The organism is Desulfomicrobium macestii (assembly GCF_014873765.1).
Classification (GTDB): Bacteria; Desulfobacterota; Desulfovibrionia; order Desulfovibrionales; family Desulfomicrobiaceae; genus Desulfomicrobium; species Desulfomicrobium macestii.
In genome coordinates this window covers 1-57671 of sequence record NZ_JADBGG010000002.1, presented here as the reverse complement: position 1 = coordinate 57671, position 57671 = coordinate 1, and the positions used below count along the sequence as shown (strand labels likewise).

The following is a 57671-nucleotide window of genomic DNA, read 5'->3' as shown; positions in this document are numbered from 1 at the left end:
TTCTCAAGCTGGCCACCACCCTGGACGGCAAGATCGCCACCCGCGACGGCCAAGCGGCCTGGATCTCCGGAGAAGCCTCGCGCCGCGAAGTGCACCGGCTGCGGACCTGGTGCGGAGCGGTCATCGTCGGCGGCGGCACGTTCCGCGCCGACAACCCGATGCTGACCTGCCGGCTGCCCGGATACGATGGCCCGCAGCCCCTGGCCGTGATCGTTTCCCGCGAACTGCCGGACCCGGCAAAAGGCTCTCATCTTCTGTCCGCCCGGCCCGGCCAGACCGTATTCTGGACTACCGAGGCCCAAAGCCGCTCCGGGCGTGCCGCGCAGCTTGCGGACCTTGGCGTCACGGTCTGGGGACTGCCCTTCCTGAAATCCGAGCCCGAGACCCTGGACCTTGGCGCGGGGCTGCAACTGCTGCGCAGTGACAAGGGTTGCCTGTACACCCTGACCGAGGGCGGCGGACACCTGGCCGGATCCATGCAAAGGCAGGGATTGGTCGACGAACTGCGCATCTTTCAGGCCATGAAGGTTCTGGGCGACGAAGAGGCCCGCTCGGCATTTGCCGGACGCAAGGCCCTTTCCATGCAGGACTGCTGGGAATTTCGGACCGTGGAGCAGGGATTTTTCGATACCGATCTCTATCTCAGGCTGCGAGCAAAGGAGTAGGAATGTTCACAGGAATCATCCAGGGCCTTGGCCGGGTGGCGGGCATGGACCGAAGCGGCGGCGAAACCCGCTTCAAGATCCGCCCGGACTTTACCCTGACCGACTACGCCCTTGGCGAATCCATCGCCGTGAACGGGGTCTGTCTGACCGTGGAAACTTTCGGAACAGGCTGGTTCACGGCCTATGCTTCCGGCGAGACCATGTCCGTGACCAACCTTGGCGCCCTTGGCATCTCCTCGGTGGTCAACATCGAGCGGGCCCTGGCCGTGGGGGACCGCCTTGGCGGACACATCGTCTCCGGCCATGTCGATTGCCTGGCCGAGGTGCTGACCGTCCGGCAGGCAGGCCAGTCCCGGATCTACCGTCTGGGCTTCCCCGCTCCCTACTCGGCCCAGGTCATCCCCAAGGGTTCCGTGGCCCTGGACGGGATCAGCCTGACAGTCAACGATTGCGGTCAGGGTTTTTTGGAAGTAAACATCATCCCGGCCACGCAACGGGAGACAACCATTTCGGACTGGACGCAGGGACGACGGATCAACATGGAGACCGATGTCATCGGCAAGTATGTGCAGCGCATGCTCGATCCTTGGAGCGAAGGTCGCCCCAAGGGAACTCCATCGGCCATCACCCCTGATTTTCTGAAAGAACACGGTTTTTGATCGTCACTCCAGTCCGACAGCCCATAAACGAGGAAAAAGATGCACAAATGTTCGGCCGAAGAGGCCATCAAGGAAATAAAGGCCGGGAAGATGATCATCCTGGTCGACGACGAAGACCGGGAAAATGAAGGCGATCTGACCATCGCCGCCGAAATGGTCACTCCCGATGCCATCAATTTCATGGCCAAGTTCGGACGCGGCCTCATCTGCCTTGCCCTGGAGCCGGCACTGGTCGACAAGCTGGAACTCCCCCTCATGGCGCGCCGCAACACCTCCAAGTTTGGCACCAATTTCACCGTGTCCATCGAGGCCAAGCAGGGCGTGACCACGGGCATCTCGGCCCATGACCGGGCCCTGACCATCCAGACCGCCGTGGCCGACGAGACCACCCCCGAGGATCTGGCCACCCCCGGCCACATCTTCCCCCTGCGCGCCAAGCCCGGCGGAGTCCTGGTTCGCGCCGGACAGACCGAAGGCTCCGTGGACCTGGCCCGCCTGGCCGGACTCAAGGGCGCGGCCGTCATCTGCGAGATCATGAACGACGACGGCACCATGTCGCGCATGCCAGACCTCAGGAAATTCGCCGAAGAGCACGACATGAAGATCGCCACCATCGCCGATCTCATCGCCTACCGCTCCCGCAAGGACTCCCTGGTCCGCCGCGTGGCCGAGGCGCGCATGCCCACATGCTACGGCGATTTCACCATCGTGGCCTACGAGAACGACATCGACGCCCATACGCACATCGCCCTGGTCAAGGGGGATATCTCCGAGGACAACCCCGTGCTGGTCCGGGTGCACAGCGAATGCCTGACCGGCGACGTGTTCGGCTCCATGCGCTGCGACTGCGGCAGCCAGCTGCAGCGGGCCATGCAGATCGTCAACGACGAAGGCGCCGGCGTCATCCTGTACATGCGTCAGGAAGGCCGCGGCATTGGCCTTGGCAACAAGATCAAGGCCTACCACCTGCAGGACGAGGGTCGCGACACCGTGGAAGCGAATCTGGAACTGGGCTTCGCCCCCGATCTGCGCGATTACGGTCTGGGCGCGCAAATCCTGGTCGATCTTGGCGTGAAGCACATGCGGCTCATGACCAACAACCCCAAGAAGATCATCGGCCTGGAGGGCTACGGCCTGAAAGTCGTGGAACGGGTGCCCATCGAAATTCCGGCCTGCGACGACAACAAGTGCTATCTGCACACCAAGCATTCAAAACTCGGCCATCTGTTGCATTTTGAAGCCGAAAACAAATAATTTTTTTTAAGGGAGTAGACATGCTGCACATCAAGACCATCGAAGGCCAGATGCAGGCCCAGGATCAAAAGTTCACGATCATCGCCAGCCGCTTCAACGACTTCATCGTCGATCGCCTCATCGGCGGGGCCGTGGATTATCTGCTTCGTCACGGAGCCACCCGCGAGAACATCACCCTCATCCGCGTGCCCGGAGCATTCGAGATGCCCCTGGTGGCCCAGAAAGTCGCGAGGAGCGGCAAGGCGGACGCCATCGTCTGCGTGGGCGCGGTAATCCGTGGCGCCACACCCCATTTCGACTATGTCTGCAGCGAGGCCACCAAGGGCATCGCCCACGTGTCCATGGACACCGGCGTACCCATCGGCTTTGGCCTTTTGACTACGGACACCCTGGAACAGTCCATCGAACGCGCCGGCAGCAAGGGCGGAAACAAGGGCGTCGAAGCCGCGTCCGCGGTTCTGGAAACCCTGCGCGTATTGCAGCAGATCTAGGGGAAATCCGTGACTCACAACCGTCGGCATCAACGCCGCTTCGCCTTTCAGGTCATATATTCGCTGGTTTTCGGCCGGGAAATGTCCAAGGACTCCCTCATCAAGTCCTTCGACAATTTCTGGACCGAAGAGGAATTCGACATGGAGCGCCAGGATTCCTATGCCTGGACTCTGGTCGAAGGCGTGTTCGACAATTACGACAGCATCGACGAGATCATCACCAAGCACTCGCAGCACTGGAAATTGAACCGCATCGCCAAGGTCGAGCTGACCATCCTGCGGCTCTCCCTCTTCGAGATGCTCTTCTGCCCCGACATCCCCATCAAGGTGGCCATGAACGAAGCCATCGAACTGGCCAAGGATTTCGGGGACGACAACTCCAAGACCTTCGTCAACGGAGTGCTCGACGCCGCGGCCAAAGGTGCCCAGCGCAATGAACACAAGACAATTCAGTCCGGCAACACGGAATCTTGAGGACAGCATGAGGCATTACGATTTCAAGCAGATCGAGGAAAAATGGCAAAAGGCATGGGAAGACCAGGCCTGTTTTCGAACCGACATGTCCCGGGACGGCGAAAAATACTATGTCCTGGAAATGTTTCCCTACCCCTCGGGACGCATCCACATGGGACATGTGCGCAACTATTCCATCGGCGACGTGGTCGCCCGCTACAAACGCATGCAGGGTTTCAACGTGTTCCACCCCATGGGCTGGGACGCCTTCGGCCTGCCTGCCGAGAACGCGGCCATCAAGAACAACACCCACCCCGCCAAGTGGACCTACGAAAACATCGCCTACATGCGCACCCAGCTCAAACGCCTGGGCTATTCCTACGACTGGGATCGGGAAATCGCGACGTGTCACCCCGGATACTACCGTTTCGAACAGGAATTCTTCCTCAAGTTCCTGGAAAAAGGGCTGGTTTACCGCAAGAACGCTCCGGTCAACTGGTGTCCGAGCTGCCACACGGTGCTGGCCAACGAGCAGGTCGAGGAAGGCCTGTGCTGGCGCTGCGATTCCGAAGTGCAGCAAAAACAGCTTTCGCAGTGGTTCTTGCGCATCACCGACTACGCCGAGGAGCTTCTGGCTGATCTGGACAAGCTGACCGAGGGCTGGCCAGAGCGCGTGCTGACCATGCAGCGCAACTGGATCGGCAAAAGCATCGGCGCCGAGATATCCTTCAAGGTCCAGGGCCTTGACGAACAGATCCCCGTATTCACGACCCGTCCCGACACGCTCTTCGGCGCGACGTTCATGAGCCTGGCTCCGGAACATCCGCTGGTGCAGAAACTCGTCGCCGGAACCGCTCAGGAAGCCGCTGTCGGCGAATTCGTGGACCGCATCGCCAAGATGGACCGCATCGTCCGCACCGCCGACGACCTGGAAAAGGAAGGCGTCTTCACCGGACGGTATTGCATCAATCCCCTGAACGGTCGTGAAATGCCCATCTACGTGGCCAACTTCGTGCTCATGGGCTACGGCACGGGCGCGGTCATGGCCGTCCCGGCTCACGACCAGCGCGATTTCGAATTCGCGGCCAAGTACAAGCTGCCCGTGCAGGTGGTCATAAATCCCAAGGACATGAGTCTTGATCCGAAGACCATGACCGAGGCCTATTCCGACCCCGGCATAATGACCAATTCGGGACAGTTCGACGGCATGGGCAACGAAGAGGCCAAGAAGGCCATCGTGGACATGCTCGCGGCCCGGGATCTGGGCAAGCCCACGGTCAATTATCGCCTGCGCGACTGGAACATTTCCCGCCAGCGCTACTGGGGCGCGCCCATCCCGGTCATCTATTGCGATGACTGCGGCATCGTGCCCGTGCCGGCAAGCCAGCTCCCGGTGGAACTGCCCCTGGACGTCAAGGTCAACGCCGACGGTCGCTCTCCCCTGCCGGATTGCGAAAGCTTTGTGAACGTCGCCTGCCCGACCTGCGGCAAGCCCGCCCGTCGCGAGACGGACACCATGGACACCTTCGTGGAGTCATCCTGGTATTTCGCCCGCTACACCTCGGCCCGCAACGAAACCGTGGCCTTCGATCCGGCGGAGGTCGCCTACTGGATGCCCGTGGACCAGTACATCGGCGGCATCGAGCACGCCATCCTGCATCTTTTGTATTCGCGCTTTTTCGTCAAGGCCCTGCGCGACGAAGGCTACCTCACCCACGACGAACCCTTCAAGAACCTGCTGACCCAGGGTATGGTCCTGCTGCACGGTTCCAAGATGTCCAAATCCAAGGGCAACGTGGTCGACCCCGACGAAATGATCGCCAAGTACGGAGCGGACACCGTTCGCCTGTTCTGCCTTTTCGCCGCTCCGCCGGAAAAGGATCTGGAATGGAACGACAAGGGCATCGAAGGCTCAAGCCGCTTTCTGAACCGCCTGTGGCGGCTGGTGGACGAACTCGATGACATCCTCTCCCCCGTCGGCACATGCGTGAGCGTGGACGGTATGCTCGGCGAGGCCGCGGCCGAGCTGCGCCGCAAGGAACACGACACCGTGCGCAGGGTGGAACGCGACATTGAAAACAAGTTCCAGTTCAACACGGCCATTGCCGCCATGATGGAGCTGGTCAACACCCTCTACGCGACCAAGGACGACCTGCGCGGAAGCAAGCACGGCCCGCGCCTTTTGTCATCGGCCATCTCTTCCCTGCTGGTGACCCTGTCACCCATCGCTCCGCACGTCTGCGAAGAGGTCTGGAACCGCATGGGATACACCAGGACCCTGGCCGCCGAACCCTGGCCCACGCACGACCCCGAAGCCCTCAAGACCAACGAGGTGACCGTGGTTCTGCAGGTCAACGGCAAGCTTCGCGGCCAGATAACGGTGGCGGCGGATGCGACCTCGGAAGAAATCGAGACTCAGGCCATGAACGATCAAAACGTCTCACGACACATCGAGGGCAAAACAATTGTCAAAACAATCGTCATTCCCGGAAAACTGGTCAACGTGGTTGTCAGGTAGCCTCGTGTGGGCGGTGCTCTGCATCGCCCTGCTGCTGCCCGCATGCGGGTATCAGCTCACTGCCCGGGCTCCGATCCAGCTGCCCCAGGACAGCACGCGCCTCTATCTGGACAAGGTCACCAACCCGACCACCGAGACATGGATCGAGCCCATGCTCAGAAGCAGCCTGCGCGACGAACTGACCCGCCGCGGCAACGTGACATGGGTCAGCCGGGACGAGGCCGAGGCCACGGTCAACATCGACGTGCGATCCTACAGCACCTCCGACTCCCTGAAGGGCCGCGATGACGTGACCCTCAAGTCAGCGGCCAGCATTCAGATGGTGGTCACCTTTTTCAGCACCAAGACCAACGCCCTGATCTGGACCTCGGGTCCGATCTCGGCCTCTGAATCCTTTCGGGGCTCCAGCGAAATCCAGTCGAGCTCGGGCACCCTGCAGTCAACCAGCGCCAAGCGCGAAGCGACCCAGGAAGCCGTGGACCTCGCGGTGCGCAAAGTGGCCGACCAGCTGGGCCAGAAGTTCTGATCCGGACATGACCAGACAGGGCTTCTCCTTTCTCGTCTGCGCGGACCCGGAACTTTTGAAGGACCGCGTGGACGAACTCCTGGAAGGCCAGGGTTTCGCCGTTCGAACCTTTTGGGGTGATGAAGATCTCCCGGATCGCTTCTGGCAGACCCTGACCGTTCCGTCCATGATGGGCCCGCCCAACGCCGTGGTCCTGCGCCGGGCCCAGGACCAGAACGACGAATTCTGGACCCGCATGGGCCCCCTTTTGGCCATGGCCAGACCCTCGGTCTGGCCCATGTTCTGCCTTGAGGGCGAGTGGAAATCCGGCAAGTCCAACGTACCGAAGACCGTGAGCAAGGGCAGATACTGGGCCGCCGCGCAAAAAAGGGGCTGGATCTGGGAACATCCCGGACTCTCCCGCGCCACCATCGGCCAGGAACTCGATCGTTTCGCCGCACGCCACGGACTGACCTACGCCCATGGCGTCAAGAAAATCCTGGCGGAATCCCTGCCGCTCAGCACCATCGCCCTGCGCAACGAGCTGGAAAAAATCCTGCTCCTGGCAGGCCCGGAAAAATCTATCCAGCCCGAACACCTCGCGGCCCTTGATGCCGAGGAGGCCTTTGATCTGTTCGCCTTTCTGCGTTCCCTGCAAACTCCCGTCGGCCGTCAGAAGGCCTGGGATCGACTCCTGAACGACCCGGCCATGGCCGGCGGAGACATGGTTTTTCCGGTCTCCTCGCTCATGCTGCGCGAAGCCCGCCAGCTCTGGCAGCTCCTGCACGGGGAAGACGGCAAGGTCCAACTCTACCCCAGCCTGAAGACGGAAAAAAAACGCCTGGCCCAGCGTCTGGGACCGGCGCGCATCGGCCGCTTCTGGGATATCGTACTGCAGGCCGACACGGACATCAAAACCGGAAGGCTTAAGCCCGCCCAGGCCATGGAGAACCTCGTCAAGGAAGCCCAGCGCCTGTGGTGAAAGAGGACGCTGCCCACTCTCTGGGACACCGTCTGCGGCTGCGCCAACGCCTGGACAACGATCCCCGGGCCTTGTCCGATTATGAAGTGCTGGAATTGCTGCTGACCTATGCCCTGCCCCGCAAGGACACCAAGCCCATCGCCAAGGAGATGATCTCCCGTTTCGGGTCGCTTGGCGACGCGTTGCTCGCCGACCCCGGCCGCATCGCCGAAATCCCCGGCCTGGGCGAAGGCGCTGCCAGATTCTGGCGGACCCTGCACGAATGCCGCGCGCGCCAGGCATGCGGCGCGATAGCCCGCAGGGAAAAATTCTCGTCGCCGGAACAGGTTCGGGACATGGTCTGCGCCCGCCTTGGACATCTTACCAAGGAAGAATTCTGGGTCATCCTCGTCGACAACCAGAACAGGCTCATCTCCTTTGAACGCGTCTTTCGGGGCACCGTGGATCAAACCGCGGCCTACCCGCGCGAAATCCTCGAACTGGCCTTGCGCCACCATGCCGGCGGACTGATCCTGGTCCACAACCACCCCGGCGGAAACCCCGTCCCCTCATCGCAAGACAAGGCCCTGACCGAAACCATCGCCCGCCTGGCCGATGACCTCGGTTTGCGCCTGCTCGACCACATCGTCGTGACTTCCGAGACCTTTTCCAGCTTCCGCGCCCAGGGCCTGCTCTGATTTTTTATTCCCAAAAGGGAAAAAATCCATTTTTTTTCTTGCCTGGGGCTCCAGGAGCCTTATAATTGACTGAATTTGCTTTTCGCGACTTGAAACAACGCGAATACAACACCACGAGGAGACCTCAATGAGCGAAGAAAAATCGTTTTCCCCGGAAAAAGACGAACTTCAGGGCGAAAATTCAGATACAGCCAGTGCCGACAGTTCCGTTCAGGAAGCGGAAATCCCTACCACCATGCCTCTTTTGGCGGTCAGGGACATTGTCGTCTTCAATTACATGATCCTGCCCCTGTTCGTCGGACGTGAAAAAAGCGTGCAGGCAGTGGACGCGGCGCTCAACGGCAGCCGCTACATCTTCATCAGCACGCAAAAGGACGAGGGCGTGGACGATCCCTCTCCCGAGGATCTTTACGCCACCGGCACCGTGGCCATGATCATGCGCATGCTCAAGATGCCCGACGGCCGACTCAAAGTCCTGGTCCAGGGCCTGACTCGCGCCAGAATCACCGAATTCGTGCAGCACGATCCCTTCGACATGGTCAAGATCGAGACCATCGACGAACTCGTGGTTGAAAATCCCGGCCCCGAAGAGGAAGCCTTGCTGCGTTCGGTCAAGGAACAGAGCGAAAAAATCCTGACCCTGCGCGGCATCGACGCCGGCGAGATCATGAACGTGCTCAACGCCGTGAACGAGCACGGCCGCCTGGCCGACCTGGTCGCATCCAACCTGCGCATGAAGTCCTCCGAGGCCCAGCGCATCCTGGAAAGCCATGACCCCATCGAACGGCTGAACCTGGTCAACTCCCAGCTGGTCAAGGAAGTGGAAGTGGCCTCCATGCAGGCCAAGATCCAGAGCATGGCCAAGGAAGGGATGGACAAGGCCCAGCGCGAATATTTCCTGCGCGAGCAGCTCAAAGCCATCCGCCGCGAGCTTGGCGACAAGGGCGGTGAAGGCGAGGAGATGGAAGAGCTCAGAAAAACACTGAACTCCCTTGGCCTGCCCAAGAAGGTAAAAAAAGAGGCCGACAAGCAGCTCTCGCGACTTGAGTCCATGCATCCCGACAGCTCGGAAGCGACCATCCTGCGAACCTATATCGACTGGCTCATCGACCTGCCCTGGAAAAAGACGTCCAAGGACCGGCTTGACATCAAGGAAGCGGGCAAGATCCTCCATGAGGACCACTACAACCTTGAAAAGGTCAAGGAGCGCATCCTCGAATACCTGAGCGTGCGCAAGCTCAATCCGTCCATGAAGGGCCCGATCCTGTGTTTCGTAGGCCCTCCCGGAGTCGGCAAGACGTCGCTTGGCAAGTCCATCGCCAGATCCCTCGGGAGAAAATTCGTGCGCATGTCGCTGGGCGGAATGCGTGATGAGGCCGAGATCCGAGGACACCGCCGCACCTACATCGGCGCCATGCCCGGCCGTATCATCCAGTCCATGAAGGACGCCGGAACGATCAATCCGGTCATCATGCTCGACGAAATCGACAAGCTCGGCAACGATTTCAGGGGCGATCCGTCCTCGGCGCTGCTGGAGGTGCTCGATCCGGAACAGAACAACTCCTTCACGGATCATTACCTCAACGTGCCCTACGATCTGTCGAAGGTCATGTTCATCTGCACGGCCAACATGCTCGATACCATCCCGTCGGCCCTTTTGGACCGCATGGAAGTGATCCGCATCCCCGGCTACACGGAACAGGAGAAGACCATCATCGCGCGGCGCTACCTCCTGACCAGACAGATCAAGGAAAACGGTCTCACGAGCGACACCCTGATCATCTCCGACGCGGTTCTGGCCGAAATCATCAGAGGCTACACGCGAGAGGCGGGCCTGCGCAACCTGGAGCGGGAGATCGGCTCCATCTGCCGCAAGTACGCGCGCCGGGTGGCCGAGGGCAAGAAGGGCCCGTTCCGCGTGACCACGTCGGCGCTCGTAAAGCTTCTGGGGCAGCCCAAATTCATGGATGAGGAGCGCGAAAGCTCCATGCCTCCCGGCGTGGCCCTGGGTCTGGCCTGGACGCCTTACGGCGGCGAGATCCTGCACATCGAGTGCAGCCTTTTGCCGGGCAAGGGCAAGCTCATCCTGACCGGAAAGCTCGGCGAGGTGATGAAGGAAAGCGCCCAGGCGGCTCTGAGCTATGCGCGCACCAAAAGCGCAAGTCTGCAGCTTGCCGATGACTTCTTCGACACGCACGACATTCACATCCACGTCCCGGCCGGAGCCACGCCCAAGGACGGACCGTCCGCCGGCGTGACCCTGGTCACGGCGCTCATGTCGGCCATCAGCAATGAACCGGTGGCCTCGGATGTGGCCATGACCGGCGAAATCACCCTGCGCGGACGGGTCATGCCGGTTGGCGGCATCAAGGAAAAAATCCTGGCGGCGGTCAGCCACGGGGTCAAGAAGGTGCTCATCCCGGCCCGAAACGCCCACGACCTGGACGAAATTCCCAAGGAACTCAGAAAACGCATCACGGTCAAAACCGTGGAAACCATCGACGAAATCTGGCCGGAAGTGCGCTCCCTGAAAAGCGAATGATCCAGCCCCTCGCTTAAAAATGAAAACCCCCGTGACACCAACATGTCGCGGGGGTTTTCATTTGCCGTGCCCGGAAGCGCGGCTCATGCCCGGCCGAGGTTCGGGCCTTGTTCCAGAGATGCGCTGGCGGGCAGATCGATGACAAATCTGGTACCGATGCCGGGCGTCGACTCCACCCACATTTTTCCGCCGTGCCCGCGAGTCACAATGAAGTAGGACACGGACAGCCCCAGACCCGTGCCGATGCCAGTAGGCTTGGTGGTAAAGAAGGGTTCGAAGATCCGGCGCATGACCTCGGCGGGCATGCCCGCCCCGTTGTCCTCGATCTCGCAGCGTACGCCTAAGGCCGCGTTCGACAACCGGACCACGATTTTCGGATCTTCGGATCGGAATTCGCCCATGATCATGGCCTGGGCCGCATTGCGCAGCAGATTCAAAAAGACCTGCTCAAGTTCCGTCTCCGTGCACTCGACCGGCACAAGATCCGCGGCATAATCCTTGACGATGCGGATTTGTTTGAAATCGAAGCTCTTCTTCAGGTCATAGTCGTTTTGCGCCAGGGTCAGGGCCCGGTCCACTATGACCGGCAGCGAGCAAACCGCGCGTCTGGATTCGCTGCGTCGACTGAAATCGAGCATGTGCCGGATGATGTCCGCCGCGCGCAAGGCAGCGTCCTGCATGTCCTGCACAAATGTCAGGATTTTGCGCTCCTGCATGTATTTTTCAAGTTGCGCCATATCCAGGCCGATGCTCTTGGCCACTTCGATATTCCTGTGAAAATCGGGACGTGTGCGCTGCACCAGATTCTGCGCGCTCTGCACGATGATTCCCAGCGGATTGTTGATCTCATGAGCGACTCCGGCCGCGATGCCACCCACCGAGACCATCTTCTCGCTCTGGATCATCATCTCCTGCATGCGCTTGAACTCGGTCACATCCCGTATCACGGCCAGAAGATAGCGTTCCATGCCGAGACTTATGAACTGGCCCGAAACGCTGCACGGCACATGAGCGCCGTCCTTGCGCCGGAATTCGATTTCCATATTGCTGATCTGGCCGGTTCTCTTCAGCCGTTCGATCACCCGCCCGCGACTTTCAGGATCGACGAACAGACCGATCTCAAGGGCGCTCCTGCCCACAAGCTCATCCTGGCGATATCCTGTGAGCCGTGCGTACGCGTCATTGACTTCAACCAGCAGGCCGCTGTCCGGGTCCGACAGCGAAATGGCGTCAGGGGAGAGCTTGAAAAGACGCGAAAATTTTTCCTCGGATTGACGCAGCCGCTCCTCCGTGCGTTTGCGCTCGGTGATGTCGCGAAAAATCCCCTCGACTCCAAGAACGGCGCCCTGCTCGTCGTGGTAAAGCCCGCTCGATGTGGCCACGAGCACCGGCTCGCCGTCCTTGCGCTTCAAGACCACCTCGAAGTCGGCCACAAAACCCTGGGCTTGAATACGCTGCAAAAAATTCCGACGTTCCTCGGGTTCGAACCAGAATTCCTCGTTCAATCGTCCGAGCATCTCCTCGGTGCTTTCGTAACCCAGCAGGCGGGCCCCCGACGGACTGACCATGGCGAGCCGACCCTCGGCGTCGGTGCGATAGAAGACGTCATGAATATTGTCGATGACCGAGCGATAGAGCTTCTCGCTCTTGCGCAAGGCCTCTTCGGCCTTCCTGCGCTCGGTATAGTCGAAAAGCAGGGAGAGCATGACCTCCCGTCCCTGAAGAATGATAATCTCGGCGGACCAGAGGACGGAACGCGCGCTGCCCGTACTGGTCAGAAACTCGATGGGAAACTCCTTGAAGGATCCCTCCTTGCGCAGAATTGCAATGGCCCTGTCCCTGAGGTCCGTGTCCGCCCATATCCCGACTTCCTTGGAGGTTCGACCGATCTGGTCCTCCTTGGCATAGCCGAGCATCTCCACCCACCGGGCATTGACGTCGATGAAACGGCCGGTGGCGATATCGGAGATGACCAAGGGCGCAGGACTCGAATGAAAGGCCTTTGCGAAGCGTTCCTCGCTCTGACGCAGCAGTTCCTCGGCTTCCTTGCGCTCGGTGACATCACGTCCAACGCCGACGATGGCCTCGATTTCTCCCGTTTTCCCGAGAATGGCCGAATCGTTCCATGCGAACCAGCGCCAACCGTCGACAGTCATGGCGCGCTGTTCCATGTAGGCAGTGTGAGGCGGGACATGCAGCGCCTTCATGGCCTCTTCGGTGGCGGCCACGTCATCCGCATGAATGAGCGGCATGAAGGTAGAATTCAGCAACTCGGCCTCGGATTTACCAAAGGTTCGGCAATACGCGGGGCTCACGTAAAGAAAGCGCCCCTCCAAATCGACCTTGACCAGCAGGTCAGTCTGATGCTCCACAAGAAGTCTGTATTTTTCCTTTCTCTCACCCGCCTCACGCACAGATTCCGCCAACTCTGCCGTTTTAGCCTGGACCCGTCTGCGCAGAAGGAAATTCCACAGAAAAACGCCCACAAGTATTGAGCTCAGAATTCCGAACACCAGGACGATCATGCTCCAAGGCAAAGCTGCCTGAACGGGATGACCGGACCATTCGTCCATGATCGCATCAATTTCGGACTCCGTGATTTGATCGAAACCGCCCTGTATCACGCCCAGAAGCTCGGTATTGTTCTTGCGCACCGCCCCGTGGACGGTCTGTGTCGAAACCAGTTCCAAGGCCTGACGAAACTCGGCGCTGCCCGCATGTTGGGCCAGATAATGCCGCGCCACCGGCACGTCCGAGATAAACACCTTGATCTCACCTGAAATTGCCGCCCCGACAAGCTCGCGCGTCCCGGAAAACGTGGCGAACCGCAACTCCGGATAACGGGACAGGGCCACGTCCCGGGCAGCGTCCCCGCCGACGATCCCTACCGAAAATCCGGCAAGATCCTTGACGTTCTTGATCCCCCCAAGCTGGTCATGAAAGAATATGCCGGATGGAATGACAGTGATCTGCGACGTCAGGTCGAACACCTCTTCACGCTCCGGCGTCCGTGCCATCCCTCCAATCGCATCGGCCTTTCCTTCCCTGACCGCGTCCAGGGCGGCGCTCCACTCCATGAGCTTAAATTCGACGGCAATGCCGGTCTTTCTGCTCCACAGTTCCCAGACATCGACCAGAATCCCCTTGGGACTACCCGAGGCATCGAGAAACATGTACGGGGGGTAATCCCTGTCATCCGCCACAACAATTTTATCGGGAGCAGCCAGCGCGCCCGAGACAGGAACAAGCAGGGAGAAGAGGACAAGAAGCGCGTGTGCCCAAAGACAGATCGCGAAGCTTACGTCCTTTTTATTGCAGCGCATTGTGGCAGCTCACTTTCGAAGGAAACGCCGGGAGCGGAAGCATGGCGGGATCCTTTGGGAAAAAATATCACGGCGAGCCGGTTGCAACGGCCCGCCGCATGCGAACTAGGGCATCAGGGAATCACTGATTTCCTTGAACAGATCGGCCATGCAGACCACGCCGATGATCTTGCCTCCCTCCTCGACCACTGCGCGTCCGCGACGGTAGTCGAGAAAAACCTCAAGCACGCGGGCCAGCGGATCGTTGGGCTTCAGCATGGGGATGTCATGTTGCAGGCAGTCCGAGATGCGGACCTGGGAGCAGCTGCGGCAGGCATGGGCAAAGGCGCTGTCCCAGTCCACCTCGTTGCCGTCCAGGACGGACCCCTTGAGCAGGCACGGGCCAATGCCCTGGATCAGGTTCCACATGGAAAGCACGCCAATGAATTTGTCGTTTTTTGAAAAAACCAGCACGAAACTGGTGTCCGCCTGTTTGGCGCGAATTTGGCGCAGGGCGGTGATGGCCTCGGAAAGGCTCGCGTCCTCGCGCACGAACGCAAAATCCTCACGCATGATATCCCAGACCCGCTTGCGTAACATCATGATTATACCCCTGTTTAATGATAAGGAAGAAAGTGCCCGGCCCCGAACTCACTCAATCGAAATCGGCCAGCAGCGCGCCGATGTGCAATTCCTCAGTCAGCGACTGGTTCTGATACAGTGTCCTGATCCGCCACGAAGCCTGTTGCAGATGGGCGTTGGTGATGCCGTTGGCCAGAGCGGTGTAGGCTTCGAGAAAGGCGGCCAGATGATCGCACACCTTGAGCATTCTGCCGTCCTTGGGGCAGAATTCGTCACGGTTGTACGGCCCCTGCAACTGCTCCCAGCTCACGACTTTCGCCCGTCCGTCCTGCATGATGGTGGACTCGAACTCCGAGCCTACCTCGATGCCCAGAAAATACTCCAGCCGATCCACAAGCCCCCCATACACAGAACGGTCGAGAATGGAAAAGAGGCGGCGTTCAAGTTCCCGGCCTTCGTATTCACGGATCAGATCCCCGATGCCCTGAACCGAACTCTTGACCGGCGAGATGATATCGCGGGTCAAGAGTTCCGGGATATCGTGAAACAGCCCGGCATAGAAATTATTTTTTCTGCGCACCGGACAAGCGCCAACGGCGATGCTGAAAAAATAGGCCAGACAGGCCACGATGAACATATGCCCGAGGACGGAAGTCTCGGGGATGCGCGGGGTCTGGGACCAGCGTTTCTGAAAACGCAGCTGCCCGCACATGAAGGCGAATTTCCCGAGCCGGGTGCTCGGCCCCTCGATCAGCTGGCGCACGCCGGTCAGATCCAGATGCGCCTCCAGGCCGCGCCTGAAATTGTCCTCGATATCGTCCATTTCCTCATCCCACTTGTTCATGTCCCGGATAAGGTGGAACTCCCATCTGCTGGCGAAGAGATGCGCTGCGTCGAGAATCCGCGAGGCCAGGCTCTGGTCGCCGCTGACCTGCCGTTCGAAATGGTCCTTCATGCCATCCCAGAAATCCTTGCCCAGAGGCTGGACGCGCGGCTGTAATTCATTGAGCACCCAGGCCGTAAGTTTCTGATAATGGGCCGGATTGGACTTGATCTGATAGAAGATGGGCGGCTTGATGTCGGTTATGACCAGGCGATAAAGGTAATCGTAAATTCCGCCGCGCACGATGTCTTCGCCAAGGGCGGCCCTGTCCCCGGGGGAAAGATTCTGGGAATTGAGTTCGAAAAGCAGCCAGGCGACGATCATCTTGTGGGCCTGCTTGTCGACCTCAACAAGTTCCATGGGACGCATCTTGTCGTTCCAGCGCTTCATGAAACTTCCGGAAAAAACAAGTTGAAGCAAACCCTTGCGTATACTAGGCACTCTAGGCCTCCCCATGATGCCGCGTCAGGCCGGCGGATGAAATTTTTTCTCAAAAAAACAAGAAAAATACTTTACAAGCAGGCACAGGAAAGATAGCTCTTTCTTCCCTTATCCCACACGCATTGTTTCGTTACGTTGTAGCGGTTACGGTGGTAAAGCACAACCATTTGTGCATGTTACCTCCGATCTCAAGGTTGAAAGCACCCGCAACGACTCGGGTTTATCAGGCAGGAGCCACAGAAATGAAGACGTACAGTCCCAAAGCAAGTGAACTGACCCACAAATGGTACCTTGTCGACGCCAAGGACAAGGTCCTGGGCCGACTTGCAACGGAAATAGCAACCCGCCTCCGGGGAAAACACAAGGCCGAGTTCGCCCCGCACATGGATAACGGTGATTTCATCATCGTCATCAACGCGGACAAAATCAAAGTAACCGGCCAGAAGGCTTCCCAGAAGACCTACTACCGTTATACCGGTTATGTAGGCGGCCTTCGGGAAACCACTCTGGAAGAGATGATGGTCAAAAGCCCGGAAACGGTCATCACCAAGGCGGTCAAAGGCATGCTGCCCAAAAGCGCATTGGGCTTTCAGCTGATCAAAAAACTGAAAGTATACACCGGCACGGAACATCCTCACCAGGCACAGCAGCCTGAAGTGCTGGACATCTAATCAGGGATGGAGAAGATTATGAGTCAAGATTTCTTCTACGGTACCGGCAAAAGAAAGACATCCGTTTCCCGGACCAGACTGTATAAAGGCACAGGGACCATCACTGTCAACGGTCGCGAACTGGGTGACTACTTTCCCCGGGCCACGTTGCAGATGATCATTCGTCAGCCCCTCAAGCTGACCAAAACCCTCGAAAAATTCAACATCGCCTGCCGTGTCACCGGCGGCGGTCTTTCCGGACAGGCTCAGGCCGTGCGTCATGGCATCAGCCGCGCCCTGCTTGAATTCGATCCGGAAATGCGCGGCGTGCTCAAGCGTGCCGGTTTCCTGACCCGCGATTCCCGCGTCAAGGAAAGAAAGAAGTACGGCCAGCGCGCTGCCCGTGCCCGGTTCCAGTACTCCAAGCGTTAATCGCCCTCTGGTTTTCGAACACACTGGGGCAGAGGTGCACGCGCACCTCTGCCTTCTTTTTTTCAAGGAGCGCCCTGTGAGCAGCAAAAAAATCCAGCCGGTCATGGTTTTCGCGGATGCGGACGGCAATGTTTACGACCACCCCGACCTGCTCATGCTCGTGCGCCGGGGCCGCGAACTGACCCTGCCCCGCCCGGACGAGCTGATTCCCCTGCCCGAAGGCAGCGACCTGTATCTTTTGCCCGGCCGTCACGCCCTGGGCCTGGACCCCGAGACTGGCAAGGCCGAGGCCATGGAAGAGCGGGCCGTGGCCGCCTTTGTCTGCCCGTCCTATACGCTCTCCGCCTCGGCGGCCTACCTGCCTGACACCGACGCACCCAAGCTGCCGTTGTTCGCATACGGAGCCATCGGTTTCGCCAAGGACAAATTCTGGGTCGCGGCCACCCAGGTCGACAAGGACAGAAGACAGGTCTTCACCCAGGTCGCGCCGGAACGGATCACCAAGGGCGCCCAGGATCTGCTGAAGCGCTATCCCGAAAACCGGCTGATCTCCCATCTTTCGCGCTGCGCCCTGACCTTTTGCTGCCCGGCCGCCAAAAACCTGGCCCTGGGCCGGTTCGAGGCGCCCCTGCCTACGGCCAAGGCCTGCAATGCCCGCTGCTACGGCTGCATCTCGCACCAGCCGCTGGACTCAGGCTTTCCGTCCTCCCAGAACCGCATTGATTTCACCCCCACGGCGAAAGAAATTGTCGAGATCATGCAGCTACACTCCAAGCGGGCCAAGAATCCGGTCATGTCCTTCGGGCAGGGCTGTGAAGGCGAACCCCTGACGGAAGCCGCGCTCCTGACCGAAGCCATCGCCCTCTTCCGTGGTGCGGGCGGCCGGGGCACGGTCAACATCAACACCAACGCGAGCCTGCCGGATACCATGCCAGGCCTTGCCAAGGCCGGCCTCGATTCCATCCGGGTCAGCCTGAACAGCGCGCGGGAGTCCGTCTACAACAGCTACTACCGGCCCCACGGCTACACCTTCGCCGACGTCCGCCGCACCATCGTCACGGCCAAGGAGCACGGACTTTTCGTGTCCCTCAACTACCTTTTCTTCCCCGGCGTAAGCGACGTGGAAAGCGAACTCGAAGCCCTGACCGATCTCGTCGCCTCCGCCCGGCCCGACTACATCCAGATGCGCAACCTGAGCCTCGACCCCGAGCTTTACCTGGGTTGTGTCGGAGACCCGACCGAGCCGTCCATGGGCCTTGGCAATTTCATGAAACGACTCAAAAAAGCCTGCCCCTGGATCAATTACGGCTATTTCAACCCCTATATCGAGAACAAGACCCCCCTGCTCTGGACATAGCCGCCGCCTGCGCACAACCGGCCTTCCAAAAAGCCAAAAAGAACCCCGCCTGGAAAACCGGACGGGGTTCAAACATTTCTCGGGAAGAAAACGGCGGCCCTTGTCGCCTTGCCGTCAGCTCATGCGTCGGCGACGGGAAAATCTATGCGGACCTGCTCCTCGCCGTCGACACGCTCGACAATCTCGCCGATTATCCAGGCGTCCTGCTTCAGTGCGCCCAGCCGGTGCACCACATCCTTGGCCACGTCCTTCTTGACGACCATGATATAGCCGATGCCGCTGTTGAAAATCTGCAGCATCTCCTCCCAGGAGAGGTCCCCCTGGGTCCGCAGCCATTCAAAAACGGGCGGGATGCTCCAGGAGCCGAAACGGATCTGCGCGGTCACGCCCTTGGGCAGGATGCGCACGATGTTATCGTAGAAGCCACCGCCGGTGACATGGACCATGCCATGAATTTCCCAGTCCCGCATGACGTTGCGCACGGCTTCGACATAGATGCGGGTTGGCGTGAGCAGAACTTCGGCCACGGTCTGATCCGTGCCGGGAAAAATGTCGGCGGGCTGCAGGCCGGAGCGCTCATAGATCTTGCGTACAAGGGAGTACCCGTTGGAATGCACGCCCGAAGAGGCCAGGCCGATAATGATGTCGCCCACGCCGATGCTCGAACCGTCCACGACCTTGTCATTGTCGACCATGCCGACGCAGAACCCGGACAAGTCGTATTCGCCGTCGGCGTAAAAATCGGGCATCTCGGCGGTTTCACCGCCGATGAGGGCGCACTGGCCTTCCTTGCAGCCGTCGACGATGCCCTTTATGACCGCTTCGGCCTTGTCGATATCAAGCTTGCCCGTGGCGAAATAGTCGAGGAAAAAAAGAGGCTTGGCACCCTGGACAATGATGTCGTTGACACTCATGGCCACCAGGTCGATGCCGACTGTGTCGTGTCTGTCGAACATGAAGGCCAGCTTGAGCTTCGTGCCCACGCCGTCGGTGGAAGCCACCAGCACCGGCTCGTTGACCATGGACATGGACGGCTTGAAAAGCCCGCCGAATCCTCCAATATCGTTGACAACGCCCTTGGTGTAGGTCGATGCCACCAGAGACTTGATCCGGGACACGAACGTGTTGCCCGCTTCTATATCGACTCCGGCATCCTTGTAGGCCTTGTCTCGCTGGGACATGTACAACTCCTTGTTTCTTCGCCTTCAACCAGCTACGTTAATGCAAATCATTCTTCATCTGGAGGCCAAGTTGCATAATCTCACGGCTGAACCAAGTAAAGCAAAAAACACGTCGTTGGCAAGGTCGATCCTTGTGCCGGCCTGTCTTTTCATTTTCATGGGGCAGGCTGCCCTGGCTGGCATCACCATTGATTCCGGCGCACAAAAGGACACCGTGATGCAAACCGGCAGGGCAGGTAGCGATGACGGGAGCATCCTCATCCATTCGGACCCCGACAACGGCTCGCTGATTCTGGTCTCGCCGCCGCCTGCTCCCCCGCAGGAAGATTCAGACCTTGAGCCCGTCATCATCGTTCCTGAAATCAACATCAAGGAGTAGGTCATGAAGACACCAGCGCTACTCTGGCGATCATTGGAAGACAGCGCCGTGCAATGTCAACTCTGCGCCCATTTCTGCCGCATCGAAGATGGAACACGCGGTCAGTGCGGGGTACGCGAAAACAGGAGCGGCCAGCTCTTTTCCCTGTCTTCTGACAAGGTCGCGGCCCTGAACCTCGATCCGGTGGAGAAAAAACCCCTCTTTCATTTCCTGCCCGGGACCAAAACTCTTTCCCTTGGCACCCAAGGCTGCAATCTGGCCTGCGCGTTCTGTCAAAACGCGAGCCTTTCCCAGCCTCCCCGGCAGGGCAAGGCGCTCAGCGGAGAGGCCATCCCGCCTCGGGAGATCATCCGCATGGCGCAGACATCGGGGGCCGCGTCCGTGGCCTACACCTATTCCGAGCCCACCATCTTTTTCGAACTCATGCGCGAAACCGCGATCATGGTCCGGGAAGCAGGCCTGGCCAACATCATGGTCAGCAACGGTTTCCAGAGTCCGCAATGCCTCGATGCACTGGGCGACCTGATCCAGGCCGTCAACATCGACATCAAATCCTTCCGCGAGGAATTCTACCGCGACATCTGCGCCGCACGTCTGGGGCCGGTGCTCAAAAACCTGACGCACATGAAAAGACTGGGCTGGCACATCGAAACCACCACCCTTATCATCCCGGACCTGAACGACTCGGACCGGGAACTGACCGAAATCGCCCGCTTCGTGCACGACGAACTGGGCAAGGATACTGCCTGGCACGTCTCGCGCTTCCACCCCTGCCACCAGATGCTTGACCACGCGCCAACGCCGCTGGACACGCTGAAGCGGGCCTACGATATAGGACGAGCCGCCGGGCTCTCCCATGTCTTTGTCGGCAACGTGCCGGGATCGGACCTGGAGAACACCATCTGCCCCGGGTGCGGACAGATGGTCGTGGAACGGGTCGGCTTCACCATCCTGCGCAACAGGCTGCAGCGGGGCGTATGTCCCGGATGCGGAGAAGTCGTCATCAGGCCGGAAAATCTGGGGAAGGGCGATTAAAAAACAGCCGGAGCGGATTCCCTAAAATTCAATCCCGCGACGGGCCTTGCCGCCCTGGGCGTAAACGTGCTTGACCTCGGTGATGTCCGAAACGATGTCGGCCAGCTCCACAATCCAGGACGGAGCGCCGCGCCCGGACAAGACCAGGTGGCACCCCTGGTCCTTGCAACGCGTGATCAGTTCCCGCACCTCATCGTCCATGAGCAGGCCGTGATTCAGGGCATACAGGGCCTCATCGAGGATCAGCATGTCCACACCCCGGTCAAGGAGCTCTCCTGCCCAGCGCAGAAGCTGCGTGGCCTTCTCGCGATGGGTGTCGAAATCGGTGTCGCGGTAAAAGCCCGCTCCCGAGGCCAGAAAACGCTCGCCAAGCAGCTTTGCCAGCATCTCCTGTTCACCGGCCTGATCACCCCGCTTCATGAACTGCCCAAAAGCCACGCCAAGCCCCTGCCCCAAGGCGCGAATGGCCTGGCCAACGCAGGCCGAGGTCTTGCCCTTGCCGTTGCCGGTATAGATCAGGAGCATGCGTCCCCCTCGGGCTCTTGCGGGGCGTTGAGCCGGGCCAGCGTCGCCCGGACCTGGGCCAGGATCTCTTCCTCGCCCTCGACCTTGCCGCCGAGCATGAGCACCCGGCCGTCACAGATGGTCGTGTCCACGCAGGAGCTGTTCGCGCTGTAGACGAGGTTGGAGGCAAGATGGTGCCCCGGAACCATGCGCACATGCTCCAGATTGACCAATATGCAGTCCGCGAGCTTGCCGGAGGCGATGCGGCCCGCGTCCAGGCCATACATGCGCGCCCCGTTCAGGGTGGCCGTGTCGAGGGCTTCCTGGGCGGGCATGGCGGTCGGGTCCATGGACGTGACCTTGGCCAGCAGGGAAGCGATCTTCATTTCCTCGATCATGTCCAGATTGTTGTTCGAAGAGCACCCGTCCGTGCCCAGGGCCACGGTGACTCCGTGAGCCTTCATGGCGACATGGTCGAACTGGCCGGAACAGAGCTTCATGTTCGAGACGGGACAGTGCACGACCTGCACCCCGTGCCGGGCCAGGAGTTCCATCTCGGTCCCGTCCATCCACACGGCATGCGCGAGGATCAGGTTCGGAGCCAAAAGACCCAGCTCGTGCAGATACTCCACCGGCCGTTTGCCATGTCTGGCCAGGCAATCCTCGACCTCTTTTTGCGTCTCCGAAAGGTGCAGATGCACCAGAAGCCCGTGGCGGTTCGCGTATTCCCCCAGCCAGCGCAGGGAGTCCGAGGACACGGTGTAGATGGCGTGAGGCCCGAGAATGAACTGGATGCGGTCCGGAAAGGCGGCACTGACGGCGTGCAGATCCATGACCTGACGCTTCATGGTCTCGGCGCGGACCGGGTCGTCGAAATCGAAAAAGGCGGCGGACAGGGCCGCGCGCATGCCCATCTCGGTCACGGCCCGGGCCGTGCCCTTCCAATGCCAGTACATGTCGGCGAAAAAAGTCGTTCCGGACTTGATCATCTCAAGGCAGGCCAGTTTCGCCCCCCAATAGATGTCGTCCTCGCCAAGTCTGGACTCGAAAGGCCAGATATGGTCGGCAAGCCAGGTGTGCAGATCCATGTCGTCGGCATAGCCGCGCATGAGCGTCATGGCGGCGTGGGTATGGGCGTTGTGGAAGGACGGCAGGATGGCCTTGCCCGACCCGTCGATGACAACGTCGGCGGACGAATCCACGTCCGTTCCGATGGAGTCGAAGCGATTGCCCTTGATGAGCACATCAACCAACTCTCCATTCAGGCGCACTTTTTTTATCAAGATACTCAAGAGGCCACCTCCGTTGTTTGGAGGTACCTGATAACGGCATCCCCCCGGCATTGTCCATAGAGAGGCCCTGACGCCGCCACCAAGACAATCGACATTTCCCGCGAATGCGTCCTTCTCTTTTGCCGCCGGCTCAATTATACTTTTGTGCACGAAATTCACGGAACACGAGGTATTGACATGAAAAACACTGACTCGGCCCCAAGTTCGGGCGAGACCATGCTCTCCACGCTGCGCGGCAAGATAACGGCGACGATCCTGACCCTGCTGGCCTTGAATGCCGCGGGCCTCATCTGGATCGCCCTGACCGCAAGCTCCGCCATTCCGCCGCTGTCGTGGGGCGTGGCCGGGATCATCCTGCTCCTGACCGTGGGGATCGGAGCCGTCGCCCTGAAGGTTCTGCACCGCGAGGCGCAGCGGGGCATAGCCGACATAAACGCCGTGTTCCAGAACATCCAGGGCCAGGAAGCCGACCTGTCCTGCACCATGGCGGATCTGGATAACCCGGACTTGAAGCACATCTCGGCCTGCTACAACAGCTTCCTGGCGAGCGTGCGGGAACTGGTGGAAAAAATCCGCAAGATGGGCATCGACATCGCCCTCGACAGCACCCGCATGGCCAAATCCGTGTTCGACACCAGGAACAAGACCGCCGCGCAGGGCTCCATCGCCGAGGAAGTGGCCGTGGCCAGCAACGAGGCCAACGCGGCCATCGCCGAAATCGCGCAGAACACGCAGTATGTGGCCGAAAAGACCACCAGCAACCTGAACACCGCCCACAGGTCGCACACCGAACTGCAGGACGTCACGGACAAGATCCACAAGATCAACGCCATCGTCGAATCCTTCCGCAACACCGTGGACGATCTTGGCGCAAGCTCGGCCAACATCCTGAGCATCGTGACCATCATCAACGGCATCTCCGAACAGACCAATCTCTTGTCCCTGAACGCCACCATCGAGGCCGCCCGGGCCGGTGAGCACGGCAAGGGTTTTGCCGTGGTCGCCGAGGAAGTGCGTGAACTCTCGCGCAGGATCAAGCCCGCCACGGAAGAAATATCGAACAATATCGGGGCAATGATCAAGATCGTCGAACGTACCCAGACCGAGACCGCGCAGATCCTGGATTATGCCAGGGATACCGACCAGGTCGTAACCGCGGCCACCGTCAATTTCGAGAGCATGATCGACGACTTTGAAACGGCCAACGACCAGCTGATCAAAATCGCGGCCGCCATCGAGGAATTGTCGACCAACAACAACGACGTCACCGAAAAGGTCAACAACATCAATGCGCTCAGCCAGGAGATCGCCAAGGACATGAACTCCTCGGCCACCTCGGTGGACGCCCTGAACTCCGTGACCGAGCGGATGCTCGAACTGGTGGCGCGATTCAAGACAGGGGAAGGAAAATTCGACACGGTCATGGATACGGCCAAGGAGATCCGCGACGACTATCAGGCCCGAATTCAGGGCATGAAGGACCGGGGGATCAACGTGTTCGACACGCAGTACAAGACCGTGCCGAACACGTCGCCGCAGAAATACGTCACCGCCTTCAGCGACGTTTTCGTCAAGGAGATGCAGAGCGTCGTCGATGACGCGCAGAAAAGAATCCCGGGGACCATCTATTGTCTGGCCATCGACCGCAAAGGCTACCTGCCCATCCATCACGGGGCCGTCTCCAAGGCCATGACCGGAGACCCGGTCAAGGACCTGCTCCAAAGCCGGCACCAGCGCATCTACCAGAGCAACCGCACAGAACAGCGCAGGTGCTCGCACACCGACCCGCTCCTGCTGCAAACCTACATGCGCGATACAGGCGAAATTCTGAACGACCTGTCCATGCCCATATTTGTCGATGGCAAGCACTGGGGAGCCTTCATCATGGGCTTTGACCCGCGAGCCATGTTCAGCGAGCCTTGAAAGACCCGCGCATCATCTTGAAAAGGCCGGACCGCTCCGGCCTTTTCGCATTCATATGCAGTGGTCATCCGGCCAGACGTCCCTGCATCCGATCCGCGCACAAATCCAGAAAACAGGCATGCACGCGACCGTCCCCGGTCATTTCCGGGTGAAAGGCCGTGGCCATCAGATGGCCCTGGCGCAAGGCCACCGGGGCATCTCCAAGGCGGCCCAGGACCGTCACTCCCGGACCGGTTTCGAGCACCCTCGGAGCGCGGATGAACACGCCGGGGTAGGGCCGGGAATCCGGCAGCCCGTCAACGCGCAAACCTGACACGAAACTCTCCTGCTGGCGGCCGTAGGCATTGCGCGCGACCCCCATGTCCATGAGCCCCAGAAAAGGCTCCTCGCCCTCGACCCTGGCGGCCAGCAGAATGAGTCCCGCGCAGACGCCCCAGACCGGACGGCTTGCCCCAAAATCGCGCAAGGCGACGTCAAGCCCGGACAGTCCTGCAAGGCGCCGCATGCTGGTGCTCTCTCCGCCGGGCAGAATGAGCCCGTCCAGCCCTTCCAGATGGGCGCAAGAGCGGACCAGTTCGGCCCGCGTCCCCAGCGTTTCGAGCATTTCGACATGCTCGGCGAAAGCGCCCTGCAGGGCAAGGATGCCGACGCGCATCACCAGCCCCGGCCCGCGAACTGCTGCGCGGCGTCCAGGGAACGAACCGCGATGCCGGACATGGCCTCGCCCAGATTTTCGCTGACCCGGGCCAGAATGGACGGATCGTCGAAATGAGTCACCGCCTGCACGATGGCCCGCGCTCTTTTGGCCGGATCGCCGCTCTTGAAGATCCCCGACCCAACGAAAACTCCGTCCATGCCAAGCTGCATCATCAGCGCGGCATCGGCCGGCGTGGCCACTCCTCCGGCAGCGAAATTGACCACGGGCAGCCGCCCCAGTTCACGCACCTGACGCAGAAGTTCCAGGGACGCACCGATATTCTTGGCATACGTGGCCAGCTCTTCGAGGGGCATGCCCTGCACCTGCCTGATCTGGCTTTGCACGGTCCGGGCATGGCGCACGGCCTCGACCACGTCCCCCGTGCCCGCCTCGCCCTTGGTGCGAATCATGGCCGCGCCCTCGGCAACGCGGCGCAGGGCCTCGCCCAGATTGCGGCATCCGCAGACAAAGGGCACCTTGAACGCATTCTTGTCGATATGGAATTCCTCATCCGCCGGAGTCAGGACCTCGCTCTCGTCGATGTAGTCCACGCCCACGGCTTCGAGGATGCGGGCCTCCATGAAATGGCCGATGCGGCACTTGGCCATGACCGGGATGGAGACACTGGCCATGATCTCGCGGATCATGGCCGGGTCGGACATGCGGGCCACGCCGCCGCAGGCGCGGATGTCGGCGGGAACCCGTTCCAGGGCCATGACCGCGCAGGCCCCGGCCTCTTCGGCAATGCGGGCCTGTTCCGCGTTGATCACGTCCATGATCACCCCGCCCTTGAACATCCGGGCCAGGCCCGTATTGAGCAGTGCCTTGTCGTCATTGCAGTCAATTGATTTCATGCTGTCCTCCTGATTGAGATTGGACAGCCGTTGAAACAGTCAGGCCGCAAAATGACAATAGCGGTTTATTGCGGAGAAAATATGGAGAATTTCTCCATATCAGGACTCAAGGGAGAGCAGATAGGAGCGCAAGCCGTCCCGACGGTCCTTGAGCCCGAGCTTGCGGCGGAGATGATGGCGGTGGGTGTCGATGGTGGAGGCGCCAACCCCCAGACGGGCGGCGATTTCCTTGGTGCCGAGTCCCTCGCGGATCAATTCGGCGACCTGGATTTCGGCTGGGGTCAACCCCTGGCAGACCGTGGACAATCGATGGCAAAAGGGCTCAGTCAATTCCTTGAGGCTCCGGCGAAGCTGATCGGCCAGCAAGCGGGCCTCTTCTCCTGCGCAAAGCCCCTGCAGGCGATCCAGGGTCGGAGAGATGCTACGGCGGACATTGGCCAGCACGGCTTGTTCAAGATCTTCGCGATCCTCTTCGCGCTGACGCAAAAGGACCTTGAGCGCCGTGTTCATCTCGGCCAGGCGTTCGGTCTGGGCCAAAAGTTCGGCGGTGCGTTCCCTGACCCGCTCCTCCAGCACCTCGCTGTGCCGCGCCCGCAGTGCCTCCTCTTCCTTGCGCCCGCTGATCTCGGCCAGGGTGCCCACGTAGCCCAGCAGATTCCCGTCTGGGCCGTGAACCGGCCGGGTCTGTTCCTCCACCCAGCCCACTCGTCCGTCCGGGCGGGAATACCTGTACTCGGACCGAAAAAGCGGCTCGCCCCGGGTCACGGCTCCGGCCCGCTCGTTCAAAAGCCTCGGCAGATCCCCGGGGTGAACGGTCCTGACCCAACCGTCCCCCAGGGCTTCCTCCTCGGACAGCCCCATCATCTCGCAGAAGGTCCTGTTCACGAAAACGCACTTGTCCTCGGCGTCGTCAAAAAAAATCCCCAAAGGGGAGCCATCGACCAGAACCCGCAAGCGGCCCTGCAGGTTCGCAACTTCGGCTTCAGGATCGTGCCGGGATTTTTTTGAATCGGTTGTCATGGAAAAAGCAGATAAGGGCTCATGGCGGTTATGGGAATACCTCTTTTTGCTGGTCCGCGCCCAGGACGCTCCTCGCCAAAACAAACCGGCCCTTGATCCCGGCCCGTGCACGGCGTACGTACCAGTGAACGCACCCGTACTGGAGTTTCCCATGAAAAAACTGATCCTTGTTTGCACCCTTTTGCTCGGCATCCTGCAGGTCTCCGCGGCCATTGCCGGACCGTGGACCGCCCTTGAACCCGTCCGTCTTCTGGCCTCGGACACCTCGGCGACCCTGCCGGTGGGTGAAAAGCTGGGCAAGATCGACAATCTGCGTTTCAGGATCGACGGCGCCACAGTCATGTTCGAAAGCCTGACCCTCATTCCGGTCGAAGGCGAACCCATCGAACTTCGCGCCCCCGTGCAGCTCAAGTCTGGAGAATCATCGGGGCTGATCAATATTCCGGGAATGTCCACGGTCATCGACAAACTAAGGATTGTGTACCGCATCACCGACGGCAAGCCCGCCACGATGACCCTGCGGGTCAAGCTGGACTGAACGGCAGGACGCAGGGAAAACGCCGCAGAATCAGCGCGCGGCATGCGATCGGCCGAAATTCCGGAGCCGCGAACCGCAGTCCGGACGCGGCTTTGCACAGGTCCAAGCAAAGAATTGCGGTTTGCGGAATCAATCGTTAGGGCCAGCGGAACAAATGCCCGCGACAATGGCGTTGACGGGCTCAATTCTGTTGCGTGGAGGCGCGGTTATGCTCATGGAAGACGAGGACATCCTCTTTTCGGACATCAAACTTGACCCGGACACGTTTTATTTCCTGTATATCGGCGAAATAAAAACGGACTGCCTGAACCAATTCTTCAAGGAGACTCTCTCCAAGATTCACGGTCAGCCTTTCGACTTCATTTCCATCCTGCCGGATGTGCTCGAATCCTACCCGCACAAGAACACCATGGTCATAAACCCCATGGCCAGGGAGCTTTTCCGGGCCAAGGGCCGCAAGGTCAGCTTCCGCATCCCGCCACGGACCTTTGCCTCCCTGGTCTCCGCATCGGACACGGTCAATGAGCTGATCCGCCAGCTTCTGGACAAGCAGGGGCATGTCTTCATCCACGTCTTCGAATCCGTGCCCGAACTGACCCTGGCGCTCATTCCCGGCGTGCGCATCCTCGGGCCCAGCGGCCACATCGCCAACATCTGGAACAACAAGCTCTACCAGCTGCAACGCCTGAAAGACGTCGCCCCGCTGATCAACTATCGCGTCTGCCAGGATGCGCAGGACATGATGGATACGGCCCGCGAGCTCTGGGAAGAGTGGCCGGACGGCATATTTGTCAGCCAGCCCTATTCGGCGGCCGGAGTGAACAGCTTTGTCGCCCGCTCGCAGGAAGAGATCGAGACCAAGACCGCGCATCTGCGGGGCAAGTTCTTCATCAGCCGCTACATCCCGCACGTGGCCGACCCCACGGTTTTGGGGATCGTGGCCAACGCCCAGGACGTGTTCATCGCGGCCACCGCCGACCAGGAAATATACGATGGCAACAAGTTTCGCGGATCGACCTTTCCTTCCGAGCAACCCGAAACCACGCAGCAGGAGCTGCGCGAGATCACGCGCAGGATAGGCCAGGTCATGGGACGCGGCGGCTATCGCGGTATCTTCGGATGCGACTACATCGTCGACGACCAGGGCCGGATATTTTTCGTGGAGGTCAACGCCCGCAAGCAGGGCACGACCATGGAGATGTGCTGCACCCTTGAGAACGCCCTGCCGCCCGAGACTCCGGGCCTGCTGGAACTGGAATATCACGCCGTGATGTTCGACCGCTTCCCGGACAACAAGATGGAGATCAAGGAAGCCCTGAAGGGAATCTGCTGGCGGACCTACAACTTCAAGCTCGAACACGAGGCCGAAACCGAGCACATCGTCCCCGTGGACGAGGACGAGCGGACCCTCTTTCGCCAGATCGTCAGCAACGGCCAGGAGCACGGCGTGATCGTGGTCGAACACGTCGGCGGCAAGCAGGCCGTCATGCCCGGCACGTTTCTGGGCAGGGTCGTGGCCGTGGCCCGAGACCGCTGCCTGCTCGATGAAGACATTCGCCTGGGCATCGAGCAACTGAACGACTCCATCCGCAAACACTCACAAACACAGGAATCAAGCGAGGATGACAAGTAATGAGCATCAATGCCCTGGACACGTTTACGACGGATCTCTTTGAAAAACTGTTCACCGTGAAAAATGACGCCGCGCCATCGGATGAAGAGCGTCAGACCATTGCCGAACTTTTCAGGCAGGCCGAAACCGAAACGCTGACCGGTCCCATCGTCGCCCTTTTTGCCACGCTGGAAAAATTCCATGACGACCGCGGCTGGACTCCGGAACAGTTGGATATGACACGAGACGCCCTCACGGCCCTGGCCGTGAAGCATGAACAGATCGACGAGCATCGGGTCACTGTGGGCGGCCGCGTCGGCAAGGCCCTGGCCATCGTCGATGCCGCCCAGGACCGGGTCGCCGAATATCTGGACCGGCACCCCAGGGAGGCCCCGAGCGGCATCGAAGTCTGGGACCGGATGCTCGAGAACCAGGCGCGCATCAGAAAAGTCCTGGGCATGAGCGAAGACGACTGGAACTCCTATTCCGGCCAGCTTCGTCATGCCATCGAATCCGTCGAGACCCTGTCCAAAGTGATCGATCTGCCCGCCAAGGCCGTGCAGGACGTGCTGCGGGTCACCAAGACCTACCGCATGCGCCTCACCCCCTATTACGCGAGCCTGATCCTCCCTGGCCAGATCAACGACCCGGTCCTTTTGCAGTCCGTGCCTACCGGAGAGATGATCGACAACGCCGGCGTCGAGATCCCTCCCGTGGCAGCGGACCATTCCCCGGCCCGGCTCATCGACCAGTTTTATCCCAGAGTGGTGACCATCAAGGCCACCAACATGTGCGCCATGTACTGCACCCATTGCCTGCGCATCGCCCACATCGGCGCCAAGGACCGCCTCTACGGCAAGGAAGCCTACGGCGAGGCCCTTCAGTACATCCGCGCCAACCCCGAAATCCGTGACGTGCTTGTGACCGGCGGCGACAGCCTGGTCCTGCCCAACAGCATGCTCAAGTGGCTCCTGGGCGAACTCGACGCCATCGATCACGTGCGCATGAAACGGCTCGGCACACGCATCCCCGTGACCACGCCGCAGCGCATCGACGACGAACTTCTGGATATTCTGGAGGCCAGCAGCGACAGGAAGCCCCTGCGCGTGGTCACGCAGATCAACACCGCCCAGGAGATCACGCCGGTCTCGAAGGCCGCGTTCAAGGCCATCTCCAAACGCGTGGCGGCAGTCATGAATCAGGCCGTGCTCTTGAAAGGCATCAACGACACCAGCGTCAAGATGTGGAAGCTGTGCGAGACCATCCAGGAAGCCTATGTCCGCCCCTACTATGTCTTCAACTGCAGCTACCGCAACCCGCAGTTCATGCATTTGCGCGTGCCCGTGGCTGTGGGACAGGGCATCATCGAGAGCATGTACGGCAACATCTCCGGTGACGCCATTCCACGCTACATCGCCACCGCAGGGGGCAAGATCCCATTGCACCGCACCAACGTGCTCGAACACGCGCAAGGCCACGTGAAGATGCAAAAGCCCTGGAGCGGCGAGCAGGTTATATACCCAGATCCCGATCCGCAAGAATACGCCCGCCAGGACTTCGGCTTCGCCAAGTACGAAAAATGATCCCGGCCATGCACGACAAAATCCAGTCATATCTCGCCCCCCGCCGCAGGGATGCCCTTGATCTGCTGCGGCGGCTGGTCGAGATTCAGAGCGGCAGCCGCAACAAGCCGGGCCTTGACCGCATGGCGGGGGAAATGGCCACGGTCCTGGGCGAGGTCTTGCCCGACGTGCGCACCCTGCCCTTCACGGAGCACGGAAACATGGTCCAGGCCATGACCGCTCCGGCCGCGAAGGGACGCAAGGGCATCGTGCTGGTCGGACACATGGACACGGTCTTTCCCGCCGACACGGCCTTCACCGCATTTCGCGAGGAAGGCGACCGCTGCCACGGCCCGGGCGTCTATGACATGAAGGGAGGCCTCGTTGTCGCGGTTCATGCCCTGAAAACCCTTAAGCACCTGGGTCTTCTGGACGACATCCCGATCACTGTACTGTGCAATTCCGACGAGGAGATCGGCTCCCCCGCTTCGCGCCCCTGGATTGAAAAAGAGGCGCAAGGTGCCCTGGCCGCCCTGGTCTTCGAAGGCGGCGGAGCGGACAAGAATGTGGTCACCGGCCGCAAGGGTCGGCTCGGAATGCTTCTGACCGTGCAGGGACAGGCCGGACATGCGGCCAAGGGCGGTGCCAAGGCCAGCGCCATCCTGGAGCTGGCGCACATGATCGTCGCCCTTGAAGGACTGAACGACGGCCGGGACATCACCCTCAACGTCGGCCTGATCGAGGGCGGAATCGGACCCAACACCGTGCCCGAACTGGCCACGGCGGCCCTCGATGCCCGGTTCCTGACCCCGCAGGGCAGACAGCGCCTTGAAAAGGACTTGAACCGGATTGTCTCAAGGACCACCATCCCCGGAACCGTGGCCACCCTGATCGAACAGTCCGGACGACCGGCCATGCCCCAGTCGGAAGGGAACCGGCGGCTTTACGCCATGGCCCGCGAGCAGGCGCAAATTTTCGGTTACGACCTGCCCGAGGAGCTGCGCTCGGGCGTGTCCGACGCCAATTTCATCGCCGGTCTGGACGTGCCGGTGCTCGACGGGCTGGGACCCGTGGGAGACCTGGACCACAGCGATCTGGAGTATATTCTCAAAGACACGTTGTCCGAAAGAGCGGCGCTGACGGCGGCAACCATCGCAGCAATCTGGAATCATGCAACAAGCGCATGATTTTTCCAACCTCTCGCAATTTGACAGGATGAATGATCTTCAGCATAGAAGATCAACAACGTAGTGGATTTTTTATCCTTGATTCACAACAATTCATCGATGGAGGTGCTTATGGTTGGAAGAAAATGGCTGGTCGCCCTTGTGGTCGTACTCGGAATGGCGGTAACTGCGCCCCAGGCAATGGCCAAGCAGGACATTCTCTTCGGCGGAGCGTCGATCACCGGCGTCTACTACCAGGTCGCGTTGCAGCTCAGCAACATGATGAACAAGCATGCAGCCGACAAGTACAACTACATCGGTCGCCCCACCGGCGGCTCGGTTTTCAACATCAATGCCATTGACCGCGGCGCGTTTGACTTCGCGGTGGCCCAGTCCGACCGCAACTGGCAGGGCTTCAACGGCGCCGCCGATTGGGAAGGAAAGCCCGTCAAGGGTCTGCGCAGCGTGTTCAGCATGCATCCCGAGACCGTTCTGCTGGTCACCCGCAAGGACACCGGCATCAAGACCGTCATGGACATGAAGGGCAAGCGGATCAACATCGGCAACCCCGGCTCCGGTCAGCGCGGCAATGCCGAAGACGTCCTGCGCATCTACGGCCTGGACCCCAACAAGGATTTCAGCGCCGAAGCACTGCAGCAGGCTGAAGCCTCCCGCGCCCTGGTCGACCAGAAGATCGACGCCTTCTTCTTCACCGTCGGCAACCCCAGCGCCGCTGTCGAAGAACCTGCCCAGTCCGTCGAGCTTGACATCGTCCCCATCAATTCCGACGGCATCAAGGAATTCGTGGCCAAGCATCCCTATTACATCATGACCAAGATCCCGGCCGGCACCTACAAGGGTGTGGACAAGGACGTCGAGACCTACGCCGTGACCGCGACCGTCATCTCCAATGAGTCCGTGTCCGAGGAAGTGGTCTACGACATGGTCAAGACCGTTTTCGAGAACCTGGACGAACTCAAAGCGTCCCACGCCGCCTTCCGCAACCTGAACCCCAAGGAAATGCTGCAGGGCCTCTCCGCCCCGCTGCATCCCGGCGCGATCAAGTACTACAAGGAAAAAGGTTGGATGTAGCCTCATCCTGACAAGGGGGCCAAGCGGCCCCTTTGTCTGTTTGAAAGGCCCGCATTTTTCTTCCGCCTCACTTCTCTGACGCAAGGACACTGTCATGGCAGAACACGAAACACCCAAACAAGACAACGTCGCCCCCGGCCAGGAGTCTTCCGCCAGCATGAAGAAAGCTGCCGAAGACCTTGTGGCCATGGTCGAAGCAGGGGCGCGGGAACCCTCTAATTTTTTCGCGTCCGGAGCGATCACGCTACTGTGCCTGTGCTGGTCCGCCTTCCAGCTTTTCCTGGCCTACCAGCCCCTGAATTCACACATCGCCCGGGCCTGGCATCTGGCGTTTGCAGTGTGTCTGGCCTTTCTGGCCTATCCGGCCTACAAGCAGCACACTCCGCCCATGTGGGTCAACTGGACCCGGAAGGTCCTCCCGAATTTCGCCAGGCGCTCCATACGCACCTACATTCCCTACTACGACATGATCCTTGCGGCGCTGGCCACGTCAGGCGCGCTCTACATCTGGTGGGACTACGACCAGCTCATCAATCGGCAGGGCCTGCCCAACACCTTGGACATCTGGATGGGCATCATCCTGATCGTGCTGCTGCTTGAAGCCGCCCGACGCTCCCTTGGTCCGGCGCTGACCATACTGGGCTCGGTCTTTCTGGCCTACACGGTCTTTGGGCCCTATTTGCCCGAGGTGCTGCGTCATCGCGGCGTGCCGCTCGATTTCATCATCAGCGACATGTACCTGACCACCACCGGCATTTTCGGAGTGCCGCTGGGCGTATCCACGGATTTCGTCTTCCTCTTCGTCCTTTTCGGCGCACTGCTCGACCGCGCGGGCGGCGGAAAATATTTCATCGACGTGGCCTTTTCGGCGCTCGGCACCTTTCGCGGCGGCCCGGCCAAGGCCGCTGTTCTGGCTTCGGGCCTGACAGGGCTGGTCTCGGGCTCTTCCATCGCCAACACCGTGACCACCGGCACCTTCACCATCCCGCTGATGAAGAAGGTGGGCTTTCCGGCATACAAAGCCGCGGCCGTGGAGGTCGCGGCGTCCACCAACGGCCAGCTCATGCCTCCGGTCATGGGCGCGGCGGCCTTCATCATGGCGGAGATAATAGGCATTCCATATCTGGATGTCGTCCGGGCCGCATTCCTGCCCGCGATCATCTCCTACCTCGCCCTGTTCTGGGTCGTGCACGTAGAATCCATGAAGCTGGGCATCAAGGCCATTCCCCGTTCCCAACTTCCTCCGTTCTTCAAGACGCTGCTGCGCGGTTGCCATTTCATCATCCCGCTGGCGGTGCTGATCTATTTCCTGGTCATTGTGCGTCGCTCGCCCGTGACCTCGGCGCTCCTGGCCATCGAGAGTCTGACCGTGATCATGCTGGTGCAGCGTCCGATCATCGCCTACCTGACCATGTGCGCCCATCGCCGCGCCGGCACCCTCGACCCGGACGTGGACACCGGACACTTCATGGTCGCGGCCTTCCGCCAGGGCCTTGTCGACATCTGGAACGGCCTGATCATGGGCGCGCGCAACATGATCTCCGTGGGCGTGGCCACCGCCACGGCCGGAATCATCGTCGGAGTGGTGACCATCACCGGCCTTGTCGGCCGTTTCATCACCCTCATCGACACCATCTCCATGGGCAACGTGGTCCTGATGCTCATCTTCACGGCCATTACCAGCCTGATTCTGGGCATGGGCATGCCGACCACGGCCAACTACATCATCATGGCCACCCTGACCGCACCGGTCATCGTGCAGCTCGGCGCCGACGCCGGGCTTGTCTTCCCCATCATCGCGGCTCATCTGTTCGTGTTCTATTTCGGCATTCTCGCCGACGACACGCCGCCGGTGGGACTTGCGGCCTATGCGGGGGCGGCCATTGCACGCTCCGACCCAATTAAAACCGGTGTGCAGGGTTTCGCCTACGACCTGCGCACCGCGATTCTGCCGTTCATTTTTCTCTTCAACACGGACCTCTTGATGATTTCCGGCGTGACCGCCACCGGGGACATCATCTGGCTCGACGACTACCTGCACATCGCGTGGATCTTCTTTTCCGGGATGATCGCCATGTTCGCGTTCGCCTCGGCGATCCAGGGCTGGCTGGTCAAAAGCTGCAACTGGGGGGAACGCCTTCTGCTGCTGGCGATATGCGCCACGACATTCCGCCCTGGAGCATTTGCACCCTACCTGCCTTTCGACAGGCTGGGCATGCAGATTTTGGGAGTTTGCGTTTTCTTCCTCCTTGTCGCATGGCAAATGACGGTTAAAAAGAACAAGAAAAAGAGAAAAGTCACAACATAAAAAAGGCGAGGCACTGCATGTACAAACGCATTCTTGTCCCCATTGATTTGCAGGAACCCGATGATCGCGCCCGCTGCATGGGCCTGGAGAGATCGATTGAACTTTGCCGCCTATACAAGGCTCAACTGTACATCCTGACAGTAGTTCCAGACATGGGAATGCCCATTGTCGCAAACTACTTTCCGCCAGACGCAGGCGACAAGATTGTCGGCGAGGCCGAGGAAATGCTGCATGAGATGGTTGGAGTCTACATTCCTGACGACATCGATGTTAACTATCTTGTCGCACAAGGTTCAATCTATAGAAGAATCCTGCGCATGGCAGAGAAGATTAACGCAGACCTCATTGTGATGCCTGCTCATCGCCTCAAACTGCAGGACTATCTTCTTGGCACAAATACGGCCAAGGTCGTCCGGCATGCGCAGTGCTCGGTGCTGGTGGTACGCTACGACTCCGAAGAATCCTGCGCGATCTTCGATCAATCGGGCGACCAGGAAGACGAGGACTAGACGCGCAGGGCCTGCTTTTCACCCGCGCCCCGAATGATCACGCAGCCCGTGACGGCCCGGGCGGCCTCCCTTTTCCGGGAAGCTGCCCGCCAGCCGGCAGGGGCTTTTTTCTTTTTTCGTCCTCGGATCGTGACGCCCAGGCATCGGGCAGGCACCGGGCAGGCCAGTGCCTCGAAAAACCGTACGTGTTTGCATGCGTGCGGGGCAAACCCTACTCAACGCCCTTTACATCCTGCCCCGCTCCCTTCAGAATGAAGTTTTTGAAGGAATCCCATGAACCACTCAGTCATAGTCATCGGCGGCGGGCCTGCCGGTCTTCTGGCCTCTGCCACCGCCGCCTCCAAAGGCGCCACGGTCACCCTGCTCGAACGCATGGACCGCCCGGGCCGCAAGCTTCGGATCTGCGGCAAGGGCCGCGGCAATATCGGCAACACCGCGCCTTTAAATGAGTTCCTGACTCATTTCGGCAAGAATTTTCGTTTCCTGCGCCCGGCCCTGTCCCATTTCTTCACCACGGACACCGTCGAACTGCTGAGCGATCTTGGCGTCCCGACCAAGGAAGAGCGCGGCGGACGCCTTTTTCCCGCCAGCGACAGCGCACAGGATCTGGTGGACGCCTTTGTGCGCAACGCCAGGACAAAGGGCGTCACCATCCGCACCGGCTGCCGGGTTCGAGGCATCAAACGCAAGGACGGACGGTTCGAAGTCTCCTTCGGCACTCAAACCCTCACGGCGGACAGGATCATCCTGACCACCGGAGGTGCCTCATACCCCGCGACCGGCTCCACCGGCGACGGCTACGAGCTTGCCAAAAGCCTGGGACACGCCATCGTGCCCATCGCTCCGGCCCTTGTCCCGCTGATCACAGCCGGGGATACCGCCTCGAAATTGCAGGGTTTATCGCTCAAGAACGTGCGCGTTGAATTGCGCGTTGACGGCAAGAAGGCCGGAGAAGACATGGGCGAGATGCTCTTCACCCATTTCGGCCTGTCCGGCCCCCTCATCCTGACCTTGAGCAAGGCCGCCGTGCGTGCGGTGGACCAAGGCAAAAAGACCGAGATCCTCATCGATTTGAAACCCGCCCTGGACACGGCCAAGCTGGACGCTCGCCTTCTGCGCGACCTGGCGGAACATGGCAAAATGCACCTGGAAAACCTGTTGCGCGGCCTCATGCCACCCAAGCTCATCCCGGTATGCCTCGAACAGACGCGCCTGGCCGGAGACAAGGCCGCCCACCAGATCTCCTCCGAGGAGCGCAAGCGCCTGCGCCTGTGGCTCAAGGAACTGCGCTTCACCGTCAGCGGCTACCGTCCAATGCGCGAGGCCATCATCACCTCCGGCGGCGTGGATCTGTCCGAAGTCAATCCCAAGACCATGGAATCGAAAGTCTGCCCGGGGCTTTTTCTGGCCGGGGAAGTGCTCGACATGGACGCCGACACGGGCGGCTTCAACCTGCAGGCGGCCATGTCCACGGGTTACCTGGCAGGGCTGAGCGCCTCCGACGCCCCATGACCACGCACGCACGTGAGGATTGCATGACCGCATGTTGACATCCCGATGATCCACGAGCACACCCTTGCACGCACACAGGGGTTGCGCTAGGAGCTTGAAGGGACTTTGCTTTCCAAGGAGTTTTTCATGACCGACTTCAAAATTCCGGCTCCAGGCGAACCGGCTCCCCCTTTTTGCCTCGACGGCGCATCACGATCCGGGGTCAGCCTGGAAGACTACCACGGGCGCTGGGTGGTTCTCTATTTCTACCCCAAGGACAACACTCCCGGCTGCACCGTGGAGGCACAGGAGTTTTCCGCCCTGAAGGACCAGTTCGCGGAACTGAATGCCGTGATCCTGGGATTGAGCCCTGACTCCATCAAATCCCATCAGAACTTCACGGGCAAGCATGACCTGCAGGTGGAACTCTTGAGCGACCCCGAGCATGAAATCCTGAAGCGGTTCGGGGCCTGGCGGCTCAAGAAGAACTACGGCAGGGAATACATGGGCGTGGCGCGTTCGACATTTCTCATCGATCCCTCCGGAGTGATCCGCCGCACCTGGCCCACCGTGAAAGCTTCCGGGCACGCGGCCGAAGTGCTGGCCGCCTTGAAAGCGCTGGTCTGAACCAAAAGCCATGCCGCGCGGACAAAACACCCTACTGACGGAGCTCAAAAGCCTCGTCTCCGCCATTGAGGCCAGCGCGCGTGCGGGCAACTCGGTCGCGCTCAAAGCCCATCTCAAGGAACTCGTCGCCTGGGCCAGGCAACTCATCCTGCGCGTGCCCCTGTCCTCGTCCACGTCCACGCAGGCGCAGACGCAGGAAATCGAAGGCCTGAAGCGCAGGCTGCGCGCCTCGAAAACCAGCTTCGACTCCATGATCTCGGCCTACAAAGCCATCCTGGACGCTTTTGAAACCTTTCGCGGAACCGTCGATCTCGTCCAGCAGACCAAACGCCTGGAAGAACTTCCCGCGACGCTGGACGCCATCCGAGGGCTGCGCAACCTGCACACCCTCCACGTCGTGCTGGATTACGATCTTTTTGAACGACGCATTCCCAAGGGCGTGGGGCGGGCTTCGGCAGCCACCATCCGCGATCGCCTGAAACAATTCTCACCCAGCCCGCACGCTCCAAGGCTCTTTCTCGGCGAGGTAGGACAAATCGAAAACCCCGGTTTTTTTCTCGGGCTGGAAGAGGACCCTCCATCCGGATCCTGCTTCATCTTCGCCCTTGGGCACAAATACGTGCACTCGAAGATCATCGGCGTGGTGGCAGCCTACGATCCCGACCCAACGCGCTACGCTCCGGACAAAGCCACCGATTTTCTGAGCCATTTCTGCAATATCCTGGCGTGCACCCTGATCACCGCCCTGGAACACGCCCAGCTTGAGGAATTAACCGTACGCGACGCCCTGACCGGAGTGAACAACCGCACCTACCTGGAACGCCATGCCGGACGCATCCTCGATTTCGCGGCACGCAAAAATCTTCCCGTGCATCTGCTTTTCATCGATCTGAACGGGTTCAAGGCGGTCAACGACACCCTTGGGCATGAGGCAGGGGATGCCATACTGGTGGAGGTGGCCAGATCCATCAAGGCCATGATCCGCAAGTACGACATCTTCGTGCGCCTCGGCGGAGACGAATTCGTCATTCTGCTCCCGGACACCGATGGAGACATGACCCGCACGTTCGTGAATCGCCTGCGCCGGACCCTGGCCGACATCGACGTCAGCCGGGTCTGCTCCCTGGACACGGATCTGCGAATTTCCGCATCTGTCGGCGCAGCCCTTCACCAGCCGCACCAGAGTCTGGAAAGCCTCATCAAGGCCGCCGACCTGCACATGTACAAGAACAAGACTCTCTCAAGGGAAGATCCCGCCGCCAGGCAAGACGCTCCCATTCCAAAAACAGCCTCCCAACCGGCAAGGACCTCGCACCACCATGATTGAATTCGACATCTCCGGTTTCGGGCAACGCACCCTCCACCATCTGGTTCTGGACTACAACGGCACCCTGGCCCTGGACGGTCGGGTCCAGCCCGGCGTCTTTTCGCGCCTGAGCCAGCTCAAGAGCCAACTGCAAATCCACATCCTCACCGCGGACACATACGGTACAGTGCGTTCGACCTTCGGACAGACAGACTACACGGTGCATGTCCTGCCCGCTGGCAATGAATGCGCGGCCAAGGCCGAATACGTGCGCGAACTCAAGGCCCCGTCCTGCGTTTGTCTCGGCAATGGCAACAACGACGCCGTCATGCTCGCGGAGGCCGGACTGGCCATAGCCGTTCTTCAGCCCGAAGGGGTAGCAAGGGCCGCCCTCACCTCGGCCCACATTCTGGTTCCCGGCATCGAGGCCGGCCTTGATCTTCTGCTGCACCCCACACGCCTCAAAGCCACCCTGCGCGCCTGACGTACACGCGCCTACTACCTACGCAATTTTTTTAACCACTTAATATTAATAATCCTTGCTGATTTATTCAGTCAAAATACGTATAAATTGTACTACGCAACTCGTATTACACTACCTCATGAGAGGAGGGCGCATGATCAACACCCAGTCCATCAAATTCACCACAAAACTGTTTACCGGAATCCTGTCCATTCTGATTCTGTCATTGATATCGGTAATCGCGGTCTCTAACATTCTCGTCAAGGACGGACTGGAAAGTCTCGGCAGGGATGCGCTGGAGAACATCAACAACTCCGTCTTCATCTCGCTTGAAACCCAGAACTCCCTTTTGCTCGAAAAACTCGCCGGCGACATGACCATCCTGGAGGGAGAACTGGACCGCTATGGTTCCTTTGACCTGGACCCAAGCTACATGCTGGACCGAACCATCATCAATCAGGTCAGCAAAAAATCCAAGCAAGTCAGCATACCCAGACTAATGCTCGGCGGAACGGTCATGAACGGCAACACGGGCATCGTGGACAAGATCCAGTTCATGACCGGTGGTGTGGCCACCATCTTTCAGGTGCTGGACGACAAACTGCTGCGGGTATCCACCAACGTGCGCATCAACGAAACGGACCGTGCGGTGGACACTTACATCCCCGCCGACAGTCCCGTATACAAGACAGTCATGAGCGGCGAAACCTATAACGGCCGCGCTTTTGTGGTCAACGACTGGTACGTGACTTCGTATAAGCCCGTGTACAACGCCGACGACAAGATCGTGGCGGTCCTCTTCGTGGGACGCAAGATACTGACCCCGCAGCTGCGCGAGATGCTGACCACCATCAAGGCGGGCGGTGTCGGTTACTTTTTCGTGTACAATTCCAAAGGAGAGGTGCTGGTTCATCCCTCCCTCGAAGGAAAAAATATTTTTGAGGTGCCCGGTATCGGGGACTTCTTTCGCGAACACAAGAACGGCTTCCTCGACTATGAGTGGAACGGAGAGCATAAAATCACATTCACTCACCACTTCGAACCCTGGGACTGGCATGTCGCCGTTGGCCTGAGTGATGCACAGATGGTTCGCGGGCTGGACACGGAAATCATTACCGATAGCATCTACGTCGGCTTGGCCGTCATGCTCCTCGGCGTATTCATCGCCGTGCTGCTCATCCGCGGCATCGCCAAGCCCCTGAACCAGCTCGCGGCCAAGAGCCTGCAGGTGGCCGATGGCGACTACACCATCGCTTTCACCCACCCGGCCAAGGACGCCATCGGGCATCTGTCCGACGCCTTGAACACCATGGTCGGCCGCACCAAGGAAATGCTCGGCGAAATCAACACCGCCACCCAGTCCCTGGCCACCGCGTCCACGCAACTGTCGAGCATATCCTCCCAGATGACCGAGGGGTCGGCCCAGACCGCGAACATGGCCAACACGGTCAGCAACGCGGCCGAGGAAGTCAGCGGCAACATGAACTCCGTCTCGGCGGCCATGGAACAGGCCTCCATGAACATGACCACCGTGGCCACGGCGGCTGAAGAAATGTCCGCCACCATCCACGAGATCGCCCAGAATTCCGAGCGGGCCAAGAACACCACGGCCAGCGCGGTATCCAAGGCCCAGGCCGCATCGGGCCGGGTCGACGAACTGGGCGCGGCCGCCAAGGAAATCAGCGCCGTGACCGCGACCATCACCGCCATCTCCTCCCAGACCAACCTGCTGGCCTTGAACGCCACCATCGAGGCGGCGCGGGCGGGCGAGGCCGGACGCGGATTTGCCGTGGTGGCCAACGAGATCAAGGAACTCGCACAGCAGACCGCCAAGGCTACCGAGGACATCCGCGAGAGGATCACGGGCATCCAATCCGTGACCACCCAGACGGTGGGCGACATCTCCGACATCACCGGAGTCATCGCCGAGATGAATGAAATCGTGGGCACCATCGCCGCCGCGGTCGAGGAGCAATCCGTGACCACTCGCGACATCGCCGAAAACGTCGGGCAGGCGTCCATGGGCATCACAGAGATCAACTCCAACGTGGCCACCAGTTCGTCCATGACCCACTCCATCAGCTCCGACATCGAAAAAGTGCGCTCGGCCTCGGACGAGATGACCGCGAGCAGCCAGACAGTGCAGCAGAGCGCGATGGAGCTCTCCGAACTTGCCGAACGCCTGCGGGATCAGGTTTCACGTTTCAAGATCTAGGCCCGTGCAGTGGGTGGAAAAAAGGGCCGCATGCGGCCTTTTTTACCGCCTGCAAACAGTTTCATCCAGCCATGACCCAAACACAGCGGCCCGGAAAAACAAACAATTTCAAAAAATGTCACGTTATTTCGGGTTGAAATCAAAAAAGTGTTTGACAAAGCCCAAGGCTCTACCTAGAAGCGTTTTCTCGTGTCGGGATGTAGCGCAGCCTGGTAGCGCACTTGAATGGGGTTCAAGGGGCCGGAGGTTCAAATCCTCTCATCCCGACCACACGAAATGCCCACATAGCTCAGTCGGTAGAGTGCGTCCTTGGTAAGGACGAGGTCAGCAGTTCAATCCTGCTTGTGGGCTCCAGATTATAAGCCGGTCTTAGGACCGGCTTTTTTTTGTTGCGTGATATCCACCTTTTTCACAAAGTTCTCTTTTGGCCGCTTCACTGCTAAATCTTCGCGGTCAAACAAAAACCTTTCCCCCGCGAGGAATACATGCACGTAGGCTCCTACACCTTTCAGGAATTCAAGGACAAAGCCGCCGAATTTCACGGCTATCCCGCCCCCGGCCTCTTGATAGGCGGCTACATGGTCGAGATGGCCAAGGCCGCGCTGCCCCCGAATATCCTTTTCGAGGCCGTGGTCGAGAGCAAGAAATGCCTGCCCGACGCGGTGCAGCTCCTGACCCTGTGCAGCATCGGCAACGGCTGGATGAAGATAGTCAACCTTGGCCGCTATGCCGTCTCCCTTTTCGACAAGTACACGGGCGTCGGCGTGCGCGTCAGCGTCGATCTGGACAAACTCAAGGACTGGCCGCAGATCGAAGGCTGGTTCTTGAAGCTCGTGCCCAAGAAGGACCAGGACACCGAAGAGCTGTTCCGGGAGATCGAGGCCGCCGGAGACAGCATCCTGCGCCTGGAAAAGATTACGGTGCAGCAGAGGCTCCTGGGACACAGCCACATGACCCGCATCGACCGCTGCCCAGTCTGCCGTGAAGCCTATCCGGTCAGCGACGGAGCCATCTGCCGAGGCTGCCAGGGCGAGGCCCCCTACGAACATTCGCGCGCAGTTGAAGTCGAGGAATGCATGCCGACCCGCGTACCCGTGGCCGAGGCTGTCGGCCGCAAGGCACTGCACGACATGACCCGCATCGAACCCGGCCAGAGCAAGGGCGCGGAATTCCTGGCCGGACAGACCATCACGGCAGGCGATGTCTGCCGGTTGCAGCAGATGGGCCGCAACAGTGTCTACGTGCAGGACGAAAGCCTGCCCGAAGGCGAATTCGTGCACGAAAACGACGCGGCGATCAGCTTTGCCACCCGCATGGCGGGCCCCGGCATCGCATGCACGCCCGAGCCCCGCGAAGGCAAGATCGACTTTCATGCGGCCTGTTCCGGCCTCCTGCAGGTCAACCTTGAAGCACTGGAACGTTTCAACCTGACCCCCAACGTCATGTGCGCCACGCGCCAGCACTGCGCCCTGGTCGAAGAAGGCCGCCTGGTGGGCGGCACCCGCGCCATTCCGCTTTTTCTCAGCCGCGAAAACTTCAGCCGCGCCCTGAGCGCGCTTGGCGACGAGCCGATCATGTCCATCGCCCCGCTGCGCCAGGCCAAGATCGGCGTGCTGGTCACGGGCACTGAGGTCTTTCAGGGCCTGATCGAGGACAGATTCGCGCCCATCATCCGGGCCAAGGCCGAAGCCCTGGGTTCCACTGTGGTGGGCGAGGTAGTCGCCCCGGACGACCGGGAGGCCATTGCCGACGGCGTGAAGCAGCTGCTGGAACGTGGCGCCGACCTGATCGTGACCACGGCCGGCCTGTCCGTTGATCCCGACGACGTGACCCGCAAGGGCCTGGAGGACGCAGGAATGACCGACGCACTGCACGGCGCGCCGATCCTGCCCGGAGCCATGACGCTCATCGGCCGCATCGGAGGCGTGCAGGTCATGGGCGTGCCCGCCTGCGCCCTCTTCTTCAAGACCACGAGCCTGGACGTGCTCCTGCCCCGCCTGCTGGCCGGCGTGCCCATCACCCGCCGCGACCTGGCCCGCATCGGCGAAGGCGGTGTCTGCCTGCAGTGCAACACCTGCACCTACCCCAAGTGCACTTTCGCCAAATAACCGCCCTTTCGGCAAAATGACCTCACGCGTCCCCGCTGTCCGAACCGGACGGCGGGGACGCTCTTCATGGACAAGAGACCAAATAAGGACTAAATAAGTTCCATCTCGATTATCCGGAGGGCATCCATGAAATATTCCACCCAGGTCAAACCCATCAGTTATCTCAAAAGCCATGCGGCCGAGATCGTGTCCACGCTTTCGCAGACCCGGCAACCGCTGCTCATCACCCAAAACGGGGAAGCCAAACTCGTGGTCATGGACGTCAAAAGCTACGAAGCTCAGGAAGAAACCTTCGCGCTCCTCAAACTGCTGGCTTTGGGCAAGCGGGAGATGGACCAGGGAAGATTCCGGGACGTTGAGGATGTTTTTACCGAGATTGACGCCCTCGATCCGAAATGACCATGCGTATCTTCATTCTCGAATCCGCCGAACGGGACTTGAAGGAATTGCGCCGCTATCTCATTGATACCTTCACGCCCAAGCATTGGCAGGACACATACGCGGACATCAAGAAAAGCGTGCGCGGACTACAGGAATTTCCCCGCAGTGGCGTCATCCCGGATGAAATCGCGCAACTCGGCCTGACTCAGTATCGCCAGATTCTGTCTGGAAAAAACCGAATCATCTACGAAATACGCGCCAAAGAGATCTACATCCACATCATCGCCGACACGCGGCGGGACCTGGGGTCCCATCTTGCCAAGCGTCTGCTGGAGCGCGAGCCCTGAGTTCGGCCGTACCCGACGCAGCGACACGCCCCGCCAACGCGCCCTTGCCCGCCGCCCGATCATCGATTATCCATCCCGGCATCATCACCGCGGAGGAATCATGATCAGCATCGACCAGCTTCTCGTCTTCAGCCTGACCTCACTGTTACTCATTTTCACCCCCGGCCCGGACATCATCTACGTGCTGACCCGAGGCGTGGCCCAGGGGCGCTCGGCCGCGCTGGCCGCCGCCATGGGCTTCAGCCTGGGCAACATCGGTCACACCCTGCTTGCGGTCTTCGGACTCTCGGCCATCCTGGCCTCGTCGGCCTTGGCCTTCACCCTGGTCAAGATCGCGGGCGGCATCTACCTGCTCTATCTCGGCTTCAAGCTCTGGACGGCGGACCCGGCGCTGGTCCTCTCCGGGCACGGGGAAGACAAGACGGCCCGCATCATCTTTCGCCAATCGATCCTCGCCAATCTGCTCAACCCCAAGGTCGCGATCTTTTTCCTGGCCTTCTTTCCGCAGTTCGTGCGCCCCGACCAGGGGCACCCGGCCATGCAGATGATGGTCCTCGGCCTGACCTTCGTCGTTTTGACCATGCTCGGCTTCGGACTGGTGGCCCTTGGCGCGGGAGCGCTCAACTCCCGCCTGGCCGCCCGCCCCTCCCTTTCGGCCTGGCTGCACAAGGGCGCCGGAGCCATCCTCATGCTGCTTGGCCTGCGCCTGCTCTGGGCCGACCGCTAGCCCGAAAAAAAAAGGCGGGCCGCATCCGGTCCGCCTTCAGTTCCCCCATTCGCGAAAAAACTACATCCAGCGCTTCCTTGCCAGCAAAAGCCAGGCGAGCAGGCATCCGCCGACGGCGATCCCGGAAACGATGGCGAAGGCATGGGGCGAGCCTTGAAAAGGGGTCGCGATATTCATGCCGTAAACACCCGAAATGATGTTGGGAATCATGAGGATGATGGTGAATCCCGTCAGGAATTTCATGACCATGTTCATGTTGTTGGAGATGATGGATGCAAACGCGTCCATGGTCCCGGACAGGATGTCGCTGTGGATCTTGGACATGTCGATGGCCTGCCGATTCTCGGTGATGGCGTCCTCCAGCAGATCGGACTGATCCTCGGTCAACTGGATGGTGCGCATGCGCAGGACCTTGTCCATGATGATGTCGTTGGCCTTGAGGGACGTCGTGAAATAGACCAAGCTCTTCTCGATGCCCAGAAGCTCGATGAGCTCCTCATTGCGCATGGACTGCTGCAGCCGGTGCTCGATCACGTCCGAGCGCCTGATGATGTCTTTCAGGAACCTCAGGTAAATGAGCGACGTGCGCTGCATGAGATGGATGGCGAAACGCATCCTGTCCGCCGTATCCACAATGCGGGTGCGTCCGTTCAGAATCCCGGTGACCAGATCCTGCGGAGAGCGGCAGACCGTGACCACGGCCGTAGGCGTTATGATCACGCCGATGGGCTGGGTGAGGTAGGGGATGCGGTCGGAGACATTCTCGACCGGCACGCGCAGGACCAGCAGAAGCACTCCTTCCTCCAGTTCAAGGCGGGCGCGCTCGTCGACATCCAGAGGGTCGGTCAGATGGTCGAGGGGAATGCCGAGCAGGATCGAAGTGCGCTGCAACTCCTCTTCGGAGGGGTTGATCAGATTGACCCAGCAGTCGGAGTCGAGGTGTTCCTGAGGAGACAGGATTCCATCAATGGTCTTGTGGATTGTAATCATATTGTGAGTCCTTCAAATGGTGTGAACAGGCAGAAAAAATACGCCGGGTTCATCGGCAGCCCGGGCGTGGCCCAAAACCGATCTGAAGAATCACGAGTACGGGTCCGCGGAACGGCCCGCGGCACGAGGAAGCTGTCCGGAACGGACGAAGCGGCGGCAAAAGACCGCACGGGAACGAAAAGTGTGGGAAAGCATGATCCACCTGCCGCAGCGCCGAGGCTCCGTCAGGCGGCCGGGTCAGGCGCGATGAGGACGGGGAGCTCGACGAAAAAGTTTACGATGTCGGAAGCAGGGCCTAGGGCCGCAACTGTCGCCAGAATCCACTGTGATCTCCTTTGCATGTCGCCCGGGCACAATGTCCGGGACACAAAAAACGATGGCCACCCGTACGCCTGACACTCTCGAAACGCAAGCTCAATCCCGCGGTTCCTGTCGCAAACGTGCAAAAAAGTTCCTGAAATCCACGCCGGATGCGTTGCCCTTGAAAGCGTTTTAACGTAAGTGCAATCGATTCTTTCAAGGCAGTTCCCATTACACGCGACCTCCGGGACGCATTCCCTTCAGAGCGCCAGGATGAACCATGATTTTTGACAACATCCGCATGAAGCCCAAGCTCCTTTTCCTGTTCATCATGACCGGAATCGTTCCTCTGGGCATCGTGGCCCTCATCGGCAGCTACTCCGCTTCCAACGCCCTTCTGGATCTGGCCTTTGAACAACTCGGCAGCATCCAGGCCATCAAGCGCGACAAGCTGCAAACCACCCTGACCGAACGCATAAGCGGGCTCAAGCTCCTGGCCGGACTGCGGCAGACCCAGCAGGCCGTGGGCGACCTGAACGTGCTCGGGGAAGATGACCCGGCGCGCCCCTACCCCATCGAATCAAGCGAATATCAAAGAATTCACGGCAGATACGACTCCCAACTCAAGGGCTACATCGCCGTCAACGGCTTTGAGGACCTCTACCTGATCGACCGTCGTGGAGGTAATGTCATGTACGCGGCCGGCCAGGGCGAGGAGCTTGGCACCAGCCTGGCCACCGGTCGCTACCGGCACACGGCGCTGGCCAGACTCTGGGAACGGGTGCTGCGCAGCGGAGACGTGGCCTTCGAGGATTTCAGCGTCTACGAGCCCAATGGCGGGAAACAGGCCGCCTTCATCGGCTATCCGGTCCTTGACCTGCAAGGCGGCGTGGCCGGGGTCATCGCCGCGCGCGTCTCGGGGGAGTTCATCAACCAGATAATGCCCTCCCGGCAGGGCCTGGGCAAATCGGGAGAATCCTATCTGCTGCGCTGGCTCGAATCCCAAAAGAAATTCGAAATGCGCAGCGATATCAAGACCATGGGCAATGGCCTCTACGTCATCGGCTACACCCTGCCCCGCACTCCCGCCTACTGGCATGACGCCGTGGTCAAGGGCTTCGACGGAGGCGGCGGCACCTACGAGGACAGCGCGGGCACGACGGTGCTGGTGGCCTTCAACACGCTGGACGTACTGGGCACCAACTGGATTCTCATTTCCAAGATCGACAAGGGCGAAATTCTGCGCCCCATCTGGACATTCCTGCTGATCATCTGCGTCACCGGCGCGGTACTGGCTCTCATGATCGCGCCCGGCGCCTATGGCCTGGCCAAAGGCATCAGCCAGCCGCTGGAACAGGGCGTGAGCTTCGCCGAGGCCATCTCCGCCGGAGATTTGAAGGCCCGCCTGGACCTGCGTCAAAAGGACGAACTGGGCATGCTGGCCAAGGCCCTGAACAGCATGGCCCGCAACCTGCGCGAAATGGACTGGCTCAACCAGGGCAAGACAGGCCTCGACGACACCCTGCGCGGCGAACACAGCCCCCAGGAACTGGCCCGGCTTTTCATCTCCTTCATCTGCAAGCACCTGGACAGCCAGATCGGACTCTTTTTTCTGCACGATGACGGCGAACTGGTGCTGACCTCATCCTACGCCTTCACCAACCGGCAAGGGCAATTCACCAGACTGCGCGTAGGCGAGGGGCTGGTCGGCCAGGCCGCCCTGGAAGGAGAAATCCTTACCTTCGCTCAGGTCGAAGAGGGTGCGCCGCATTTTCATTTCGGTCCAGGCGAAGCCGTCCCCAGCCATTTCCTGGCCGCGCCCGTATTCATGGGCAAGGAGCTGCTCGGCGCATTTCTCATCGGCCGCGAATATGCATTCTCACCTCTGCACAGGCAGTTCATAGCCGATATCGCCAAGAACACGGCGGTTTTGTTCAACATGGCCACCTCGCGCGGCGTGATCGCAGACCTCTTGCGGCAGGCCCAGGAGCAGCAGGAGATGCTGCGGGTGGCCAACGAGGAACTCGAAGAACAGACCAACATGCTCAAGGAGTCCCAGACCGAGCTGCAGGCCCAGCAGGAGGAGTTGCAGGTCACCAACGAGGAACTGGCCGAACAGACCCGCGCCCTCAAGGAATCCGAACGCAGGCTGCAGGACCAGCAGGGCGAACTGCGCTCCGTCAACGACAAGCTTGGCGAACGGGCCATGGAGCTTGAAGAGCAGAAAAGCGCCATCCGCCGCAAGAACAAGGAGCTTCTGCGCGCCCAGGAGCAACTCAAGCTCAAGGCCCAGGAACTTGAAAGCGCGAGCAGGTACAAATCCGAATTCCTGGCCAACATGTCCCACGAGCTGCGCACCCCGCTCAACTCCATCCTCATCCTGTCCCAGCTTCTGGCGCACAACAAGGAAGGAAACCTTTCCCCGAAGCAGACGGAAGCGGCGTCGGCCATCAACTCTTCGGGCGCGGACCTGTTGCGCCTCATCAACGAAATCCTCGACCTGTCCAAGGTCGAGGCGGGCAAGGTCGAGCTGCACCTGGAAGAGATGCCGCTAACCTCCATGATCTCGGACCTGCAGCGGGTCTTCAAAGGCGTCGCCGTGGAAAAAGGCGTCTCCTTTCTGGTCGAACAGGATCCATCCCTGCCCGAGACCATGCTCACCGACACGCACCGGCTGCAGCAAGTCCTGCGCAATCTCCTGTCCAATGCCTTCAAGTTCACGGACCACGGCAGCGTCACCCTGTCCATCTCCCGTCCCGACCCTGAAATCGCCCTGCCCGAGAGCATTCCCTCGGCCGAGGAGGCGATCTGCATCGCAGTCACGGACATGGGCATCGGCATCCCCGAAGACAAACAGGGCACGATCTTCGAAGCCTTCCGCCAGGCCGACGGCAGCACCAGCCGCAAATACGGCGGCACGGGCCTTGGGCTGTCCATCTCCCGGGAACTGACCAAACTTCTGGGCGGGGAAATCCGCCTGCACAGCCGGGAAGGACAGGGCTCGACCTTCAGCCTGATCCTGCCCTTGCGCCACCACGCCGGGACCTCCGTTGACGAAACCCGCCCCAGGGAGTCCGCGCCCGAACAAAAAGCGACGCCCCCCCGGCCTGCAAAGCCCGAGGTCGAAGCGCCCGCGCCCTATCTGCAGGACGATCGCGCCAACCTCAAATCCGGCGACAAGTCGCTCCTGATCATCGAGGATGACCAGCATTTCGCCCGCATCCTGCGTGATCAGGCGCGAGACATGGGCTTCAAGGTCCTCTTGGCGGCCGACGGCGAGACCGGTCTGCACTTTGCCGATTTTCACGCGCCAAGCGCCATCATTCTCGACAACGTCCTGCCGGGCATAGACGGCTGGACGGTCATGGAGCGGCTCAAAAACGATCCCGGAACGCGGCACATCCCTCTGTCCTTCATTTCGGCGGAAGACCGCAGCCTGGAAGCCATGCGCATGGGCGCGCTGGCCTTTTTGACCAAGCCCGTAAAGATCGAAGAACTGCAAAAACTGCTCGAAAAAATAGACACCTTCATCAAAAAACCCTCGCGCAGGCTGCTCGTGGTCGATGACGACGCCCTGCAGCGGGAGTCCATTCGCGCACTGATCGGCAACGGAGACGTTGAAACCGTAACCGCCGCCTCGGGCGCCCAAGCGCTGGCGCTGCTCAAGTCCCAGAACTTCGACTGCATGATCCTGGACCTTGGGCTCAGCGACATGTCCGGCTTTGACGTGCTACGGACGCTGCGCTCCGGCCCGACCCCGTCCACCCTGCCCGTGGTCGTCTACACGGGCCGGGACCTGAGCGACGAGGAAGAGCGCAGACTCTCGCAGTATGCGGAGAGCATCATCGTCAAGGGCGCACGCTCTCCGGAGCGGTTGCTGGAAGAAACGACGCTCTTCCTGCACCGGGTCCAGGCCAATCTGCCCCAGGAAAAGCAACGCATGCTCCAGACCGACTCGGAGCCGGAATCCGTGCTCTACGCGCGCACGGTCCTCGTGGTCGATGACGACATGCGCAACATTTTTGCACTGACGAGCGTGCTTGAGGAAAAAGGGATGCAGGTCGTGGTGGCCCGGGACGGCAGCGAAAGCCTGACCAAGCTGCGGGAGAATCCCGAGATCGATCTGGTGCTCATGGACATCATGATGCCGGTCATGGACGGCTATGAAGCCATGCGGGAAATCCGCAAGGATCCGAGGCTCAAGGACCTGCCCATCATCGCCCTGACCGCCAAGGCCATGAAGGGGGACAAGAGCGCCTGCATCGAGGCCGGCGCCAACGACTATCTGGCCAAGCCCGTGGACATGGACAAGCTGCTCTCGCTGCTGCGCGTTTGGCTGTACCGTAAATGAACGTCCATCCCGAGACCGAGCGCATCGAATTGCGCCTGCTTCTGGAAGCCATCTACCTCAAATACGGGTACGACTTCCGCAACTACTCCATGGCCCACCTCAAGCGGCGGGCCGAGTACAGGTTGAGCCTCTCCGGGCTGGCGTCCATTTCGCAGTTGCAGCACGCGGTCCTGCATGACGAAAAGATGTTCCTGATTTTTTTGCAGGACCTGTCCATCAATGTCTCGGAGATGTTCAGGGACCCGCCGTTCTACAAGGCGCTCAGAAACGAGATCCTGCCCATGCTCGGCACCTACCCGTCCTTCAAGATCTGGCATGCGGGATGTTCCGCCGGACAGGAAGTGTACTCCATGGCCATCCTGCTGCACGAGGCGGGAATGCGCGAGCGCGGGCAGATCTACGCCACGGACTTCAACCGCGCCATTCTGGAACAGGCCAGGGAAGCCGCCTTTCCGCTGGCGCAGCTCAAGGACTACACGACCAAATACCAGCAGGCGGGCGGGGAAAATTCATTTGCCGACTACTACGCGGCCGACGACGAACGGGCGCTGCTGTGTTCGTTCCTCAAAGAGAGGATTTTCTTTTCCGAGCACAACCTGGTCACGGACGGAGTTTTCGGCGAAATGCACCTGATTGTCTGCCGCAACGTCCTCATCTACTTCGACCGCGAGTTGCAGGATCGGGTGGTGGGACTGTTTGTCGATAGCCTGTGTCCGGGAGGATTCTTGTGCCTGGGAAGCAAGGAGAGTCTCAAATTTTCCAGGCATGCGGAAAAATTTGAAGTCGTGCGGGAAAAAGAAAAAATTTACCGCAAGCGCAGGGACGCATGAAAAGAGCGTTCAAGGCAGTGGTTGTCGGAGTTTCGTCCGGTGGTCTCGAAGCCCTCAAGATTCTTGTCCCGGGCCTGCGCAAGGACCTCTCCGTACCCGTGCTCATCGTGCAGCACCTTTCGCCACAGGCCGACTCCTATCTTGCGCTCCGCCTGGACGAGGTGAGCGGACTCAAGGTCAAGGAGGCCGAGGACAAGGAGTTTCTGCAGGCGGGCGTGGCGTATGTGGCTCCACCCGATTATCATCTGCTGGTGGAACCGGACGGAAGCCTTTCCCTTAGCGTTGACCCGAAAGTGAATTTTTCGCGGCCCTCGGTGGATGTGCTCTTCGAGACCGCCTCCGACGCCTTCGGCGCCGCGCTCATCGGCGTGGTCCTGACCGGAGCCAACCAGGACGGGGCCAAAGGGCTGGCCCGCATCAAGCGCCGAGGAGGCCTGGCCGTCGTGCAGTCCCCGGAATCGGCCCTGGCGGACGCCATGCCACGGGCCGCCCTGGAATCCACCAACGTGGACCATGTCTTGCCTTTGCGCGAGATCGCCCCTTTTTTGAACAACCTCCTTATTGGACCGAGCCATGCCAACACCGATTGACATCCTGATCGTGGACGATCGCCCGGAAAACCTGCTGACTCTTGAACATCTCCTGGAAAACCCGGAGCTGAACATCGTGCGCGCGGGATCAGGCCAGGAAGCCCTAGCCAGCCTGCTGGACCACGATTTCGCCCTGGTGCTTCTGGACGTACAGATGCCGGACATGGACGGTTTTGAAACGGCGGAACTGATGCGCGGCAACAAACGCACCCGGCACATCCCCATCATCTTCGTAACCGCCAGCCATACCGAGCATCAGCACATTTTTCGCGGGTACGATTCCGGGGCCGTGGACTATCTGTTCAAGCCCCTGGACCCGCAAATGCTCTTCTGCAAGGTCCGCATATTCCTGGAAATTCACCGCCAGCGGCATGCACTGCAAAGCAAGACCAGGGAACTTGACGCCAGAATCGCAGAACTCAATCTGCTGCAGGCCGAACTGGAGGAAAAAAACCGCCAGCTGCAACTCCTGTCGTCCCTTGACGGGCTGACCGGCATCCCCAACCGCCGTCAATTCGACGAGATGCTCAATCTGGAGTGGAACCGCATGGCCCGCGAAAAAACCCCGCTCTCGCTGATCATCCTGGATGTGGATCATTTCAAGCTTTTCAACGACCGCTACGGACATCTGGCCGGCGACTGCTGCCTGTGCCGCGTGGCCTCGGCCCTGGCAGGCATGATGCGACGACCCGCCGACATGGTCGCGCGCTATGGCGGTGAGGAATTCGCGGCCATCCTGCCGGGCACCGGCGCCGAGGGAGCGCAGCTAGTGGCGGAGAGCATGCGCCGGACCGTGGCCGAACTTGCGATCGAACACCTGGACTCGCCGGTCCAGAGCGTGGTCACCGTAAGCCTTGGAGTGAGCACGGTCATCCCGATTCCCGGCTGCATCCCGGCAGACTTGATCCAGGCCGCCGACCAGGGACTTTACCAGGCCAAGCAGGAAGGCCGGGACCGCTGGATTCGCACCGACTGCATTCCCCTGTCGTGCAAATCGCCCTGGAACTAGGCGCGTCACCCTTTGAAAGCCAATGAATACAATGCATGGTGACAGCGGAGCCCATGAAATGACTACGCCAGAATCATTGCCTTTAAACGCTTTCCGAATTCTCGACGGGCGGGGACATGGAGCGCTTCAGGCCTGGGTGCCGGGACAGGACGTGCCCCGAAACGACGGCCTCGCATGGTTCCACCTGAACTATGCCGACCCGGAAACCCGGGACTGGCTGCTGCGCTCCGAATTGCTGAGCATTCCTGTGGCGGAATCTTTACTCGACGAGGAAACACGGCCTCGCGTACTGCATCACGGCGAGGGGCTGCTCCTGACGTTGCGCGGGGTGAACCTCAATCCCGGCGCCGAACCCGAGGACATGGTCTCCATAAGATTATGGATCGAGGACGGCCGGATCATCTCCACGCGCAAGCGCCGGCTCAAATCCGTGGAAGCAATCCAGTCCATGCTCGAAGCGGGACACGGCCCACGCAGCAGCGGGGAATTCCTGGTGATGTTGCTCGGGCTCATGACGGACAACATCGGAGAGGTCATCGAGGCACTGGAAGACAACATGGCCGAGGTGGAAGAGAGGATCGTCGAACACAAGGATGCCAGGGCCCGCGAAAGCCTGGCCGATCTGCGCAGGCAGGCCATCGCGCTCCGCCGCTACCTCGCGCCACAGCGCGAGGCTCTGTCACGGCTGACCACCGAGCAGGTGCCATGGATGAGCCCGGACGATCATTTCCGGATTCGCGAAACCACTGACGAGCTCATTCGGCACATAGAAGATCTTGACGCGGTGCGTGAACGCGCGGCCCTCGCCCACGAGGAGTTTGTGAACCACGCCTCGGAACAGCTGAACCGGCGCATGTTCCTGCTCTCGGTGGTGACGGTCATCTTTCTTCCACTGGGATTCTTGACGGGACTTTTCGGCATCAACGTGGGCGGCATCCCCGGATCCGGCAGCCCATGGGGCTTTGCCGCATTCTGCCTGGGCGTCGCACTGGCGGGAGCGGGCATATTCCTGATATTCAAGCGGTCCCGCTGGCTATAAAAAAAAGACGATTGATCATTCCAAGCATGGATTACAGCGCGGCGCCACCATGGCACGCACGCAAAGGACCTGATCAATCGTCTTGTGCGCTCTCTAACATTCCGACACGCCCCTCTGCAAGAAAGGATTGCGTTTTTTGCTCATCATCCATTCTGTCGAAATAGCCGCTCAGTTGTGACACGCAGCGCACCGCGATGCGTGAAAAACCCTCGGCAAGAAGAACCTCCTCCAACATGCAGAGCATTCGGGATGAATGAATCTCACGGCCAAGATGCAGTTCATGGCATCCCCGGTCGCCAAGTCGCAGCCTGAAGGGGAATTCCTCATGTCCCGCCGCTTGCAAAGCCTCTTCCACGGCCCGCTCCCCTGCGGCCAGACGCGCCAATAGCCGCGCATCAGGCGCCAGGCCATACGGCAGGCGGGTCAGCAGACAGGCCCGGGCCTGCTGCTCCGGGCGCGCGAGGCCCGTCTTCCTGGCCAGGGCGCGGATCATGTCCTTGGTCAATCCGACTTCTGCCAGGGGAGAGCGGATGCCAAGTTCAAGCAATGCCCGCCTTCCGGGACGGAACTGCCGGGCGTCCGAGGCGTTGGAACCGTCACAGACAGGCGCCGTGGCGACGGACAGTATCTGCTCGAAAAGAAACCGCTTGCATTCATAGCAACGCGCCTTCGAACCGGCCGCGACTTCAGGCAGATGCAAGGGATCAAGCCGCAGCAATTTCCAGGGCAGCCCCATGCTCACAGCCCACGCGAGAGCGTATTCGGACTCTTCGGGAGCGACATGTGGACCACGGACATGCACAAGCTCCACCGACACTCCGGCCAGCAGCCCTGCATGGGCCAAAAAACGGCTGTCGATCCCGCCGGAAAAGGCCACGGTGACAGGGCCCACTTCACGCAGCCGACCGATCAGAGAATCCCAGGCGGAAGTTTCATCATGCAAAGGCATCGAGACTCCTCGTTTCAAGCTGATCTTCATCCAATGTTTCCTCTTCCCTGCCCGCCGAAAACACCGTAAGCGACCGCCATGAGCCACTTCAGCGCGATCCACGAAATCGACGCGGGGGACTTTTCGGTCCGCAGCGTCCTGATCCGGGGAACCCGGTTCTGCCTGATCTGGGACACCTTGACCAGTCCGCGCGACATGGCCAGCTTCGCCCAAATCTGCGCCGGACAGCAGTGTCTGGCCGTCTACAGCCACGCCGACTGGGACCACGTGCAGGGCACGGCAGCCCTGGACAATCCCGTCGTCATCGGCCACTCGGACTGCGCCCGGCGGTTCGAGGTCGAGGCCGGGCAGACCCTGGCCGACATGCAGGCCCGGGAACCGGGCAGGTGGGACGAGGTCAAGCTCATCCCCCCGCACATCACCTTCGAAGGCCGCCTCGACCTTGACCTCGGTGGCCTCACGGTCCAGCTGCACTCCCTGCCCGGACACACCCCGGACACCCTCGTGGCTTTCATCCCGGAAATGGAGCTTCTGCTGGCCGGGGACGCGGTGGAACTGCCCCTGCCCTGCGTGCCCGCAGGCTGCGACCTCGATGCGTGGATAGGGGAGCTTCTGCGCTGGCGCAAGCACCCGGGAGCGTGTAGGATCATCCCATCGCACGGACCCATGGGCGGCAAGGACATTCTGGACGGCACCATCGACTATCTCGACGGCTTGCGCCAGGGCCAAAACAGGCTCTTGCCTGAAGGGCTGTCCCCGTTTTACGCCAGCACACACCGGGACAACTTGAGTAATCGCGGCATCGGCACCGGATCGTAGTCCGCCTGTATCAATGCAATTTTCAACATCAACCGAGGAGATCTCGATGAAGGTCGTCTTTCACCTGGACCTGGACGAAGAAAAGGTTCTGCGCATCGCCCTGACCAACATGGAAAACCTGCGCGCCGCCAAGCCGGGAGCACGCATCAATCTGCTGGTCAATGGACCCGCGGTCAAATTTTTCCGCAAGAACGGCGAGGACGAATTCCTGACGCGCATCAAGAACCTGATCCAGTCCGAAGTGACGGTCTTCGTGTGCCAGAACGCCCTGCGCGCCTTCGAAATCCCCGAGGAAGACCTCTGCCCCGGATGCGAAACCGTCCCCGCCGGCGTAGTCGCCCTGATCAAATTGCAGCAGCAGGGCTGCGCGTACATCAAACCGTAGGGGCGGTCCTGCGTGACCGCCCTGCCTTTGGTCCTGCGTGACCGCCCTGCATCGCGGGAATGGGCAGACACGCAGGTCTGCCCCTACGGTGCATTCGTTACAACCCCGGCCGTATTAATGACGACCCGTCAACCAAATCCGCGCCTATCGTAGGGGCGGTCCTGCGTGACCGCCCGGCATTCCGCCCCGCGTGACCGCCCGGCATCGCGGGAATGGGCAGACACGCAGGTCTGCCCCTACGGTGCATTCGTCATAACCCCGACCGCATCAAACACGACCCGTCAACCAAACCCGCACCTATCGTAGGGGCGGTCCTGCGTGACCGCCCTGCCTTTGGCCCCACGTGACCGCCCGGCATCGCGGGAAAGGGCAGACACGCAGGTCTGCCCCTACGGTGCATTCGTCACAACCACGGCCGTATTAATGACGACCCATCCCCGTAGGGGCGGTCCTGCGTGACCGCCCGGCCTTTGGTCCTACGTGACCGCCCTGCCTTTGGTCCCGCGTGACCGCCCGGCATCGCGGGAATGGGCAGACACGCAGGTCTGCCCCTACGGTGCATTCGTTACAACCACGACCGAATTTATTACTCCGAGCCCTAAACAGTTAACATTTTAGGCTGCGTATCGAACATGTTGTCCGTGGAAATACTTCTGAACAATCGAGGGCCTTCTCTGGC

51 protein-coding genes and 2 tRNA genes (1 of these 53 running past the window's edge) are annotated in these 57671 nt (G+C 60.3%); 41 read left to right on the top strand and 12 right to left on the bottom strand.

Annotated elements, in window-relative coordinates:
- The 10 genes from ribD to lon form a co-directional block, all read left to right on the top strand.
- Positions 1–665 carry the 3' portion of a bifunctional diaminohydroxyphosphoribosylaminopyrimidine deaminase/5-amino-6-(5-phosphoribosylamino)uracil reductase RibD gene (gene ribD, locus H4684_RS01535; RefSeq protein WP_192622601.1) on the top strand. The gene continues 460 nt to the left of window position 1, outside the view, so only the last 665 of its 1125 coding nucleotides appear in the window; its start codon lies beyond the left edge, outside the window; the stop codon is at positions 663–665.
- 2 nt (positions 666–667) lie between these two features.
- Positions 668–1324: a riboflavin synthase gene (locus H4684_RS01530; protein ID WP_192622600.1), complete on the top strand. Its 657-nt coding sequence runs from the start codon at positions 668–670 to the stop codon at positions 1322–1324.
- A gap of 39 nt (positions 1325–1363) precedes the next feature.
- Entirely contained in the window at positions 1364–2578 is a 1215-nt protein-coding gene (locus H4684_RS01525; protein WP_192622599.1) for a bifunctional 3,4-dihydroxy-2-butanone-4-phosphate synthase/GTP cyclohydrolase II, read from the top strand.
- Positions 2579–2598: 20 nt separating this feature from the next.
- Complete coding sequence (gene ribH / locus H4684_RS01520; protein WP_092189300.1) at positions 2599–3069, top strand: 6,7-dimethyl-8-ribityllumazine synthase; 471 nt, start codon at positions 2599–2601, stop codon at positions 3067–3069.
- Between the two features lie 9 nt (positions 3070–3078).
- Entirely contained in the window at positions 3079–3543 is a 465-nt protein-coding gene (gene nusB / locus H4684_RS01515) for a transcription antitermination factor NusB (RefSeq protein ID WP_092189302.1), read from the top strand.
- A 7-nt stretch (positions 3544–3550) separates the two neighbouring features.
- A complete protein-coding gene (leuS, locus tag H4684_RS01510) occupies positions 3551–6040 on the top strand; it encodes a leucine--tRNA ligase (RefSeq protein WP_192622598.1) in 2490 nt (829 codons plus the stop codon).
- A 4-nt stretch (positions 6041–6044) separates the two neighbouring features.
- Positions 6045–6566 carry an LPS assembly lipoprotein LptE gene (gene lptE / locus H4684_RS01505; protein ID WP_192622597.1) on the top strand — a complete coding sequence of 174 codons (522 nt, stop codon included), beginning with the start codon at positions 6045–6047 and terminating at the stop codon, positions 6564–6566.
- Positions 6567–6573: 7 nt separating this feature from the next.
- The gene (locus H4684_RS01500) at positions 6574–7527 is read left to right on the top strand and encodes a DNA polymerase III subunit delta (RefSeq protein WP_192622596.1); all 954 of its coding nucleotides are present in this window, start codon (positions 6574–6576) and stop codon (positions 7525–7527) included.
- Complete coding sequence (gene radC / locus H4684_RS01495; RefSeq protein ID WP_192622595.1) at positions 7524–8204, top strand: RadC family protein; 681 nt, start codon at positions 7524–7526, stop codon at positions 8202–8204. Before H4684_RS01500 ends, radC begins: the two co-directional genes overlap by 4 nt.
- Positions 8205–8331: 127 nt before the next feature.
- The gene (lon, locus tag H4684_RS01490; protein WP_092189310.1) at positions 8332–10746 is read left to right on the top strand and encodes an endopeptidase La; all 2415 of its coding nucleotides are present in this window, start codon (positions 8332–8334) and stop codon (positions 10744–10746) included.
- A gap of 83 nt (positions 10747–10829) precedes the next feature.
- Here the strand turns inward: lon and H4684_RS01485 are convergent, their stop codons facing one another.
- The 3 genes from H4684_RS01485 to H4684_RS01475 all read right to left on the bottom strand — a co-directional run bounded on the left by H4684_RS01485 (position 10830) and on the right by H4684_RS01475 (position 15954).
- Entirely contained in the window at positions 10830–14069 is a 3240-nt protein-coding gene (locus H4684_RS01485) for a PAS domain S-box protein (RefSeq protein ID WP_192622594.1), read from the bottom strand.
- A 105-nt stretch (positions 14070–14174) separates the two neighbouring features.
- Positions 14175–14651: a CBS domain-containing protein gene (locus H4684_RS01480; protein ID WP_092189314.1), complete on the bottom strand. Its 477-nt coding sequence runs from the start codon at positions 14649–14651 to the stop codon at positions 14175–14177.
- Positions 14652–14703: 52 nt separating this feature from the next.
- Complete coding sequence (locus H4684_RS01475; protein ID WP_092189316.1) at positions 14704–15954, bottom strand: HD domain-containing protein; 1251 nt, start codon at positions 15952–15954, stop codon at positions 14704–14706.
- A gap of 242 nt (positions 15955–16196) precedes the next feature.
- Here H4684_RS01475 and rplM point away from each other — a divergent pair, with 242 nt between their 5' ends.
- The 3 genes from rplM to H4684_RS01460 all read left to right on the top strand — a co-directional run bounded on the left by rplM (position 16197) and on the right by H4684_RS01460 (position 18393).
- Complete coding sequence (gene rplM, locus H4684_RS01470) at positions 16197–16625, top strand: 50S ribosomal protein L13 (protein ID WP_092189319.1); 429 nt, start codon at positions 16197–16199, stop codon at positions 16623–16625.
- Between the two features lie 18 nt (positions 16626–16643).
- Positions 16644–17036, top strand: coding sequence for a 30S ribosomal protein S9 (gene rpsI, locus H4684_RS01465; protein WP_012805263.1), 393 nt, complete (start codon positions 16644–16646; stop codon positions 17034–17036).
- 76 nt (positions 17037–17112) lie between these two features.
- Positions 17113–18393 (top strand): radical SAM protein, encoded by a 1281-nt coding sequence (locus H4684_RS01460; RefSeq protein ID WP_192622593.1) that lies wholly within the window; start codon positions 17113–17115, stop codon positions 18391–18393.
- A gap of 119 nt (positions 18394–18512) precedes the next feature.
- Here H4684_RS01460 and purM read toward each other — a convergent pair whose 3' ends face one another.
- A complete protein-coding gene (gene purM / locus H4684_RS01455) occupies positions 18513–19574 on the bottom strand; it encodes a phosphoribosylformylglycinamidine cyclo-ligase (protein WP_092189323.1) in 1062 nt (353 codons plus the stop codon).
- Positions 19575–19614: 40 nt separating this feature from the next.
- On the opposite strand from purM, the gene H4684_RS01450 reads away from it, so the two are divergent.
- The gene (locus tag H4684_RS01450; protein WP_143077824.1) at positions 19615–19953 is read left to right on the top strand and encodes a hypothetical protein; all 339 of its coding nucleotides are present in this window, start codon (positions 19615–19617) and stop codon (positions 19951–19953) included.
- Positions 19954–19956: 3 nt separating this feature from the next.
- The gene (gene amrS / locus H4684_RS01445; protein ID WP_192622592.1) at positions 19957–20988 is read left to right on the top strand and encodes an AmmeMemoRadiSam system radical SAM enzyme; all 1032 of its coding nucleotides are present in this window, start codon (positions 19957–19959) and stop codon (positions 20986–20988) included.
- A gap of 21 nt (positions 20989–21009) precedes the next feature.
- Here the strand turns inward: amrS and H4684_RS01440 are convergent, their stop codons facing one another.
- On the bottom strand, positions 21010–21513 hold the full coding sequence (locus H4684_RS01440; RefSeq protein ID WP_192622591.1) for a cob(I)yrinic acid a,c-diamide adenosyltransferase: 504 nt from the start codon (positions 21511–21513) through the stop codon (positions 21010–21012).
- Positions 21504–22784, bottom strand: coding sequence for an amidohydrolase (locus H4684_RS01435; protein WP_192622590.1), 1281 nt, complete (start codon positions 22782–22784; stop codon positions 21504–21506). The genes H4684_RS01440 and H4684_RS01435 overlap by 10 nt, the downstream gene beginning before the upstream one ends.
- A 177-nt stretch (positions 22785–22961) precedes the next feature.
- Between H4684_RS01435 and H4684_RS01430 the strand changes: the two genes are divergently transcribed.
- A complete protein-coding gene (locus tag H4684_RS01430) occupies positions 22962–24707 on the top strand; it encodes a methyl-accepting chemotaxis protein (protein ID WP_192622589.1) in 1746 nt (581 codons plus the stop codon).
- Positions 24708–24771: 64 nt separating this feature from the next.
- On the opposite strand, the gene pdxT is transcribed toward H4684_RS01430, so the two are convergent.
- From pdxT to H4684_RS01415, 3 genes are all read right to left on the bottom strand, one after another.
- Positions 24772–25362: a pyridoxal 5'-phosphate synthase glutaminase subunit PdxT gene (gene pdxT / locus H4684_RS01425; RefSeq protein WP_192622588.1), complete on the bottom strand. Its 591-nt coding sequence runs from the start codon at positions 25360–25362 to the stop codon at positions 24772–24774.
- Entirely contained in the window at positions 25362–26258 is an 897-nt protein-coding gene (pdxS, locus tag H4684_RS01420; RefSeq protein ID WP_192622587.1) for a pyridoxal 5'-phosphate synthase lyase subunit PdxS, read from the bottom strand. Before pdxS ends, pdxT begins: the two co-directional genes overlap by 1 nt.
- 99 nt (positions 26259–26357) lie before the next feature.
- Positions 26358–27278 carry a PAS domain S-box protein gene (locus H4684_RS01415; protein WP_192622586.1) on the bottom strand — a complete coding sequence of 307 codons (921 nt, stop codon included), beginning with the start codon at positions 27276–27278 and terminating at the stop codon, positions 26358–26360.
- A 151-nt stretch (positions 27279–27429) separates the two neighbouring features.
- On the opposite strand from H4684_RS01415, the gene H4684_RS01410 reads away from it, so the two are divergent.
- The 14 genes from H4684_RS01410 to H4684_RS01345 all read left to right on the top strand — a co-directional run bounded on the left by H4684_RS01410 (position 27430) and on the right by H4684_RS01345 (position 42521).
- Positions 27430–27816 (top strand): hypothetical protein, encoded by a 387-nt coding sequence (locus H4684_RS01410; RefSeq protein WP_192622585.1) that lies wholly within the window; start codon positions 27430–27432, stop codon positions 27814–27816.
- Between the two features lie 208 nt (positions 27817–28024).
- Complete coding sequence (locus H4684_RS01405; RefSeq protein ID WP_192622584.1) at positions 28025–29449, top strand: ATP-grasp domain-containing protein; 1425 nt, start codon at positions 28025–28027, stop codon at positions 29447–29449.
- Entirely contained in the window at positions 29449–31011 is a 1563-nt protein-coding gene (locus H4684_RS01400; protein ID WP_192622583.1) for a KamA family radical SAM protein, read from the top strand. Before H4684_RS01405 ends, H4684_RS01400 begins: the two co-directional genes overlap by 1 nt.
- An 8-nt stretch (positions 31012–31019) precedes the next feature.
- Positions 31020–32177, top strand: coding sequence for a M20 family metallopeptidase (locus tag H4684_RS01395; RefSeq protein WP_192622582.1), 1158 nt, complete (start codon positions 31020–31022; stop codon positions 32175–32177).
- A gap of 111 nt (positions 32178–32288) precedes the next feature.
- Positions 32289–33248, top strand: coding sequence for a TAXI family TRAP transporter solute-binding subunit (locus tag H4684_RS01390; RefSeq protein ID WP_192622581.1), 960 nt, complete (start codon positions 32289–32291; stop codon positions 33246–33248).
- 94 nt (positions 33249–33342) lie between these two features.
- Positions 33343–35556, top strand: a complete 2214-nt coding sequence (locus H4684_RS01385; RefSeq protein ID WP_192622580.1) for a TRAP transporter permease — start codon at positions 33343–33345, stop codon at positions 35554–35556.
- Positions 35557–35573: 17 nt separating this feature from the next.
- Positions 35574–36065, top strand: a complete 492-nt coding sequence (locus tag H4684_RS01380) for a universal stress protein (RefSeq protein WP_092189351.1) — start codon at positions 35574–35576, stop codon at positions 36063–36065.
- A 273-nt stretch (positions 36066–36338) separates the two neighbouring features.
- Positions 36339–37577, top strand: coding sequence for a BaiN/RdsA family NAD(P)/FAD-dependent oxidoreductase (locus H4684_RS01375; protein ID WP_192622579.1), 1239 nt, complete (start codon positions 36339–36341; stop codon positions 37575–37577).
- Positions 37578–37703: 126 nt separating this feature from the next.
- Positions 37704–38183: a peroxiredoxin gene (locus H4684_RS01370; protein WP_192622578.1), complete on the top strand. Its 480-nt coding sequence runs from the start codon at positions 37704–37706 to the stop codon at positions 38181–38183.
- Positions 38184–38193: 10 nt separating this feature from the next.
- The gene (locus H4684_RS01365) at positions 38194–39510 is read left to right on the top strand and encodes a sensor domain-containing diguanylate cyclase (RefSeq protein WP_192622577.1); all 1317 of its coding nucleotides are present in this window, start codon (positions 38194–38196) and stop codon (positions 39508–39510) included.
- Positions 39503–39973: an HAD family hydrolase gene (locus H4684_RS01360; RefSeq protein ID WP_192622576.1), complete on the top strand. Its 471-nt coding sequence runs from the start codon at positions 39503–39505 to the stop codon at positions 39971–39973. The genes H4684_RS01365 and H4684_RS01360 overlap by 8 nt, the downstream gene beginning before the upstream one ends.
- Positions 39974–40106: 133 nt before the next feature.
- Positions 40107–42167, top strand: coding sequence for a methyl-accepting chemotaxis protein (locus tag H4684_RS01355; RefSeq protein ID WP_192622575.1), 2061 nt, complete (start codon positions 40107–40109; stop codon positions 42165–42167).
- 193 nt (positions 42168–42360) lie between these two features.
- Positions 42361–42437, top strand: a tRNA-Pro gene (locus H4684_RS01350).
- Between the two features lie 8 nt (positions 42438–42445).
- Positions 42446–42521 (top strand) — tRNA-Thr (locus H4684_RS01345).
- 2 nt (positions 42522–42523) lie between these two features.
- Here H4684_RS01345 and H4684_RS20920 read toward each other — a convergent pair.
- Positions 42524–42658: a hypothetical protein gene (locus tag H4684_RS20920; protein WP_264080931.1), complete on the bottom strand. Its 135-nt coding sequence runs from the start codon at positions 42656–42658 to the stop codon at positions 42524–42526.
- On the opposite strand from H4684_RS20920, the gene H4684_RS01340 reads away from it, so the two are divergent.
- From H4684_RS01340 to H4684_RS01325, 4 genes are all read left to right on the top strand, one after another.
- Positions 42653–44275 carry an FmdE family protein gene (locus H4684_RS01340; protein WP_092189362.1) on the top strand — a complete coding sequence of 541 codons (1623 nt, stop codon included), beginning with the start codon at positions 42653–42655 and terminating at the stop codon, positions 44273–44275. The two genes, H4684_RS20920 and H4684_RS01340, sit on opposite strands and share 6 nt — an antisense overlap.
- Positions 44276–44401: 126 nt before the next feature.
- A complete protein-coding gene (locus H4684_RS01335; RefSeq protein ID WP_092189364.1) occupies positions 44402–44674 on the top strand; it encodes a type II toxin-antitoxin system Phd/YefM family antitoxin in 273 nt (90 codons plus the stop codon).
- A gap of 2 nt (positions 44675–44676) precedes the next feature.
- Positions 44677–45003 carry a type II toxin-antitoxin system RelE/ParE family toxin gene (locus H4684_RS01330; protein WP_208599796.1) on the top strand — a complete coding sequence of 109 codons (327 nt, stop codon included), beginning with the start codon at positions 44677–44679 and terminating at the stop codon, positions 45001–45003.
- 100 nt (positions 45004–45103) lie between these two features.
- Positions 45104–45730, top strand: coding sequence for a LysE family translocator (locus H4684_RS01325; RefSeq protein ID WP_192622574.1), 627 nt, complete (start codon positions 45104–45106; stop codon positions 45728–45730).
- A gap of 60 nt (positions 45731–45790) precedes the next feature.
- Here the strand turns inward: H4684_RS01325 and H4684_RS01320 are convergent, their stop codons facing one another.
- The gene (locus H4684_RS01320) at positions 45791–46720 is read right to left on the bottom strand and encodes a magnesium transporter CorA family protein (protein WP_092189370.1); all 930 of its coding nucleotides are present in this window, start codon (positions 46718–46720) and stop codon (positions 45791–45793) included.
- A gap of 580 nt (positions 46721–47300) precedes the next feature.
- Here H4684_RS01320 and H4684_RS01315 point away from each other — a divergent pair.
- From H4684_RS01315 to zntB, 5 genes are read left to right on the top strand one after another with little or no spacing between them, the layout of a single operon-like run.
- On the top strand, positions 47301–51371 hold the full coding sequence (locus tag H4684_RS01315) for a response regulator (protein WP_192622573.1): 4071 nt from the start codon (positions 47301–47303) through the stop codon (positions 51369–51371).
- Positions 51368–52201 carry a CheR family methyltransferase gene (locus tag H4684_RS01310; RefSeq protein ID WP_092189376.1) on the top strand — a complete coding sequence of 278 codons (834 nt, stop codon included), beginning with the start codon at positions 51368–51370 and terminating at the stop codon, positions 52199–52201. The genes H4684_RS01315 and H4684_RS01310 overlap by 4 nt, the downstream gene beginning before the upstream one ends.
- Positions 52198–52791: a chemotaxis protein CheB gene (locus tag H4684_RS01305; protein WP_192622572.1), complete on the top strand. Its 594-nt coding sequence runs from the start codon at positions 52198–52200 to the stop codon at positions 52789–52791. The genes H4684_RS01310 and H4684_RS01305 overlap by 4 nt, the downstream gene beginning before the upstream one ends.
- Positions 52775–53800 (top strand): diguanylate cyclase domain-containing protein, encoded by a 1026-nt coding sequence (locus tag H4684_RS01300; protein ID WP_192622571.1) that lies wholly within the window; start codon positions 52775–52777, stop codon positions 53798–53800. The genes H4684_RS01305 and H4684_RS01300 overlap by 17 nt, the downstream gene beginning before the upstream one ends.
- Before the next feature lie 58 nt (positions 53801–53858).
- A complete protein-coding gene (gene zntB, locus H4684_RS01295; protein ID WP_192622570.1) occupies positions 53859–54839 on the top strand; it encodes a zinc transporter ZntB in 981 nt (326 codons plus the stop codon).
- Positions 54840–54912: 73 nt separating this feature from the next.
- Here zntB and H4684_RS01290 read toward each other — a convergent pair whose 3' ends face one another.
- Positions 54913–55788: an adenine nucleotide alpha-hydrolase family protein gene (locus H4684_RS01290; RefSeq protein ID WP_192622569.1), complete on the bottom strand. Its 876-nt coding sequence runs from the start codon at positions 55786–55788 to the stop codon at positions 54913–54915.
- A 78-nt stretch (positions 55789–55866) separates the two neighbouring features.
- On the opposite strand from H4684_RS01290, the gene H4684_RS01285 reads away from it, so the two are divergent.
- Both H4684_RS01285 and H4684_RS01280 read left to right on the top strand, forming a co-directional pair.
- Positions 55867–56607, top strand: coding sequence for an MBL fold metallo-hydrolase (locus H4684_RS01285; RefSeq protein WP_192622568.1), 741 nt, complete (start codon positions 55867–55869; stop codon positions 56605–56607).
- Positions 56608–56653: 46 nt separating this feature from the next.
- Complete coding sequence (locus H4684_RS01280) at positions 56654–56992, top strand: DsrE family protein (protein ID WP_092379197.1); 339 nt, start codon at positions 56654–56656, stop codon at positions 56990–56992.
- Positions 56993–57671 lie beyond the last annotated feature (679 nt).

What these genes read in the sequence shown, in the direction of transcription:
- H4684_RS01370 (WP_192622578.1), top strand. Translation starts at nt 37,704, where the DNA reads ATGACCGACTTCAAAATTCCGGCTCCAGGCGAACCGGCTCCCCCTTTT.
- ribH (WP_092189300.1), top strand. Translation starts at nt 2,599, where the DNA reads ATGCTGCACATCAAGACCATCGAAGGCCAGATGCAGGCCCAGGATCAA.
- amrS (WP_192622592.1), top strand. Translation starts at nt 19,957, where the DNA reads ATGAAGACACCAGCGCTACTCTGGCGATCATTGGAAGACAGCGCCGTG.
- H4684_RS01380 (WP_092189351.1), top strand. Translation starts at nt 35,574, where the DNA reads ATGTACAAACGCATTCTTGTCCCCATTGATTTGCAGGAACCCGATGAT.
- H4684_RS01525 (WP_192622599.1), top strand. Translation starts at nt 1,364, where the DNA reads ATGCACAAATGTTCGGCCGAAGAGGCCATCAAGGAAATAAAGGCCGGG.
- H4684_RS01310 (WP_092189376.1), top strand. Translation starts at nt 51,368, where the DNA reads ATGAACGTCCATCCCGAGACCGAGCGCATCGAATTGCGCCTGCTTCTG.
- pdxS (WP_192622587.1), bottom strand. Translation starts at nt 26,258, where the DNA reads ATGAAATCAATTGACTGCAATGACGACAAGGCACTGCTCAATACGGGC.
- H4684_RS01400 (WP_192622583.1), top strand. Translation starts at nt 29,449, where the DNA reads ATGAGCATCAATGCCCTGGACACGTTTACGACGGATCTCTTTGAAAAA.
- H4684_RS01530 (WP_192622600.1), top strand. Translation starts at nt 668, where the DNA reads ATGTTCACAGGAATCATCCAGGGCCTTGGCCGGGTGGCGGGCATGGAC.
- leuS (WP_192622598.1), top strand. Translation starts at nt 3,551, where the DNA reads ATGAGGCATTACGATTTCAAGCAGATCGAGGAAAAATGGCAAAAGGCA.
- H4684_RS01280 (WP_092379197.1), top strand. Translation starts at nt 56,654, where the DNA reads ATGAAGGTCGTCTTTCACCTGGACCTGGACGAAGAAAAGGTTCTGCGC.
- H4684_RS01375 (WP_192622579.1), top strand. Translation starts at nt 36,339, where the DNA reads ATGAACCACTCAGTCATAGTCATCGGCGGCGGGCCTGCCGGTCTTCTG.
- H4684_RS01480 (WP_092189314.1), bottom strand. Translation starts at nt 14,651, where the DNA reads ATGATGTTACGCAAGCGGGTCTGGGATATCATGCGTGAGGATTTTGCG.
- rpsI (WP_012805263.1), top strand. Translation starts at nt 16,644, where the DNA reads ATGAGTCAAGATTTCTTCTACGGTACCGGCAAAAGAAAGACATCCGTT.
- H4684_RS01290 (WP_192622569.1), bottom strand. Translation starts at nt 55,788, where the DNA reads ATGCCTTTGCATGATGAAACTTCCGCCTGGGATTCTCTGATCGGTCGG.
- H4684_RS01365 (WP_192622577.1), top strand. Translation starts at nt 38,194, where the DNA reads ATGCCGCGCGGACAAAACACCCTACTGACGGAGCTCAAAAGCCTCGTC.
- H4684_RS01485 (WP_192622594.1), bottom strand. Translation starts at nt 14,069, where the DNA reads ATGCGCTGCAATAAAAAGGACGTAAGCTTCGCGATCTGTCTTTGGGCA.
- H4684_RS01300 (WP_192622571.1), top strand. Translation starts at nt 52,775, where the DNA reads ATGCCAACACCGATTGACATCCTGATCGTGGACGATCGCCCGGAAAAC.
- H4684_RS01325 (WP_192622574.1), top strand. Translation starts at nt 45,104, where the DNA reads ATGATCAGCATCGACCAGCTTCTCGTCTTCAGCCTGACCTCACTGTTA.
- purM (WP_092189323.1), bottom strand. Translation starts at nt 19,574, where the DNA reads ATGTCCCAGCGAGACAAGGCCTACAAGGATGCCGGAGTCGATATAGAA.
- pdxT (WP_192622588.1), bottom strand. Translation starts at nt 25,362, where the DNA reads ATGCGCGTCGGCATCCTTGCCCTGCAGGGCGCTTTCGCCGAGCATGTC.
- H4684_RS01335 (WP_092189364.1), top strand. Translation starts at nt 44,402, where the DNA reads ATGAAATATTCCACCCAGGTCAAACCCATCAGTTATCTCAAAAGCCAT.
- H4684_RS01305 (WP_192622572.1), top strand. Translation starts at nt 52,198, where the DNA reads ATGAAAAGAGCGTTCAAGGCAGTGGTTGTCGGAGTTTCGTCCGGTGGT.
- H4684_RS01340 (WP_092189362.1), top strand. Translation starts at nt 42,653, where the DNA reads ATGCACGTAGGCTCCTACACCTTTCAGGAATTCAAGGACAAAGCCGCC.
- H4684_RS01410 (WP_192622585.1), top strand. Translation starts at nt 27,430, where the DNA reads ATGAAAAAACTGATCCTTGTTTGCACCCTTTTGCTCGGCATCCTGCAG.
- H4684_RS01450 (WP_143077824.1), top strand. Translation starts at nt 19,615, where the DNA reads ATGCAAATCATTCTTCATCTGGAGGCCAAGTTGCATAATCTCACGGCT.
- H4684_RS01320 (WP_092189370.1), bottom strand. Translation starts at nt 46,720, where the DNA reads ATGATTACAATCCACAAGACCATTGATGGAATCCTGTCTCCTCAGGAA.
- H4684_RS01330 (WP_208599796.1), top strand. Translation starts at nt 44,677, where the DNA reads ATGCGTATCTTCATTCTCGAATCCGCCGAACGGGACTTGAAGGAATTG.
- H4684_RS01355 (WP_192622575.1), top strand. Translation starts at nt 40,107, where the DNA reads ATGATCAACACCCAGTCCATCAAATTCACCACAAAACTGTTTACCGGA.
- H4684_RS01500 (WP_192622596.1), top strand. Translation starts at nt 6,574, where the DNA reads ATGACCAGACAGGGCTTCTCCTTTCTCGTCTGCGCGGACCCGGAACTT.
- H4684_RS01440 (WP_192622591.1), bottom strand. Translation starts at nt 21,513, where the DNA reads ATGCTCCTGATCTATACCGGCAACGGCAAGGGCAAGACCTCGGCCTGC.
- H4684_RS01385 (WP_192622580.1), top strand. Translation starts at nt 33,343, where the DNA reads ATGGCAGAACACGAAACACCCAAACAAGACAACGTCGCCCCCGGCCAG.
- H4684_RS01360 (WP_192622576.1), top strand. Translation starts at nt 39,503, where the DNA reads ATGATTGAATTCGACATCTCCGGTTTCGGGCAACGCACCCTCCACCAT.
- H4684_RS01395 (WP_192622582.1), top strand. Translation starts at nt 31,020, where the DNA reads ATGCACGACAAAATCCAGTCATATCTCGCCCCCCGCCGCAGGGATGCC.
- H4684_RS01430 (WP_192622589.1), top strand. Translation starts at nt 22,962, where the DNA reads ATGAAAAACACTGACTCGGCCCCAAGTTCGGGCGAGACCATGCTCTCC.
- H4684_RS01285 (WP_192622568.1), top strand. Translation starts at nt 55,867, where the DNA reads ATGAGCCACTTCAGCGCGATCCACGAAATCGACGCGGGGGACTTTTCG.
- zntB (WP_192622570.1), top strand. Translation starts at nt 53,859, where the DNA reads ATGACTACGCCAGAATCATTGCCTTTAAACGCTTTCCGAATTCTCGAC.
- H4684_RS01405 (WP_192622584.1), top strand. Translation starts at nt 28,025, where the DNA reads ATGCTCATGGAAGACGAGGACATCCTCTTTTCGGACATCAAACTTGAC.
- H4684_RS01390 (WP_192622581.1), top strand. Translation starts at nt 32,289, where the DNA reads ATGGTTGGAAGAAAATGGCTGGTCGCCCTTGTGGTCGTACTCGGAATG.
- lon (WP_092189310.1), top strand. Translation starts at nt 8,332, where the DNA reads ATGAGCGAAGAAAAATCGTTTTCCCCGGAAAAAGACGAACTTCAGGGC.
- H4684_RS01315 (WP_192622573.1), top strand. Translation starts at nt 47,301, where the DNA reads ATGATTTTTGACAACATCCGCATGAAGCCCAAGCTCCTTTTCCTGTTC.
- H4684_RS01415 (WP_192622586.1), bottom strand. Translation starts at nt 27,278, where the DNA reads ATGACAACCGATTCAAAAAAATCCCGGCACGATCCTGAAGCCGAAGTT.
- rplM (WP_092189319.1), top strand. Translation starts at nt 16,197, where the DNA reads ATGAAGACGTACAGTCCCAAAGCAAGTGAACTGACCCACAAATGGTAC.